The sequence below is a fragment of the Pelagimonas sp. genome (assembly GCF_058892305.1).
Window position 1 is genome coordinate 57,672 of the sequence record NZ_JBZXVN010000007.1, and the last position, 45,361, is coordinate 103,032.

Genomic DNA, 45,361 nt, shown 5'->3' on the forward strand with positions numbered 1-45,361 from the left:
AATCCCGAGCAGCAAAGCCATCAACATGGCGGGGGTGGCGTAATGTTCAGATAGGAATTTAGCCGCAACCGCGACGAGCAAAGACACCGCGACGCCCGGAAAAAGCTCCTGTGCCTTTTGGCTCAGGTTGGCAACGCTGTAGGCTGCAAAAGGAGATGTCCGCGTGTCCGCCATGTGGCCGGGCCTTTCAGGGTTGGATCGCAGCCGAGGCCGCCAATCCGAGAGTCGAGGTCTGGCGTTTTGCCAGTGTGGAATTTAGCGAAAAGCCCTCTGAGGCTAGGGCAAGGGGCGCAAAAACACACGATGGATCAATGTGCCTTATTGATGAGGCCGAAATCGTTTTGATCTGGGGCTTTGGTGCTGACAAAGGGGGGGGCAAGGTCATGCAATGCCCTTTGTTGTATTGGCCGCCCGAACCGGCGCCGTTTGCGCCCCAGTGATCGCAATCATTTGATAAACGTCATCAGCGCTACAGCCGCGGGATAGATCATTTGCCGGATGGGCCAAACCTTGGAGGATTGGACCAAGCGCAGTCGCCCCGCCAATCCGTTGCGCGATTTTATAGCCGATATTCCCGGCGCTCAGGCTAGGGAATACAAACACGTTGGCGCGCCCCGCCACTTCGGATTCAGGGGCCTTGGAGCTCGCCACCTCTGGGATCAGTGCGGCGTCGAACTGCATTTCGCCATCAATTTTCAAATCCGGGGCTTGAGCACGGATCATCGCCACGGCGCTTTCGATACGTTCGAGCGATTCATGCGCCGCTTTGGTGACGCTACCCATGGTCGAAAACGACAGCATCGCGACGCGTGGCTCTTCGCCGGTTAGCGCCACAAGCGATTTGGCCGAAGACATGGCGATATTGGCCAGCTCGGTGTCGCTAGGTTGGAGGATCAGACCACAATCGCCAAAGATCACCGCCCGTTCATGCGGCGCAGCAAGCAACATCAAGAAACAGCTGGAAACCGCATCGACACCGGGGGCTTTGCCAATGATTTGCAAGGCGGCGCGCACGGTGTCGGCGGTGGTGGCCACCGCGCCGCCAAGCGTGCCATCCGCATCCCCCAAGCGCACCATCATCGCCGCATAACCAAGCGAGCGTGACATATCTTGACGCGCCCGCTCTTTGGTCATGCCCTTGTGACGGCGCAGCTCAAGGTAGGCCGCGCTATAAGCGTCTAGCTTGTCCGACGTCGCCGGGTCGATGACCGTCAGGGTATCGTGGCCGTCAAACGCGGCGGCAGCAGTCGCAAAGGCGTCGGGGTTAGCCAATAGAATAACATCGGCAATACCATCTTGCTTGGCGCGAATGGCGGCCTCGATGATGCGCGGGTCATCACCTTCGGGCAAAACGATACGCGGGCATGCAGCACGCGAATTGTCGATGATCTGATCGAGAATCATGGCCGCTCCTCCCAAATTAGCCGTTTTGCCGAGACACGGCACAGTCATCACGATCACCCCAAAGGCAGCACCAAAGGGGTGATCGCAGTCAGTTTACTGAGGCACCATGTCGTCAGCAGAGATACCGGCAACTTCGACCGGCTTTTTCATCGCATCACGGCGGAAGGGTTCACCCAACTCTTGGTTGATCATGGCTTCGATCAGAGTGGTTTTGCCGTTCTTCTGATCTTCGATCGCTTTGTTGAGCGCGGCGGTCAACTCATCCATGGTGCGGGCAATGACACCCTGCAGGCCACAAGCCTTGGCGATGCCAGCGTAGGACACTTGTTCGTCCAGCTCGGTGCCAACAAAGTTGTCATCAAACCACAGGGTCGAGTTCCGCTTTTCGGCACCCCACTGGTAGTTGCGGAACACGATATGCGTGATCGGAGGCCATTCGCCACGACCAATCGCCGTCAATTCGTTCACCGCGATGCCAAAGGCACCGTCACCCGAAAACCCAACAACCGGCACGTCGGGTTGACCGATTTTCGCGCCAACAATGGCGGGCAGACCATAGCCACAAGGACCGAACAGACCCGGAGCCAAATATTTGCGCCCTTCTTCAAACGAAGGATAGGCGTTGCCGATGGCACAGTTGTTGCCGATATCAGACGAAATGATCGCCTCTTTGGGTAACGCCTGTTGGATCGCACGCCACGCCATCCGTGGCGACATCCACTCGGGCTTGTCTGCGCGGGCACGCTCGTTCCAGCTGGTACCGGGATCGTCGTCCTCGTGCGTCATCGAGGTCAGCTCTTGCGCCCAAGCCGATTTCTTTTGCGCGATGTTGTCACGGCGCGCCTGACGGCCTGCGTCACCAGCGGTGTCAGACAGTTGCCCGAGGATACCATCCGCCACTTTGGCAGCGTCACCAACGATTCCGACCGAAACCTTTTTGGTCAGGCCAATGCGGTCAGGGTTGATGTCGACCTGAATGATTTTCGCATCAGCGGGCCAGTATTCCATGCCATAACCCGGCAAGGTCGAGAACGGGTTCAAACGGGTGCCAAGGCACAAGACAACATCGGCGTCTTTGATCAACTGCATCCCGGCTTTGGAGCCGTTATAACCCAGCGGACCTGCGAAGAGTGGGTGGTTGCCGGGGAAGGCATCGTTGTGCTGGTAGCCAACGCAAACAGGGGCGTCGAGACGCTCGGCCAGTTTGATCGACGCATCAATCCCACCGTCAGACAGAACAACACCGGCACCGTTCAAGATAACTGGGTTCTTGGCTTCGGACAAAAGTGCGGCCGCAGCGGTTACAGAGGACGCACCACCCGATGAACGCTCGAACTCGATTGGCTCGGGAATTTCGATGTCGATGATCTGGGTCCACATGTCGCGCGGGATGTTAAGCTGCGCCGGGGCCGAGGCACGTTTGGCCTGGGCAATCACACGGGTCAGAACTTCGGCAACACGGGATGGGTCACGCACTTCTTCCTGATAGGCAACACAATCCGCAAACATGCGCATCTGTTCCATTTCCTGAAAGCCACCCTGACCGATGGTTTTGTTGGCGGCTTGAGGAGTCACGAGAAGCAGGGGCGTGTGGTTCCAATAAGCGGTTTTGACAGCGGTCACAAAGTTGGTGATGCCGGGGCCGTTTTGCGCAATCATCATCGACATCTTGCCGGTGACGCGCGTGTAGCCATCGGACATGAAACCACCGGATCCTTCGTGGGCGCAATCCCAGAAGTTAATGCCCGCTTTGGGGAAGATGTCCGAGATGGGCATCATTGCCGATCCGATAATACCAAAGGCGTGTTGGATGCCGTGGCGCTGCAGGACCTTCACAAAGGCTTCTTCGGTGGTCATTTTCATGTGTGCGTCTCCCAAGAAAGGACGCCGACCAATTGGGCCGGCGCGATTTGAAGCCATCGTAGTCTTGGTAGAGGTGGCTCAATAGGTCCAAAATCAAACTGGATATAATGCCAATTGCTTTTTTAAAATGAAACTATAAGTCTCATTTTTGAAGGTTATTAGGCAGATACGACGTTTTCGACAATCACTTTTGGCTTCTGAAATTCCACCAAAAACCGGCGTTTTCAGCCCCCAAAAACGTCAAATTCAGTGAAAAACGCCGGTAATTCGACAGAATTTCACTTGGCCTGACCCGCAATGCCGGGGCTCTGAACGTTTTTTGCCTCCTATGACATTCAAGGCAAACATTCCTTGCAGACATCCAGATAGTGCCAACAAGGGGCAACTTGCGCCGCCGAAGAATCAACCTCGGTTCGTCTCAAGCTCTGATTTTCGTTTGGTCTGCGGTCGCAAAAAACGGGTGTTCGCAAGCTCCTTGCAGCCATCAAAATGCCCCATTTCCATGTCCCTTTCCTGTCTGAGGCGCGCTTTTGGAGGGGCTTGGGCGCGTTTACCAAGTTTTTCAGGGGGGTGCGGACAAGCGAGAGTGATCCGGCAAACGGGTTTGGGTTTCACGATTTCGTACCATTGCTGTCGCGACTTGGCCTTGTGACACTGTTAGATTGACGCAAACGCGGGGCCCAATGGGGGTTCCCGACACGGGATGATTGGAAGAGATGCCCAACCCGATAGCCTTTCTGGCACTGGCCGTGTTTCCAGTGGTAGTGGTCGCCCTCTATGGGCGACTGCGGGCTGATCGCGCGCTCATTTGGGCCTTGATGCTTGGCTATCTGTTTTTACCAGAATACCCGGCGGTGTTTGACCTGCCGCTGATGCCGCCCCTCAACAAGCACAATATCCCGGCCTTGATGGCCTTTATGGTCGCCCTTTGGCGCTATGGCCATGATGGGCCGCTCCTTCCGCAAAGCATAGTTGGCAAGGTCCTTCTCCTGCTCTTTGTCTTGTCGCCAATACCGACCGTTCTCACCAACGAAGAACCGGTCTTTTTTGGTCAGGTCGGCGTCGAGGGTCACAACCTAAAACACGCCCTCGCCTTGCCCATCGAACAGTTTTTGCTAATTGTTCCGTTCCTGATGGCGCGGCAGCATTTGGCAAGCGGCGGGTCCCAAAAAGAAATCCTCTGGGCCACCATGGTTGGCGGGCTGGTCTATTCCATTTTGATGTTGATCGAAATTCGGCTGTCACCTCAGCTCAACCTGTGGATCTATGGCTACTACCAACACCTCTTTGGCCAATCCTTGCGCGCCGGTGGCTATCGCCCGGTTGTGTTTTTGTATCATGGGCTCTGGGTTGCCTTCTTTACCATGTCGGCGGTTGTCTCGGCCTATGCGCTTTGGCGCTACGAAAAGGGGCCGCGGTTTAAACTGCTTTTGGCTTCGCTTTACTTGACGGCCATCTTGGTGCTGGCCAAATCGCTTGGCTCGCTTTTGTTCATGCTTTTGCTTGTGCCGATGGTGGTTCTTCTTGGCACCAAGGCACAGTTGCGCATTGCGATTGTGATCGGCTCGATTGCACTGGCCTATCCGATCCTCAAAGGGGCCGATTTGATCCCGCAGGACAGATTATTGGCCCAAGCCGCCGCGATTGACCCGCAACGAGCCGGGAGTCTGGAGTTCCGCTTTGACAACGAAAACACGCTTTTGGAACGCGCTTACCAAAAACCGGTCTTTGGCTGGGGCAGTTTTGGCCGAAACCACATTTTGGACCCGGTAAACGGCAATATCCTAACGGTGACGGACGGGCGGTGGATCATCGTGATTGGCGTTTATGGGTGGGTCGGGTTTATCGCTGAATTCGGCCTGCTGCTGCTACCTTTGCTGCTTTTGGGTCGCGAGTTGGCCATGGCTGGCAATCGCGAGGTATCACCCTATGTCGGCCCACTTAGCCTTTTGCTGGCCATCAACGCGCTGGACATGATCCCAAACGCGACACTAACGCCGCTAACTTGGCTGCTTGTTGGGGCGTTGACCGGATACGCCGAAAAACTACGCGCCGAGAGGCTGAAACTCACCAAATATAACGCGACGCTAAAATGGCAGTCAGTGATGTGACGAGGACAATAATGACACGTAAACCCAAGGTTCTGCTGGTCGCGGATGAATGCAACCCGGAATGGCCCAGCCTTCCGATTGTCGGCTATAAATATGCGCTTGAGATTGCCAAACTGTGCGATGTCACCTTGGCCACCCATGTGCGCAACCGCGAAAACATCGAAAAAGCCGGACCGACAGGATTTGAGATCGCCTATATCGACAATGAATGGATCGCCTCGCCGATGTTCAAGGCCGCGCGGGTCATTCGTGGTGGCGAAGAGGTCGGTTGGTCGACTTCAATGATTTTCAACTACCTTCCGTATTTGGCGTTTGAACACGGAGTTTGGAAACGGTTCAAACCGCAACTCACATCTGGTGAGTTTGATATCGTTCACCGCATCACCCCTATGTCCCCCACGTTGCCAAGCTGGTTGGCCCACAAAGTCAAACAGCCCTTTGTAATCGGCCCCTTGAACGGCAATCTCGATTGGCCCGTCGCCTTTGCCGCCGAACAGGCGCGCGAAAAGGAAAAGCTGCGCAAGCTGCGCGACTTCTACAAATACCTACCTTATGCGCGCTCAACCTATGATGATGCGGCGGCGGTGCTAAGCGCCTTTTCCCATACGCGCACCGATCTGGCCCGCGTTGAAGACGCGCGGATCATCTCGTTTCCTGAAATCGGATTTGATCCGGAAATTTTCCATGCCAACGGCGCGAAACCCGCTGGTAGCCGCAGCACAGATGGGAAAATTCACTTTCTCTATGCCGGGCGACTGGTGCCGTACAAATTGCCGGAACTGCCGCTTCAAGCCTTTGCCAAATCCGAGATATTGCGTCAGCATCATCTTCACGTCGTGGGCGATGGCCCCGATCGTGAACGAATGCAGGCGGTGATTGACGAACATGGGCTAAGCGATTGCATCACCATGCATGGCCGCAAAACCCAAGGCGAAGTTGCCGATATGATGCGCGAGGTCGACGCCTTTGTCTTTCCGTCGATCCGCGAATTGGGGGCCGGTGTGGTGATCGAATCCATGGCCTGTGGCAACCACGTTCTGGTGTCCGACTACGGCGCCCCCGGCGATTTGGCCGGTCAAGGGCGCGGGGCCTGTGTTCCGATGGCCGATTTCGACGGGCTGGTCGACGGGTTCAAAGCCGAGATGGAGTATTGCGTGACGGACCCCGCAGCCATGGCAATCACCGCCGCGCGGGCGCAAGCCTATGCAGAAGAAGGGTATCCTTGGGCACAAAAGGGCCGCAAAACCAAAGAGGTATATGACGCGGTTCTGTCGGGCGCACCGCTTGCCGGTTTGGGCTATTGATCCGGTTTAAGGGCTATACACCTTGACGGTTCCATCCTGCATTTTGACAATGCACGACCCTTGGGTGAGCTGCGGATAGCGGCTTTGGGTGCTGGCGGCCACACGTTTCCGGGTTTCACCGGTACAAAGCGGAAGCTCGACCGATTGATAGCCGGTCGAGGACATGCAGGCCGAATAGACGCGGGCGCGGGAGGATTTGTTGACGTCAACGGAATAAACCTCGCCGCCCTCCCAATATCCGCCGGTCGAGTGGCACTTGCCATTGTGGCAATGACGAAAACCGGGGCGATAATAGCGTGGGGTACGCCGGGTGACGATGTTTACCGGATAGGCGGCTGTGGCGCTGCGATGACAGCTTGCGGAGTCTGCATTTCGTTCCGCAGGCGTTCCACCCGCTTTGTATTGAACCTGATCCGAACAACCTGCCAACAAGACAGCCAACAATGCCAATGCTACAGTTTTCACAACGCGCCCCTTTTCGGATACGTCCCAATGACTAGCAAACCTTCTCAAATTCCTCAAGAAAAGCAAGTGGATGACCCAACAGAAGCCGGTTTTGACCGCTTAAAACCCTTTCGAACGACACGGCTTTGGGTGTCGTCGTGGCGGGATACCTTGGAAGATCAATCCGCTCGTCGCGAACTTGAAGCTGATCTAGCCACCATGCTGAGCGCACCGGTCTTGCGCCACCTCCCTGAGCGGGTTCAGTTGGATGACGGACCCGATGCAATCAAGACTTGGATCGCCGATCGCGATACAAGCGCCGCCATTTTTATGATCCAAGACGCCGCCGGTCTGGTCGGATTAATGTTCCTGTTCCGCCCGCCGGATGCGCCGAAAACCGAACCACTTCACCTCGGCTATTTGTTCGGCGAAACCAGCTGGGGCAAGGGTTATGCCTCGGAAATGGTGGTCGGGCTTGTTGAGGCGTTGACCGACGGGCCAGTCATGACCTTGCAGGGCGGGGTTGATGTGAACAACCCGGCGTCTGCACGCGTTCTGGAAAAGGCGGGATTTGTGCGTGACGACGCGCTTTGCAGCGATGAGATTGACATCTTTTCACGGCAAGTGGGGTCGGCACAATGACACAAGCAAACCCCAGACCGCTCAAGATTGAAGTGCAAAAATCCGATGGTGAGGTCACAGCCCGCATCCCTCAACAGCATCCTGGCAAGGATTTGGAAGGGTGCGACTTGTCGGGACAGGATCTTTATCAAGCGCAACTGCAAGGCCGCAATCTAAAGGGGGCGGTTCTTTATTGGGGTAGCCTATGGAATGCTAATTTGGATGGGGCGTGCTTGGTTGACGCCAATATGCGCGGCGCAAATCTACGAGAGGCGTCGCTCGTTGGCGCGGATTTGAGAAACGCCGACTTAGGCCACGATGCGTTCGGAAAAGGCGCATGGTTGCAGGGGGCGACCTTGTCCAAGGCCAATTTGAACCGAGCCAATATGGTTGGCGCGTTCTATGATGATGAGACGGTCTTTCCGGCCGAGTTTCACCCAAGACGACGCGGGATGATTTATGCGCCCGATTGAGTGGTAGAAATCACCCGCGCCGGGATACCGGCAACCGTTGCCCCGGCGGGTACATCACCTGTCACAACAGCGTTTGCGCCAATCACCGCGTGATCGCCCACCGTCAGCGGCCCAATCAACTTAGCCCCTGCCCCGACATCAACATGACCCCCAAGGGTCACCGGCCCGGCCAATGTTACCTGATGAAAGATCATGCAATTGGGGCCGATTTTGCTTTCGGGATGGATGATGATTCCGGTTGGATGGGTCAGCCGCAAACCACCGTCGACCTCGGTGGTCAGATGCAGTTCCGATTGGCAGATCGTCGACCACCAGAGATGATTCAAAACCCAATATTTCGACGACAGTTTGGCTAGGGCACCCTCTTTTTGACGTGCGGCCTGATAGCGGCGCATGGCGCGGATCATCTTTTTGCCCGGCTCCCAAAACCGGTCAATCTTTTCGCGTGACCAATCGGGATCGGTTGCTGAAACCCCTATTTCCTGTACCATTTTGTCTCAGTTTCCCCTCGGCCCGCGAAAACGCCAAATTCCTGCCAAGATTTGAGCCATCCTTGAAGGTATGGCAACACTTAGCCGTCACCCTGCGCCACGAATCCCTTGTGGTGAGGCACTGACACCCGGAGAATCCGGAAGGACATTGGAATGATCGCGCGATTTGCCGCCTTGGGGAACGCCCTCACATGACGCAGCACATCTCACATAATCAACCTTATCGCAGTGATATTGATGGGCTGCGCGCCTTTGCCGTGCTGTCGGTTGTGCTCTACCATTTCGGGGTTCCGTTGCAGGGCGGGTTTGTTGGCGTTGATATCTTCTTTGTCATCTCCGGATTTCTGATCGGCGGGTTGTTGTGGCGTGAATATGATCACACCGGAACAATCTGGTTGTTGAACTTTTACGTGCGGCGGTTTCGCCGTTTGGCCCCGGCGTTTTTCGCCATGGTTTTGGTCACGGGCGCATTGGCGTGGGCCATCTTGTTGCCCTTTGAATATCGCGAATTTGGCAAGGCTGCGATTGCGGCGACCGTCTATTTGTCGAACGTGCTTTTTTACCGCCAAGCAGGGTATTTCGATGCTGCGTCCGAGGAAAAACCACTATTGCATACGTGGTCCTTGGCGGTCGAAGAGCAGTTTTACATCTTCTTGCCGCTGCTGATCCTACTTTTGGCCCGATCCCGCCGCGGGCTTTTGGCGGCGATGGTCGGATGTTGGGTGCTGTCATTCATCGCGTGCATAACAATGACGCCAACCCACCCGATGGCGGCGTTTTACCTTTTCCCGTTCCGCGCTTGGGAAATGCTAACCGGCGTGTTGTTGGCCATATGGGGCTATCAAACCGAACGCAAATGGCGCGGTTTTGCGATCCTCAGTTGGCTTGGTTTGGCCCTGCTCATCCTATCGGTTTTCCTGATCCCAGCCGGGCCGATGTTCCCAGGCCTTTTGGCCTTAGCCCCCGTCTTGGGCACCGTGCTCTTGCTTGCCAATGGCACCGGCAAGAACACGGTGAACCGGATGCTATGTCACCCGGTTGCGGTTTTCTTCGGGCTGATATCCTATTCTCTCTACCTGTGGCATTGGCCAATCTATACGCTCTCTACCTATTTGCGCGGTGGTCACGCCAATCTGTTTGAATCTCTTCTCTGGATGGGGCTGTCCGTCGCCATCGCTTGGCTATCGTGGAAGGTGGTCGAAACCCCCGTTCGCCGCGCCCGTCGGTTACCCGGTGGTGTGGTTTTGGGTGGCATGGCCGCGGCCTCAATCACAACGCTGGCACTGGGCGGTTGGATTTTCAAATCTGACGGCGCACCGAACCGGTTCTCTCCCGAGGCCCAACCGCACATCGCGGCGACCGGTGATTTCCTTCAGGATTGGAGCCGCTGTTATGTGGCCGACACGTTGCCACTCGATGGGTTAGAGGTCTGCCCCATCGGGCCAGAGGGCGCGCCCAAAGTTTTGGTGTGGGGTGACAGCCATGTGCGCGCCTTCAAAGAAGGGCTCGACCTTGCCGCGCATGAGGCCAGTGTTCCCGGCGTGATCATCTGGCGCGCCGGATGTGCCCCGCTCTTCGGGCTCCGCAAAACCGAAACCTCGGCCACGCCTGCACAAAACACCGAATGCACCCATGCCAATCTGCAAATCCAACAAAGCTTTGCCCGGTTGGAAAGCCTTGAAACCATCCTGCTTATTGGCCGTTGGGCCTATTATTTGTCGGGCACGGGTGTGGGGCTTGATGCTCACAACGCCATCTCAATTCACCCCACGGACGGCGCGCAAAAACTATCGCTAAGTCAGCCACAGTTGATCACCCATGCCGCCCGAGAAACCGTTGGGTTTTTGAGAGGTCGGTTTAATCAGGTCCATGTCCTGCGCCAGCCTCCGGAAATTCCCAATTACGACGCGCGTCTTGCGGCCCGTGAAACCGCACATGGCGGCCTGCCTTTGGCAGCCAAACCAGTGACCCAATCAACGGCGACGGTTGACGCGTTAGCAGTTCGGGCCGCAATGGCAGATGCACCTTGGCTTCCACTGGCCGAAAGTGGGGCCATCAGTTGGATCGACAGCTGGCCAGAGTTTTGCGACGAGGCCACCTGTCATGCGTTGCATGAAAATACCGGGCAATATTTCGACAACAACCACGTCACCAATTCCGCCGCATTGCGCGTGCGTGGCCTGTTTGCCCCGATTTTTGCATCGGTGACGCGGCAATCTGCCCTTGCCCAGGATGCCGGTCAATGACTCTGAGCGCGACGCATTGGGACGCCATCGTAATTGGGACAGGGATTGGCGGTGGTACAATCGGAAGAGCCTTGGCTGAGGCGGGTCAAAACGTCCTGTTTCTTGAGCAAGGAGCGGCGGGGTATCGCAGCGAAGAGAACGGATTGTCCGATATCTTTGTACCCGAGGCCCGGTTGGCACGCGGCATGTGGCCAACGCCCTTGCATGTGCGATTGAACGGTCAGGACCAGACGTTTTATGCGCCTCTTGGCGCCGGTGTTGGAGGCTCATCGGCGTTCTATGCCGCGACACTTGAACGCCCAGAGCGTCATGATCTTGAGGAAACACCAGACCAGCCACATCCAACCGATGGCTGGCCGGTCACATATGATGACATGACCCCGTGGTATGCCAAAGCGGCGGAAACATATCGGGTTTATGGGTCTCATGACCCTTTGTCGTCTGAGCCTCCCCTACCTTTGCGCACTCCGCCGGATTTGAATGACACCGAAGCCAGTTTGATGGGTAGTTTGCGTCAATCTGGGTTGACCCCCTACCATGCCCATACCGGGATCGAACGCATTGACGGATGCCGCAATTGCCTTGGGGTGAAATGCCCCAAGACGTGCAAAATGGATGGCCGCTCTGCTGGGGTTGAGCCAGCTTTGGCCACAGGCAATGCCACTTTGGCGACCAATGCCAAAGTGACCCGCCTTTTGGAAAACCAAGGGCAGATTTCCGGGGTTGAGGTATCCATCGACGAAACATCGCAAACCCTAAAAGCCAGTCGCTACATTCTTGCCGGCGGGGCTTTGGGGTCTGCGAAATTGCTTTTGGCATCGGCCAACTCCGATCACCCCTTGGGTTTGGCCAATAGTTCCGGGCTTGTCGGGCGCAACCTGATGTTTCATCTGAACGAAATGTTCGCGTTGTGGCCCAAGCGCGGCACCCGCGATAGCGGTGCCACCAAGGCGATTTCCTTGCGGGATTTGTATCATCAAAACGGCGCGCGTTTCGGCACGATCCAAGCCATGGGCATTCGCGCGTCCTATGGTGAGATTGTCCATTACCTGAACTTGATGCTGGCCCGATCCCCCTTGGCCAAGGTTCCGGGCCTCGCCCAATTGACCCGCATTCCCGCCGCTATTGCGCACAAACTTTTTGGCCACGCGCAAATCTTTGTCGGCCTTATGGAAGACCTTCCCTATCCTGAAAACCGAGTCATCTATGACCCGTATCACCCGGACAAGCTTGCGATCGAATATGAGTTTAAACCGGAGCTTTTGGAGCGGCGGCGGGCGTTTCGAAGGGCTATCCGCAAGGCGATGCGCGGTCACCGCCGCGCTTTTCTAGGGATGAGCCCTGAACTCAACTATGGGCACCCCTGCGGGACCGTTCGCTTTGGCCACGACCCCAAAACCTCTGTTCTGGATACCAATTGCCGGGCGCATGATATTGGCAATTTGTGGGTTGTGGACGCAAGCTTTATGCCGACATCCATGGGCGTGAACCCAAGTTTGACCATTGCCGCCAACGCCTTACGGGTTGCGGATGCTATCACAAGGGAAGCCGCATGACCGTCATCACACCCAATGATGGACTCGCCATTGTCACCGGGGCCGGATCCGGCCTTGGCCGCGCTTTGGCGACCGAGCTGGTTGAGAAAGGTTTTACCGTTGCAGGAACCGGCCGCCGCCAGAGCGCCCTAGATGAAACTCGCGACCGTCTTGGCCAAAACTTCTTGCCTATCCGGATGGATGTTGCGGACGGGGTTGCGGTTTCGGAGGGGTTTTCCAAGCTTGTTTCGGACCAGGGCGACATCGCGATTTTAATCAACAATGCCGCCGTCTATCCCCATCGTGATTTTTTGGCGGAATCCCCGGAAAGCTTTGCTCAAACCCTCCAAATCAACCTCGGCGGTGTCCTAAATTGCAGTCACGCCGTCTTGCAAAACATGGCCCTACGCGGCGAAGGTCGCATTCTCAATGTCGCAACATTTGCGGATTTGAACCCGCTTCCTGCAAGTTCAGCTTATTCTGTGTCCAAGGGCGCGGCCCGCATTTTAACCCGGGCTATGATCGCGGATTTGAGTGACCGTTTCCCCGGTATCGTCATAAGCGATTGGATGCCCGGCATGTTGCAAACCGAGATGGGAATTCCGGATGGCATTCCGCCAGAACAAGCCGCGAAGTGGGGTGCGAAGCTGGCCTTGTTACGCGATCCCTCTTTGACCGGATCGGTGTTCGAAATGGGGAGCGAGATCCTGCCGCCGCGCGGATTAAAGGGAAAGATCAAGGACGTGCTTTTGCTACGTCGTCAAAAACCGCGTCAGCTCTAATCTTTGCGCAAGCGCAACATGACGGCGCGCGTCATATGCCCCGGTAAAATAGCAGCGCATTTCAGGTAGCGCCCGGCAAGGCGTTTGGGATCGGACAGCATCCGCCACAACCATTCGACCTGAAACCGTTGCGCCCAATCCGGAGCGCGTTTCTGCGTCCCGGCAAAAAAATCCAGCCCGGCCCCAATGGACACGAACCCCACTTCGGGCGCTACTTTTCGGCCCAGCGCCGCAAACACCTCTTGGCGCGGTGCCCCCATGGCCACAAAACACAAACGCGCCCCGGAATCCGCCACGCGTTCCAAAATGGCCTTGGCCGCATCGCCCGAGGGATCAAACCCCATGGGTGGCGCGATACAACTCACCACTTCAAGGTCACGGACCTCGCGCTCCAAATAAGCTGCGGCGGCCTTTAACACCGGGTCGGTCGAGCCGATCAGAGCCACGCCAACCCCCTGTTTTGCCGCCATTTTTGCCAGCGGCAGGATGGCTTCGGATCCGGGGATAAGCGATACGGGACGCCCGGCGATATGGGACATCCAGACAATCGGATTGCCATCGGCGCAGACGAAATCCTGCGCCGCATAAGCGCTCCGAAACTCGGCCGAGGCCCCCAGCTTGACCAGGTGATCAAGGTTAATTGTTGCCAGGGCAAACCCTTTGCGTTGGGCCCAGCGTTCGGTAACACGCGCTTCAAGGACGGCCCAATTGGGCACGTTCACATCGATTTTTCGCGCGTCGAACTGAAATTCCATGGCAGCCTTTCCTTAATATGCCTGACATAATGCAATTTGCGCGCAACATAAGTGCCAAATAGGCAACAGCAAGGCGAATTCCCGCGATAGTGATGCCGCGCTGCCGCATTTTTGTGAATAACCCGTGTGGTTTGCCGAATTCTGGCCATGATTTTGAGGTTAATTCACCGAATAGAAATGGTGGGGCGGTAGACGTGTCAGAATGGACGTTCCGAGTAAGCACCCCAAAGGGGGCATGTGATGACCAATAAAGTGTGCCTTTTGGGCTGCGGGTTCGTGGCCGACCTGTACATGCGGTCGCTTGCTGCAATGCCCGAGGTTGAGGTTGTCGGGGTCTATGATCTGAACGCCGCGCGGCTTGCGCAATTTTGCCAGTTTTGGAGCGTTGCTGCAAAACCGTCTTTTGACGCCCTTCTGTCCGACGCTCCCGATGCAATCATTTTGAACCTGACCAACCCCTCGGCGCATTTCGAAACCACCAAAACCTGTCTTGAGGCCGGGCGGCATGTCTATTCGGAAAAGCCGCTGGCCATGACGGTTGAGGATGCCAAGGCCCTGCATGGTCTTGCCGCTGAAAAAGGGCTGATGTTGGCCTCTGCCCCCTGTTCGTCATTGGGTGAGGCGGCGCAGACCCTAGGACATGCGTTGCGCCATGACATCGCGGGAACACCACGGGCGATTTATGCGGAGCTGGATGACGGATTTATCCCTCAAGCAGCCTACAAAAAATGGCTATCGGAATCCGGAGCACCTTGGCCCTATGAAGATGAATTTCGCGTTGGTTGCACCTTGGAGCACGCAGGATATTACTTAGGCTGGTTGATTTCTTGGTTTGGCACGGTGCGCACGGTTGTCGCCGCCTCGGCTGAAACGATCCCAAACAAAGAGGGCACCGGCCCCTTTGCACCAGACCTCTCTGTTGCAACGCTGTTCTTTGAAAACGGCCCGGTAACGCGATTGACCTGTTCGATCACCGCACCGCATGACCATTCGATCCGTATCACCGGCGACAAGGGTGTCCTAAGCTGCAAGGCCGCCTGGGACAACGCCGCCAAGGTACGCTTTGCCAAGCGGATGACCTTGCGCCGCCGATTGATGGAAAACCCCTTTCCCAAACGGATCAAATTGGCCCAGCCGACCCATCCTAAGGTTAAACGTTGGGGCGCGGCAGCGATGAACTTTATGCTTGGCCCGGCTGAAATGTGCGAGGCCCTAAACCAAGGTCGCGCGTGTCGCCTTTCCAATGACTTTGCGCTTCATATGACCGAGGTCACTCTGGCCATCCAAAACGCCGGAGAACACAGCGGCGCGCAAAAAATGACCACCACCTGCAAGCCGATGGAGCCTATGCCATGGGCAATGTGACCCGCATTTTGATCACCGGTGCCAACGGCTTTGTTGGCCGTGCAGCAGTGGCCGAGGCCCGCCGTCAAGGTCTTGACGTTGTTGCGGTCTATCGCCGTGAGCCGCTTAAAAGCTGGGCCAATGATCCGGGCATCTTTGCCCAGCGCGCCGACCTCTCTGATCGCGAAAGCATTGGCTTGCTCAAAGAGGCTATGAGTGACGTCGGTGCCGTTATTCATGCCGCTGCCCATTTGGGGGGTGACGCCGACAAACATACCGATGATACTCTGCGCGGCACGGAAACGTTGCTGGACGCCATGCGGGGGAGTGAGGCACAGCTTGTCTTGGTCAGCTCAATCGCGGTGTATGACACAATGCAATTGGACCCCGGCGCGTCATTGACTGAAGGCAGCCCTCTGGAAAGCCCGGAAACGGCCCGCGACGCCTATACCTCCGCAAAACTTCGCCAAGAAGCCCAATGTTCCGAAGCCGGTCGCCCGGTTTGGCTCTTACGACCGGGCGCGGTCTATGGTCCAGGACGGACATGGCACGCGTTGTTGGGGTTTTGGGCGTCCAAGGCGCATGTTCAAATCAACTCGGGCGGGCAACTACCTTTGGTCCATGTGGATCATCTGGCAACGTCCTTGATAGCGGCAACCAAGACGCCACCAAACGACCTCCAAGCGGTAAACGTTATTGATGACGACCTTCCGACACGCGCTCGTTTTCTGGAAACGCATCGGAAACTCGCTGGCTGGCCACGTTTGGTGTTGCCTATACCTTACGCGCTTTGGTTAACCGGGGTACGGGCACTCAAACCATTTGCGCACAAGCTCCCCGGTTTGTTCCAAGAACCGATCTTGCGCGCCCGGATGATGCCCCTTCGCTACCCCAACACGGCGCTTCGGTCGTTTCTGGGCGGTGCAGATCGTGCGCCATTCGAAGACATGTTGAAACAAAGTTTGGAGGGCCAAGAATGACGGGAATGACCCTGCCGAAAATCGCCTATTTGACCGGGGAATACCCGCGGGCGTCGGACACCTTTATTCAACGTGAGGTCGCGGCGCTGCGCAAACATGGGCACGAGGTCGAAACCTGTTCGATCCGCACCACAGGGGCTGAACACCTTGTTGGACCGGAGCAACGGGACGAACACGCCCGCACCTTCAAGGTTTTGGATGCCGCGAAAAATCCTATGCGTTTGATCCGGTCACATCTGCGCTGGCTGCGGACGCCCGGACGTTATGCAAAGGCATTGGGATTGGCGTGGCGCACCGCCCCCAAGGGGATCAAGGGCCGTCTCTATAACCTGATCTATTTCCTTGAGGCCGGCGTTTTGGCGGCGCATTTACAGGATCAAGGGGTCACCCATCTACACAACCACATCGCCAAGGCATCTTGCACAGTTGCGATGTTGTCCGAGGCGCTGTCTGGTATTCCCTATAGCTTTACGATTCATGGGCCTGACATTTTCTTTGAGCCGCATCACTGGCGCATCGACGAAAAGACCAAGCGCGCCCGTTTTGTCGCCTGTATCAGCGATTATTGCCGTTCACAGCTTATGTGTTTTGCCGATCAATCAGATTGGGACAAGCTACATATCGTGCATTGTGGGATCGAACCCGACCGTTATGGAAAGACCTGGCATTCAGGGCAGAGGTTGCTGTTTGTCGGACGTTTGGCGGCGGTCAAAGGCGTCCCGATTCTTTTCCAAGCTATTGATAAGCTTAAGGGCGACATGCCCGAGCTTCAGCTTAAACTGATTGGGGACGGCCCCGAACGCACCACATTGGAAAGCATGTCGAAACGGCTTGGGCTTGATGATCAGGTGGAATTTTTGGGCTACAAAAACCAATCTGAGGTTGCTGAGGCCCTATTGCAAACAGACCTATTTGTCTTGCCCAGCTTTGCCGAAGGTGTGCCGGTTGTCTTGATGGAGGCGATGGCCTCGGGCGTGCCGGTCATCACCACGCAAATTGCGGGTATCCCAGAACTGGTGAGCCACGGCGAAAGCGGCTGGCTTGTCCCGCCCGGTGATGTTGACGCCCTCTGCGCCGCGCTAACCCGCGCCTTCATTGATCCGCCTGAACGCCAAGCCATGGGTGAAGAAGGCCGCGAAACCGTTGAGGCCCATTTCAACACCCACAAAGAAGCCGCTTGGCTATCGCAACTCATTTGTGGCTATGCCGATGATAACGCTCCTACAACCAAACGCCCGGAGCCAACGCAATGACCCCGGTAGATGTTGTTTTGATCGGCCGCAACGAAGGCGCGCGATTGGTCGCGGCGCTGGCATCCGTTCAAGGCCAAGCGCGGCAGGTTGTTTACGTCGATAGCGGGTCAAGCGACAATAGCATTGGCGAGGCCCGCAACCATGGGGCCACCGTGGTAGAATTGGATATGTCCACGCCGTTCACCGCCGCCCGTGCACGAAACGCGGGGTTTGACGCCTTGGATGACCCGCAACTGGTGATGTTTATCGACGGCGATTGCATGTTGGTTGATGGGTTCATCGACGCCGGCCGCGCCTATCTAGAGGCCAATCCAAAAACCGGGATGGTGACGGGATGGCGCTCTGAAATCCATCGTAACGCCAGCCTTTACAATCAGCTGTGCGATTGGGAATGGCGACGCCCCACCGGTGTGATTGAGGCCTGTGGCGGTGATATGTTGGTCCGGGCCGAGGCATGGCAAGGCATTGGCGGCATGGACCCAACGGTGATCGCCGCCGAAGACGATGAGTTTTGCACGCGATTGCGCAAAGCCGGATGGGTCTTGGAACGCATCCCCCATGAAATGACCCGCCATGACGCCAACATGATGACGTTCGGCCAATGGTGGAGCCGCGCCGTGCGCACCGGTCATGGTTTTGCTCAGGTTGGGCATCTGCACCCCGAATACTTTGCCAAAGAACGCAAACGCGTCTTGGTCTATGGGCTTGTTGTGCCGCTCCTCATTTTGCTGAGCTTCGCCTTTGCTTGGTGGCTCCCCCTGATCCTGATCGGGATTTATGAGCTGAACTATATCCGCACTGCCCAAGGGTTGATCCGCGATGGCTTGCCCAAGCGCGAGGCATGGCGGCATTCCTTGCTGCTCACCCTATCCAAATTTCCAAATCTTATCGGTATGGCCAAATTTCACCTGCGCAGGCTGCGTGGTGATGAAATGCGCCTGATTGAATACAAGTAGAGGTCTTGAATTATGTCTTCTGAAACCCGCGTGGGCCTGATCGGGGCCGGTTATATTGCGACATGGCATGCCGATGCGCTTAGGGCGACTTCGGGTGTTTCGCTATGCGCGATTTGTGACGTTAACGAAACGGCGGCCAAAGGGTTCGCAGAGGGCTACGGGCTTCGCGCGTTTTCGTCCGTCCAAGACCTTATTGATGCCAAATGCTGCGACGCGGTCCATATCCTAACCCCGCCGCATCTTCATGAGGCAATTGCCATTCAATGCCTTGAGGCCGGGTTACATGTTCTGGTCGAAAAGCCAGTGGCAGAAAGCGCCGATGCCACCCGCGCCATTCAGGCCGCCGCCGAGGCGTCAGGCAAGCATTTTCATGCCGGGCATAATTTCTTGGGGCTACCCTCCTATAACAAGATGAAAGCGGCGATGAACGCTGGCGACTATGGCGTCATCTCTGGTGCTGAAATCACATGGTCCTTGCCGCTGGCCCCTTTGCGCTCGGGGCCGTATAACCTGTGGCTTTTGCGCGAACCGCGTAACCTTCTACTCGAACTTGGGCCCCATCTTGTGGCCTTTGCCCATGATTTGTTTGGTGACATCGAGGTTGTGTTTTCCGATGCCGCCAAACCCGCCTATCTACCGGGCGATGACCCACGTCCGCAAAGCTTTCGCATTTTGGCGCGCGCGGGTGGTGTCGACATAACCTTTGCCATTTCCATGGTTGAAACGGTGGATGATCGTTCGGTCACATTGCGCGGATCGTCTGCGCGGGCACGGCTTGACTATGCGCAAGATGTATTGGTCGTCGAACGGGAAAACCCGTCTGATCTGGTGATCAACCCGCTGCGCAAGCAGTTGGATTTATCATGCCAACACCTGTGGCAAGGCACAAAAAACGCCGCGATTCAGTTTAAATCACTGAACACCAAAAACCCCTATGGTCAAAGCTTCCTTGGTATGGACGCTGCGATCTATTCGGCCTTGGCCAAGGACGAGGCAGAGCCACGTTGGGCCGGGCCGTCAGCCGTGTCAGTGATGCAAACACTAGATGATGCGATCAACCTTTTGCCATCCGACGTGTTGGCCGTCAAAGCCCCCGCTGTACAAACCCGAAACCCGAAACCAACGGCAATGGTGATTGGCGGCACTGGCTTTATCGGCCGCGAATTGACCCGCCGTTTGGTGGCAGATGGGCGCGACGTGCGCGTGTTGTCACGCGGCAAAACCGGCCCCTTCCCTGACCTTCCCGACACTGTTGAAACAGTCGGGGTATCCCTGCACGACTTGGACGGTTTGACCGAGGCGATGAAAGGAATCGACGTTGTTTTCAACCTTGCCAAGGCCATGGAAACTACATGGGCCGATTGCCTGATCAATGACGTTGGTGTTGCCACGCGCATTGGCATGGCCTGTGAAAAAGCCGGGGTCAAACGGCTGGTCTATACCGGCACCATCGCCAGCTATGACATGTCGAACCCCTATTCGGAAATCACCGAAGAGACCGGGTTCCCCGAGGATATGAGTGATCGCAACCTGTATGCGCGCTCCAAAGCCGAATGCGAACGTCAGCTTATGACCCTGCATCGTGAGCGAGGTTTGCCCGTGGTCATAGCCCGCCCCGGCATTGTGGTCGGCCCCGGTGGTCCCTTACAGCATTGGGGGATCGGGCGTTGGCACGGGGCCGGTGCCGTGCGTATTTGGGGTCATGGACGCAACATTCTGCCGTTTGTTTTGAACGAAGACATTGCCGATGGCTTGGTTCGGATGATCGACGCGCCGGTAGACGGGCAGAGTTTCAACCTAATTGGTGAACCGATGCTGACGGCGCGCGACTATTTTGACGCCATCCACGAGGCTTTGGGCGCGCGCATTCGGGTCAGCCCCGGCAATTTGACGGCGTTTTACGCCAGCGATGCGGTCAAATATACGCTCAAGAAATATGCGCTTCGCCGCAAGGGTGTGATCCGCCCGTCTTTGGCCGATTGGAAAAGTCGCGCGCACTTTACCCCCTTTGTGAACAGAAAACCCAAGGATGTTCTGGGCTGGCGTCCAGAGGGTGATAAGGCGACCTTTATTGAAAAGGCGATCACAAAGGCCAATCTTATTGGATGTTGATGTAACCCAGTGATCGGCACGGCGCGGAAACGTGAACAATCCTCGCAAATCTGACTTATTCTAGCCAGATTCACCTGCTTTAACCGGTTTCCAAGTGAAAGGCCTACGCCAGATTGGGCCGAGTGAGTCGGAGTTGAGCAGTCAAATGAGACAGGATGCGAGGATCGCAAATCGTTTTGCGCGTGGCCAGAAACGTGTCTTCATTGGACCGCCATTGGAGCGCGAGGCATGAATATGATGGATAAGCGCAAATTCCGCCGCAAGTACAAAGGTCTTGCCGACGCCGACGAGGTTTCGGAAGCAACGCGTATCGCCGAAGAGCAAGCCAAAAGGGATGCCGCCAAGCTGCAAGCACAGCAAGAAGCGGCGGCGCAGGAACGTTTGGCCGCCCAACAGCTTGCAGAAAAGAAACAGCGTGACGCAGAGCAAAAGGCCAAGGAGTTGGCCCGCCTTGAGGAAGAGAAACGAGCCAAGGAAAAAGCGCAGGCTGAACAAGAGGCCAAGCGCCGTGCCGAACAAGAGCGGTTAGCCCGTGAACAAGCGGAGGCTGAAAAGTTACGCTTGGCTCAAGAGGCGCGACTTGCCGAGGAGCAAGCCAAAGAGAAACACCGCCTTGAACGCGAAAAACGCGCTGCCGAGGAAAAGGCCGAACACGACCGGCGTGCGGCGGAGCGGAAAAAAGCAGAGCTAGAAGCCAAGCGGCTAGCCCAAATCGAAGAGCAACGTCAAGCGGACGAAGCCGCCGCCGCCCGTTTGGCCGAAGAAAAACGGCTGGCCGAAAAGCATGCTGCTGAGCGCGCTTTGAAAGAAGCCGAACGTCGTGCGGAGGCAAAGAAACGTGCTCAGGCACGCGAAGATGCACGCATTGCGGAACAAAAACGCTTGGAACAAGAGCGCCTTGAGGCCGAGCAGGAGGCGCAACGCCGGGCTGACGAGGAACGTCACAAAGCGGAACTGAAGGCTCAGAAGGACGCCGAGGAACGCGCGCAAGAGAAACGTTTGGCCGATGAAAAACGCCTTGCCAAGGCGCGGGCAGAGGACGCCTTGCGATTGGAGCAACAGAAAGCCGAGGCCGTGCGTCAAGCGGAACTTGCCGCGAATCCACCGACCCCATGGCAACGGCTTGGTGAGTTTTCGGTGAACGCGGCACATTTGGCGCGCCATCGTATCATCACCGCAGAACGCGAGGACCCGGCCTATACCGCGTTTGACGTGCTGCGGACCCGTTTGCTTCAGGCGTTGTCCGACAATGGGTGGAGCAGGGTTGCCATCACTTCGCCGACAAAGGACTGCGGAAAAACCTTTACCGCCGCCAACTTGGCCATCAGTCTGTCGCGGCAGGAAAATTGCCGCACCCTTTTGTTGGATTGCGACATGCGCCGTCCTAGCCTTCATCGCGCCATGGGCGTCACCGACCCCGGTGCAATGGGCGATATGTTGCGCGGAAAAATCGACCCTGCCCAGCATTTGGTCCGGCTTGGCGACAATGGCATCCACGCCGGTCGCAACATCGCCTTTGGTTTCAACGGTATCGTTGAGCCTTATGCATCGGAGCTTTTGCAAGATCCTCGGACCGGTCAAACACTTGATCTTATCGAAGAAGCGATGGAGCCGGATGTCATGCTTTTCGATTTGCCGCCCGCGCTTTACTACGACGACGTCATCGCCTTTCGGCCAATGTTTGATGGGGTTTTGCTTGTTGTTGGCGGGGGCACAACAACCGAAAAAGAGATCAAAGAAGTTGAACGCCGTCTGGGTGAATCGACGCCTTTGCTTGGCATGGTTTTGAACAAAGCCGAGCAGACCGAGATCAACCGCTACCAGTATTGATCAATCACAGCGTTTGCGCCGTGAGTTCAGCCCGCCGGTTTATTAGCCGCGGGCTGTTCGTTGTGTGAACCGTTCAAAGAGCGCACCTAAGGCCGGGATTTTATCGCCAAGCAGTTGAAACGCCCCCCACAGAGCGGCGACACCGGCCGCGATCCAGGCAAAGATTTTGAGCCCGCGCCCTGTGCGCGTTTGGCGCGCCGCCACATGCGGAATAGAGACCACTGGTTGAATACCCAACGCACGCTCCATTTGAGCGGCTGTGCGGATTGCCGGGTTCATCAACTCGATCACAAAGGCCGCCACGACCCCAAGAACAAAAGACGCAACGCCCCCCATAACAGCGGTTTTCTTGCGGGATCGCGACACTGGGAATTCGGGCTCCAAAGCCGTTTCGAGCACCTCAAAACGGTCGGTTTGCTGACGGTCTTCGAGCATTTGACCCAACTCCGCCTCGGCCTTGCGACGGGTGATAACAGTGTATTGTTCTTGTAGTTGGGTCAGCTGGCGCTCCAAATTGTTCAGCTCGCGCTCAACCTCAGGGGCCGCCGCGAGTTGACCCTGAATTTGCGCCACGCGTTCCGCAATCAGCAAACGGTTTTCTTGAAGCAACTGAATCTGACGATCCTTGACCTCTTCCCTTTGGCGCGCCGAACTTGTCTCAAGCGTCAAAATTTCACGGGCCAATTCCAAGTCCGCTTCTCGCAATGAAACCAGTTGGCCGCGTAAATCGACCACGCCCTCGGGCAAGGCTTCGGAGTTTTGGCCTTTGTATTCGGCAATCCGCTGTTCCAGCGCGTCGATGTCTGCTTTGACCCGCGCCTCTTCGGTCGCAAACAGGTCAAGCGTATCGCTGGCGCGCCCTACACTGCGATCCCGGGACTGATCAATGACGGAATACATAAGCTCATTGGCCAAATCCGCCGCTTTTTTGGGGTCGCTCAAACGCACTGTAATCAACAACCCTGATGGAACATTGGCACCGGGCGCATAGGGTTGTGCGTTATTGACGATTTGTTCAATCCGAACGGCCTGACGCATCATGGAAATGCGTTCGATGATCGTCACCATCGGGTCATCCGAAAACAATTGGTGCTTTTGCATAATCGGGAGCAAGTTATCGCGCGACATCAGGCGTTGCTCGATCAAACGAACCCGTCGACTAGCATCTTCCGCCTGGGCGGTCGCGCCGGCAAGTTGGTCAGGAACACGGGCATCTTCGATCTGAACCACGGCCGTGGCTTCGTATTCTTTGACCTGGCTCAGAGCAAAATACAAAGACAACATGCATCCGACAAAGGTGATTGCCAAAATGACAGAGGCACGACGGCGCAACGCCGAAAGAATTTCGCCGAACGATTGGAACTGGTTCATCTACAAACTCCCGCAAAGAGGCCCCCAATGCGTTCTGAATAAGCACGCTGCCAAAGGCCAAACGCACCCATCCATGACACATTGTAGCAAAACTGCCTCAATTTTGCCATGTCATTCCCGGTCGATCTTGGAAACAAACCGTATCGAAAAACGGGATCACAGACATATTTTCGCCACATTTGCAATTGGTTAGAATAGCCGGTCATCTTGGCACCGTACACAAAGACAGTATCATCCCATCACAAATCCATTGCCGAAAATTCAGATCCCCGCGATGGACCATCGGAATTGCCGTCGCTTCGACATCATCGGTAAAATGCGCACGCCCCGTTTTTAAATCCACGGTCATCGCTTGGTATCCATATACAAGCCCGGCAAGGGCGAAATGCGCTTTGTAAACCGCTTCTTTGGCGGAAAAAATGCGTTTGGGTAAAAGGAGTTGATCAGCCGGCGCAACGCCTTGCAAATCATCATCGGTACAGACTTCGGCCACCAAGTCCGGGTCCATGGGGACATCTGGTTCAAGGTCAATTCCGACGCCTGCAAATTGCGTCGTATTCGCCGCCACCGCCATACAGATTTCATCGGCGTGGGTGATGCTCCCGGTCAAACCATCGGGCCAAACCGGAGATCGATTCTCCGCCATCGGAATGGGGGCAGGATGAACGCCAAGTGACCACATGGCCTTGCGCGCCGCGGCGCGCCCTCCGGTGAATTCGGCACGGCGATTGGGAACCGCCTTGGCAATTGCTTTGGCTTCATCCGGGAAAAGCAAAGTCGGGTCATCGACAGGTTCGACCAACCCCCAAGCCAGTCCAAGCGGTAAGTCCGCTTGGGCCAACAGGGTCCGGATGCTTTCTGCCTCCGGGCTCATCACAATCAGGCCCTCCGACGCGAGCGCATTTCACGCCGCCGTGCCATGGCATCAGAACGCGATTGTGCGCGATCGTTGCTTTGCGGCTCTGGGGTAGATGGGCTTGGCGCGGTTGGACCGCTCTCCATTTTGGACGCAACACAGGCCGTGAGATCAGCCAAAATCGGGAAGCGGAAAATGTCGGTGATCGACAAGCCCTTGGCCCCAAATTCATCCCGGATCGCGCGGTGTGCTTGGACCGCCAACAACGAATGTCCGCCAAGGTCAAAGAAACTATCGCGACTGCTAAACCCTTCGACACCAAGGATATTTGTCCAGATAAGCGAGATGCCTTGTTCGACCGCCGCAAGATCGTTGGCTGTGGCGTTGGGAACGGAAACGGGTTGCGGCACAACCTCTTTCTGAACGATGGGCGCGGCTTTGGCCTGTGGTTTGGGCAACGCCTTGCGATCAACCTTTTTGTTTGGTGTCAAAGGAAAGGCGTCCAACTGAACGAACCGGCCCGGAACCATGAAGCTTGGCAAACTAGTGCCCATAGCCTCGCGCAATGTGGTCTCGTTCTGGCTGTCTCCGGTGTAATATCCAACAAGGCGAATATCGCCCGGCACATCTTCGCGTGCGGCAACAACCGCTTGGCGTACACCGGGTTGCGCCTCAAGCACGCTCTCAATTTCACCAAGTTCGATGCGGAAACCGCGCAGTTTGACCTGATGATCGACGCGGCCAACAAAGTCAATTTTACCATCGGCCCGCCGACGCACCAAATCGCCAGTGCTGTACATGCGGCCATCATGGAATGGATTGTCGACGAATTTCTCTGCGGTCAACTCGGGACGGTTCCAATAGCCGCGGGTCACCCCGTCGCCCCCAATCCAAAGCTCACCCTCTTGACCGACGCCAACGGGATTGCGTCCTTCGTCCAGCACATAAAGCTGCTGGTTCACCAGAGGCTTACCGATATTCACGACACTATCGCCAACCAGCGCGACCTCAACCGACGACCAAATGGTTGTTTCGGTTGGCCCATACATGTTGGTGATTTTAGCATCGGTGATGTCGCCAAATTCCGCAACCAATGCCCCCGGAAGCGGCTCGCCACCAAGGAACAAATGTTGCACACGACCAAGGGCAAAGCGCGCCTCGTCGTTCATGGCAAACATCCGCGCCATAGAAGGGGTACATTGCAGATGGGTCACATCATGACGCACGATTTGCGCCGCGATAGAATAGTCGTCTTGGGCCAATTCCGGGGCTTTTTGCGCGGCTTTCACAACTTGGGCCAAGGGGCGCAACCCGTCCAGAACAACGTCGCGATCAATGCCGTAATCAACCAAACAGGCGATTTCGGTCACACCAATTCGTTTAAGCTGTTCCGCGCGGGCAAGCGCATCTTCGACGGTGCCAAAGAGACCGCTATCGTTGAAGTAGCGTTCAAAAGCGAAGTCGAGGATCGCATCCAAGTCTTCGGGCTCCAGCACATCCAACTGCAAATCAAAGGCGTTGTTCACACCTTCGGGGCGTTTAAACGCAGGGAACGCCCAAGCGTATTGTTTGATCAACCCCGCCGCCGAGGTGAGATAATCGCGCATTGGTTGCCGGGCAGTTTCACGGGCCTCTTCACGCGTTTCGGCGATATAGGTGTGCAACATCAATGAGACGTTGAAATCCTTGGGGTCATGGCCGGCTTTGCGCAGCTCACCATGGTAAATCTTGATCTTATCGGCGACCTCGTCAATTGACTGCCCCAACAGGTGGGTCAACACATTGCAGCCCAGTCGCCCGGCCTCGCGCCAAGTATCGGGGTTTCCGGCAATGGTCACCCAAATCGGCAGCTCTTTGGAGACGGGTCGCGGCTGTGTCACCACCTCATGGAGCGATCCATCGGCACGGGGGAACGGCACCGGTTCACCGCGCCACAATTTGCGGATTTGATCAATGTTTTCGACCATCGCTTTCTTGTTGTTCGGCGGGGCGTTTTCCGGGCGTAGGACAAAATCATCTGGCTGCCAGCCGCTGGCAATTGCCAGCCCAGCGCGGCCATTGGTCAGGTTATCAATAACCGACCATTCCTCGGCTATGCGGGCCGGGTGATGAAGCGGAGCAACGACCGACCCGGAGCGCACGCCGATGTTATGGGTGACCGCGGCCACGGCGGCACCGGTCACCGACGGGTTCGGGTAAGGGCCACCAAAGGCGTGGAAATGCCGTTCCGGGGTCCAAACCGCGCTAAACCCGTTTTCATCGGCAAACTTCGCCCCTTCGAGGAGCATTTTGTACTTGTCGCGGCCTACGCCATCGTCGTTGCCCCAATAGTAGATCGAAAACTCCATCGCGGCATCGGACATGGGCATTGGCCCTTTTGAGATCAAACCGCGATCTTCATCGGATGTGAGAACAACCTTGAAACCCCGCGACGTTGTCCAGAACAACTCGAGCACCGAAATATCAAAACTTAGGCTGGTCACCGCAAGCCAAGTACCGCCAATCGGAACATGTTGATCCATCCCGGCGTAGAAATTGATCACATTGCGATGTTCGATCATCACGCCCTTGGGCTTGCCGGTCGAGCCGCTGGTGTAGATCAGATAGGCCAGATCAGCGGCAGCAGCCGTATCAGGTAAGTTTTCAGAACTGGCCGCAGCAAGGCGCGGTTCGGCATCCAAAACAAGGATTTGCGCGGAATGCTTGGGTAGGTTGGGTTCAACAACTGCCTGTGTCACAATCACTTGGGCGTTGCTATCTTGGACGAAATGCTCAAGCCGATCAGCGGGATAGCTCGGGTCCATGGGCAGGTATGCGCCCCCAGCCTTGAGGATCGCCAGTGCCCCAACCATCAGATCTACGGAACGTTGGCAGCAAAGACCAACCACCTGACCGGAGGTGACACCCATCTCGCAAAGCACGGTGGCGGCGCGGTTGGCGCGGGCGTTGAGGTCTTCATATGTCAGGCTTTGGCCTTCAAACACCAAGGCCGTGGCGTCAGGAGTTTTAGCAACCTGCGCCTCAAAGGCGCGGTGCATGGTTAAATCGTGATCATAATCGGCCTTGGCCGTGTTCCAATCGTTCAAAACCATCTCGCGTTCGGCATCCGGCAACGCGTGTTGAAGCTCCAATCGCGCAATCAGCAGTTCGACCATGGCCGCAGGAATCTTGCCGCTGTCAAAACTCAATTGACCGGTATCTGCGTTCACGGTGATTGCCGTACCATCAATATGACCGACCGACGACACCCCAATATGCGGCGTTTTCGGCCAATCAAGATCGGGCGAACGTGCAAACAAATCAGTCGCAAAACCGGCTTTGATTTGTAGTTTTGCATCAAGCGGATCTGCATCGGCGCGAACCGGCACCCAGCCTGACACCAAACCGGTTTTGGCTTGCGTTTGAATAGCCGCATTGGAAAAAGCAAGGTCAACGGCGGACAGCCCGGACAACATCTTGGCCCATTTGGCCACTTGTGCAAGACCATTCGAAAGTACGATGGAGCGAGTTTCGATTGGTCCGGTTTCGCCGCCAATGCCCCCCATTTCAAGCGGCGTGAAGTCGGCGAAAGCCTTGCGCCACGCGCCATCCCGGCCCGCGATTTGGGCCATTGTCGCGTCAATATCGCTGAAATCACCAGCGGACGGCAATACATCCCCTTCGAGCGCGACGACCACCGGGGCCACCGGTGTGCCGCAAATCCGTGTGATGTCTTCTAATTCAATCGCCCCATCGCCACAGGCAACGGTCAAATGGTCCGAGGTTTCTTTCAAAACGGTTCCCGGCGTTGCGAATCCTTCGACCACACGGGCGCTTTGGGCAAGCCAAACCTGATCCTTGGCGCGGAATTTCGGGGCGCAAAGCGGGTTGAGATAGGACCCATGATCCAAGGCACGAACAAGGCGCGCCAACTCTTTGGCCGGACGGGAAAAATCAATCAAACCATAACCAGAGGGCCGATCCGCAAGCGCATGGTAGCTACGCTGTGACAGGTCTTGTTTGACGCGTTTGAGGGTGCCGGATTCCAGTTGGTCCAGAACATCACCAAAGCTGGCAATCGCGGCCTCATAGGCTTTGGTATTCAAAGTCAGCGCCGTGTCGGTTGCGCCAATGTCAAATTGACGGGTGGCAAGGATGTCACCTTCGTCAACGCCGCCTTCGATCATATGCCATGAAATGCCATGTTGGGTTTCACCCGCAATCAACGCCCAAACGGGGGCATTTAGCCCTGCGTGGCGCGGCAAAGGGCCATCGTGGAAATTGATCGCCCCTTTGGACGGGATCGCCAAAACAGTGTCGGGAATAATATCGAGATTGGCGATAGAGAGCAGGTAATCGGCCTGAACCCCATTCAAACGATCGGCCAAATCCTTGCCCGGGGCTTCAACCCGAAGGCCAGCGCCGCGTGCCCACTCTGCGATACCCGCATTGCGGGTCACCACCGCTGCAACCGCGTTCCCCCGATCAAGCGCCGCCTGGGCGCATTGCACCAACAGAGATTCGTTGCCGATCACGATACAGGAGAACTGGGTCATATTATTTACTCCGTTAAACCCTCAACAGCGGCACGCCCCGGAATTGGGGTCGCCGCATCACGCTTTCCCGGCAAAGGCCGGACCATCGCTTGCAAGTCATGTAATATAAGATCGCGCAAAAATTGTGGCGGATCCGCCTGTGGTTTGCGCTGAATCACCCGACGCATGCGCCAAAACAGCCCACCAAGCGTATGCATGGACGTGGCCAGAACCGCATAGGCGCGGCCGTGATTCTTGGTGAAATAGTGCCAACGACTATCCAGCCAGAATTGTGGGATTCTGGTCCAGACTTTCATGCCGGTTGATACAGAGCCGATATGGGCGACGTGGCTGTCATGAACATAATGCGTTTCATGACCGGCGCGGGCGGCACGCAAGCACAGGTCGGTTTCCTCAAAGTAGAGAAAGAAGGTTTCGTCGAACAAGCCAATCTCATCAAGCACGCTTTGCCGCATCATCAGAGACGCGCCCGCCAACCAATCAACCTTTTGGGTGGATTCAGGAACACCAATCGGCACCGACTTGTTTTTCAAAAGTCGAGAGACCGGGCCAAACCGCATCGCCCCTTCGAGTTCGGACCAAACGCTTGGGAATCGGAAGGTTGTGATATGCGGCTCGCCATCTTCGCCGTGGATATAGCTCCCGGCGAAACCGGCTTTGGGATGTGTGTCCAGATAGGCTTGCATCAATTTGATTGCGTCCGGTGCCGGAAAGGCGTCGGAATTCAGCAAATAGACATAATCGGGCTTGGACCCGTCCGACCACCCGGCGCGGATGCCGACATTATTACCAGCTCCAAACCCGCCGTTGTGCCCGGATTGAACAAGGCGGATCGGCGCATCTTGCGCCCAATCGGCACTGGCCAACTCCGCCTGCATTTTCTCGAACGATCCGTCACCGCTGTCGTTGTCGACAAGCACCAATTCGGCGTTCAGCCCCTGGATGGCAACCAAGGCCGAGCGGACCGAGCGCAGCGTCATATCCGGCGTTTTGTAGTTCAGCGACACAACCAAAAGCTTGGGCATATCGTTACTCCGCCGCCTGGGTTGGAAAGGAAACAACTTCGCCATTTCCCGCCGCCTGCGCTTCTGCGGCCTCGATTGCAGCGCGCATTTGCGCCGCCAAGACGCGGACGTTTGGCTCAAGCACCATGCTGTCGTGGTCTCCGGGAACCTCAAAGACGTCTACATGCGGAGCGAACAACCCCCAGTCATTGTCATTCGTCAAATAGGTCCGTTCAGAGTTGACCATCACCCCGTTGGAGACCTGCCACTTGCCCTGCAAAGGCGGGCGGAACAGCACCAAACGACCGTCCCAAGGTTTGACGTTGTAAACGGCGATCGAGCGATAGAACGCGGCCTCAATCTCGGCATTGTGGAAAGCCGCAGAGGTATCGGTTTCATCCGCAACACGGCGCTTTTCGAACTCCCAAGCGATCCGGTTTTTCAACCAGATGAATGGGTACAACGGGCCTTTTTCACGCGCTTGGTGCCATTGAATGATCAATCGATCCTGACGCGACAAAGGCCGGCGTTGTGGCAACGGCGTGTCCAACATCACAACCAAAGACACCTCTTCGCCCATCGCCTCAAGCTGATGGGCGATTTCATAGGCGGTGATCCCACCGCCCGAGAAGCCGCCGATCATATAGGGGCCTTGCGGCTGCACTTGACGCATCTCTTCGATATAGTCACGCGCGGCATCTTCGATGATTTCATGTGGCGCTTCACCACCCATCAACCCTTTGGCTTGAATGCCATAAAACGGCCTGTCCGCACCAAGAAGGTGGGCCAGATGACGCAAATTCAGAACATTGCCAAACATCCCGGCGATCAAGAAGAACGGCTGACGCGCACCGCCATCGCCATCATGCATCGGCACGATGTGGCGGAACCGGCGTTCCGGAGCTTTGGGCGCATCCGAGGTTTCGTCGGCGTCCGGCATCCCGACTTGATCGGCGATCAGGGCGGCACATTTGCGGATCGTCGGGGCTTCAAAGAGCACCGAAATCGGGAAATCAACACGGAAGGCTTTCTTGACCTTTGCGAAGAGACGCACAGCAATCAGACTATGCCCCCCAAGGTCAAAGAAACTATCTTCGACGCCGACGTTTTGGACACCCAAAAGCTCTTCCCAGAATGTCGCCAATTGGCGTTCAATTTCATTCTCAGGGGCAACGAAATCCCCTTCGAGCTGAGGGCGTTCAAATTTCTGCCCCTCGGTCGCATCGGCGGTTGAGGCGGCGGTTTGCCGGGTCAGGGCATCGAGATCCATCGACGAGACGACCACCTGTGGGACGCCCAAAGCCAAGGCGCGATGGAAGGCATCCACCCCTTCGCTTGGCAAAATACCTTGCGACAAGTTGTGAGCGAGCCGTTCCTCAGCGGCAGAAAGCGGTTGCCCGGCCTCTGGGGCCTCATCAAATTCAACCTCGGCGGCCGTCAAACGCGGAGCGGCGCGCAGAATGTCCAAGTTTTCTAGCTTGCGAATGGTAAAGCCGGTGATTTCAACCACAACATTTCCGTCCACATCACACAGGGTGACATCGAAGCTCGCGGTTTCGGCATCGGCCCGGTTGTCGGCGGCATTGCGCACCCACGACACGATACGATCGGGCAGCGCGTCATGAACACGGACGCGGGAATAGCGCACCGGCACCCAAAGATGGGTTGGCTGATAGCCCTCGATCAACTCCATTGCCCACCCCGTGGCAATGTCCAAAAGGGCAGGATGCAACAGGCAATCATCGTTTTGGGCAAGCGTTGGAAGCGACAGTTCCGCGATGCCTTCGCCCTGCCCCAAGGCACGATTGTCGAGCACTTTCCAACGCGGGCCAAAGGCCAGGTGAACCTCTTGCGCCGCAGCAAGCTTTTGCCCCGACACCCCGGATGGCGCACCGCAACGAGCATGGATTGCGTTTAAATCAACCGGCGCAGGGCGCGCCATTGGAACCAAGGATAGTGACCCTTGAGCAGTCAGCGCAAATCCCTTGCGGCCGCTCAACGTGGCGTCGGCCAACACGTCAAACCCATACCCTTCGTCGGTGCGGTTCAACCGAACCCGAACATCCCGCGCTGCGCCATCGGCAACCCGCAACGGTCGCAGAAAGTCGAGATCGCGCAATTCGAACACACCACTTTGGTGATGGGCATCTAGCGCATGGGCCGCGAGGGTCAGATAGCCGGTCCCGGGCAAAAGGGCATCGCCCGCTTTGGTCCGGTGTTCGTCAATAAACCAATCGTCGGCGCTATAAGACGCGTGGAAGACCCGGTTGCCGTGGGCGTCAAACGTCATCTCATCCAAAAGCGGCAAAGCAACGGTTTCAACCGGGGCCTGTGGCAAATCACCAGCCCGAGCCGCGACGGCTTCGGCGGCCATGCCGACCTCATTCCAGATACCCCAATTGATCGCGACGATCTTGGTTTTGCCGCTATGCGCGCGGGCATAGGCATTTAGGAATTCGTTGGCTGCAACGTAGTCGATTTGACCCGCAGGGGCCGTAACGGTGGACGAAGAGCTAAACAAAACCATCCAGTCGACACTGCCATCTGGGAAAACCTGCCCCAGAACTTCGGTGCCGTGAATTTTCGGCGTAAAGACGTCTTCGACGGATGCCGGTGTTTTGGTAAGCAACGGCGCATCATCAATGACACCGGCCCCGTGAATAATGCCGGTGATCGGGCCCCATTCGGCTTCGACTGTGTCACGCACAGACTGCATTTGATCGCGGTTACACACATCGGCGGTTTGCACCATGACCGTTGCACCAGCGGCCTCGAGGTTTTGCACGGCTAGGATGCGACGGGTGATGGCATCATTCGGGGCGTGGCGCGCCACGTAGTCGTCCCATTGATCGCGGTCAGGCAAATCTTTGCGCGCCAAAAGAGCAATCTTGGCCCCTTTGGTCGCAAAATCATTCGCGAGGCTAAGGCCAATCCCGCCAAAACCACCGGTGATAAGATAGGTGCCGCCATCTTCAACCTTGGGCGTTTCACCCAGCTTTGCGGGTTTCATGGCCGCTTCAAACCGACGATCCGCGCGCAACGCAGACACGAGATCAGAGGGTTCGGCCAGCATTTCCTCAAGCACACGGTTGCTCAGCGCTTGCATCGCGTCCGCATGGGCCGACATCGCTTTGGCGCGGCCAAAGAACGACGCTTTGGGCGCAAGCGGCAATTCGATGTCACATGTGCCGACGGTCACACCGGGCAATTCACGCGGAATGACGCGCGCCGGTCCGGCAATTGTCGCCTTTGCTGGATAGGGCAAAGCTTCGTCACGCAATTTCGCCGCGCCATTGGTAAAGACGGAAATATGCGGCTTGGCTGTGCCTTCATCTGCCAGCGCTTGAGCAAGGAACATGAGCGAATAGAACCCCTGTTCCTGAACACGGTGGAAGAACGAGGAGCCGGGGCGGTGACTTTCGTCTTGAGTCACAAGCCAGAAATGCGCGATCCGCGTTGGGATCAACCCACGGGCGGACATGTCTTGGAGCAAAAGGTCATAGCCTTCGCGCCCTCGTTCGGGCGACAGCAAGTAACGGTCATCAGACAGCCGGGCAAAAGTGTCGCCAACCTGCACCTCAATAACGTCATGGCCAGCAGAACGCAGTTGCGCAGTCGCCCCTGACGCCACCCCAGCATCATCCGCAAAGATCAACCATGTCTGAGGATCGGCATCGCTAAGATCGGCAATGTCTAACTCAACCTGCGCCGAGCGCGGTCGCCAAATCGGCTTCCATCCCCAATCTGCAACATCATCGGTCCGCATGAGAAACTGCGGCGCGGTGTCAGATACCGCCTTGCCGGGTTCAATAAAGTAAGGGCTGCGCTGAAAGGCATAGGTCGGAAGCGGCACACGAACACGGCGTGCTTCGCCCCAAATTTGGTCCCAATCAACCGTTGCGCCCAAGGCCCAAAGACGGCCCATGACTTCGAACATGTGCTTGTCATCTGGGATGACATCGTCCGGGTGGCGCAAGGAAGAGACAACTTGGTTGGCGGTGACGTCACCATGCTGACGCGACAATGCGCTAAGCGCTTTGCCCGGACCAACCTCAAGGAAGATACGGTTGTCGGCGGCCAGCGCACCGATGCAATCGGCAAAATGCACCGTACCGCGCAGGTGTTCGACCCAGTATTCCGGGTTGGTCGCCTGTTCAGCCGTCATCAACGCCCCTGTCCGGTTCGAGGTCAGCGGAATCTGAGGCGCATTGAGTTGGATTGATTGCAAATAGGCGCGGAAATCCGACAGGATCGGATCAAGCATCCGACTATGGGCGGCGATATCAATCTGGATACGTTGCGCATCAATGTCGCGCGACTTTAACTCGGCTTCCAGCTTGTCCAATGCCGCTTGCGGGCCCGAAGCAACCGAAAGCTCAGGCGCGTTAACCGCCCCCAAATCGAGATCATCCCCCAATAAGGGGCGCAAATCATCAGCGGGCATCGCAACCGACAACATGCCCCCCGCCGGAACCGTATCGAACAGAGTTCCGCGCAGATGCACAAGGCCAATGCAGTCTTCAAACGACATCACGCCCGCCACACAAGCGGCGGTGTTTTCACCCATCGAATGCCCGGCAAGCGCGGTGGGTTGAATGCCCCAACTCATCCACAATTGCGCCAAAGCGTATTCAACGATCATGATGAGCGGCAATTGCAAGGACGGCTTGCGCAGCGCTTGATCGGCTTGGGCCAGATCGCCCTCAGAGGGCAACCATAGCGCGCGCATGTCGGCGTCGGTCAGCGTCGCGAGATGGTCGAGACCACGCTCCATCCATTCGGCAAATACAGGCTCTGTTTCGTACAAATCACGCCCCATGCCCGCATATTGCGCCCCACCACCGGGGAACATGAAGGCGATTTCAGGGGTATCCAAAGCCGTGTGTGAATGAACACGCCGTGTGTTGTCGCTCGCCAAAAGATCGGCGGCCTCGGCATGAGTTTCTGCAACAACAATCCGCCGCTTTTCAAAGGCGCGGCGCCCGTTTTGCAAAGTCCAAGCCACATCGGCGAGGTCTTGGTCAGGATTGGCACGCAGATGATCCGCCAAACGTTTGGCGTTGTCCTCAAGTGCCGGTTTGGACTTGCCCGAGACCGACAGAATGTGGAACGGAAAATCGCTTTCTTCTGAAGCAGGTCGCGCGGGGGCCTCTTCGAGAATGACATGCGCGTTGGTGCCACCAACCCCAAGCGAATTGACCCCGGCGCGGCGCGGATGCCCTTGAACCTGCCAATCGGTCAGACGGTCATTGACACGGAAGGGGGAGTTTTCGAAATCAATGGCGGGATTGGGGGCTTCGAATCCCAAAGAGGGCGGCATTTGTTTGTGATGCAAGGCCAAGGTCGCCTTGATCATGCTTGCCACACCCGCCGCTGTATCCAAGTGGCCGATATTGGTTTTCACCGAGCCAATCCGGCAATGCCCGATTTTGTCCGACGTCTCACCGAACGCTTGGGTCAAGGCGGCCACTTCGATCGGGTCGCCCAAATAGGTGCCCGTCCCGTGACATTCCACATAATCAACGGTGTCTGCGGTTACATCGGCAATGGCGTGCGCTTCGGCCACGGCTTTGGCTTGGCCATCCACAGACGGCGCAAGATACCCGGCCTTTTGCGCACCGTCATTGTTGACGGCAGTACCCTTGAGCACGCCCCAAATGTGATCGCCATCCGCGATGGCATCGGCCATGCGACGCAGAACAACCACCCCGGACCCAGAGCCAAACACCGTCCCCTTGGCACGATGATCAAAGGCATGACAGGCCCCGTCCGGGCTAAGAATTTCGTTTTCTTTGTAGAGATACCCACGGCCTTGCGGCAGCTCGATGGTCACGCCACCGGCAAGCGCCATATCGCATTCACCGTTCAGCAAGGCCTGCGCGGCGTAATGGGTAGCGACCAAGGACGTTGAACAGGCGGTTTGGAGGCCAATGGATGGCCCGTGGAGATCGAGAATATGGCTTAGGCGTGTGGTTAGGAAATCCTTGTCATTGCCTGTATGGCGCAACAAAAACATACCCGTGTTTTCAACGAGATCAGGGTTGGAACAGACGTTGAAATAGAAATAGCTCCCCATACCACAGCCAGCATAAACACCGACCTGACCGGGGAAATTTTCCGGGATGTGACCCGCGTTTTCCAACGCCTCCCACGAGGTTTCCAGAAACTGGCGGTGCTGGGGGTCCATGATGGCCGCCTCTTTTGGGGAAAACCCAAAAAACTCAGCGTCAAACATCTCAAACCCATCGAGTGGGGCAGCAAAGGGAACATAGTCGCGGTGGCGCGCAAGGCCGGGGTCTTCGCCCGCGGACTTGAGATCCTCTTCGCTGAGTCGACGGATTGAGGACACGCCATCACGCAAATTGCGCCAATAGCTGGCAATATCATCGGCCCCCGGAAGGTGCGCTGCCATTCCGACAATGGCGATGTCATTTTCACCAAAGTTTTCTGTATCACTCATCATGAATCCCATACCCCGCACGTGTGATCCCGCCAATGTAGGCACCCATTGCGTAGGAAATGGGGCGAATTTGAGGTAATCGAGCCGTGTGGTGCCGCAATTAAACGCGATTTGCCCGCACATCTTTTGCGCAGGACACTGTTAGCGAAACAGTCATAGCAATATTGTTTCCACTTTGGAAACGGGAGGGCTCAGATGCTTTTCCCCGCAAAGGACAGGATCGCCGCCCAGTTGACCCAGAGCGCCAGTGCTGCAAGAGCGAGCCCAAGCGCCGCGAATCCAAGGTCGTGTAAAGGGTCCCACGCGCCCATGCGACGGGCCAGCCAAACCACAACAGGATAGGCCAAAACAAAGGCCGCGCCGTAGCCAATCAACGCCCCCAAGAGACCAGCGCTTTCAAGCCCGATCAGCAAGCAAACAATCATCAAAACCGCACGCGCCGCCGCCAAAACAAAGAACCGTTTTGAATCCCCGGCCGCAAGGGCCGCTTGGTCATAGGTCATAACAATGAGCATCGGCATTTGCGCAATCGCCAAAATGACCGCCACAGCCCCCGCATCGAGGTAGCGATGGTCATACAAAATATCGACAATCCAAACGCCCAACAGAGCAAAAACCCCAACAAATCCCATAAGCAAAAACGACACCGCGACGCGCATCTTTCGCAATTTCAAGAAGTTGTCACGGCTTTCGGTTGGTGGAGTTTCCCGATAAATCGGGATGAGGATTTTTTGCGTGACCATTCCGCCAAGCATCATTGGGAACGACGCCCAAAAGAACCCAATATTGTAGACCCCGAACATGTCCAGAGGTACAAATTTCCCGATCAAAATCTTGTCCGCTTGACTAAAGAAAAAGCCGCAGACAGTGGCAAGGAAAACCCATTTTCCAAAACCAATCAATTCACGCGCCGCAGCCTTTTCCCAACGGAACCTGTTCCTCGGCCCCGGCAAATAACGCCAGTTTATGATAACCTCGACAACGGCGGCCAGGACCCCGGAAATCACCAGCGCCCAAACCGAATGTGTCCACCACGCCAAGGCGATGCCGACGCTTACCCCAACAATTTGCGTGATCATGTCAAGCAGGGTGACACGGCCAAGATTGAGATGCCGGTTGGCGGTCACCATTTTGGTGGGGCGAAAGCCGGTAATCAGGAGGGTCAGCGCCGAAACCGGCAACATTTGCAGCAAAAGGTCCTGACCATAGACCCACGCCATCGGCCAAGCACAGGCGCAGGCCACCAGCCACAGACCAATGCCGCGCACCACCTGAATGCTCCAAGCCGTGTCAAGGAAATCGCGGTCGTCGCCACGTTTGCTCTGCATGATGGAAGGCGTGACGCCGACGTCCGAGAACTGGCCGAGCCCCATAAGGAATACCATCACCAACGCCATCAATCCAAAAGCTTCTGGAAACAGAAGCCGGGTCAGAATGAGGTTCGATGCCAGACGAATCATCTGGCTCATACCGAAACCACCGATGGTCAACGCCGACGAGCGCAGGACGCGCGCACCCAAGGAAGACCCCTGAAATTTTGCGATCACGCTCATCTGCCACGGCTCCAACCGGTGGAGCGGTTCCGGGTCAACTTGCTGATCAACGCTACACCAGAATACACCGTAAACCCAATCGGATCGCGCAAGGCGATCCCGAGTTTGCGAGCACTTCCAAAGTCAGGCTTGTCGTCATTTGCAAGCAATTCCGGGAATTTATGGCCGATTTCATCGACACCCACATCTTGACGGCGACGCACTTTGACAAGATTTGACCAGCCTTCCGCGATTGGCCAGTCATATGACGCAGCAACGCCTATCCGTTCACCTGGTTTGAAACTTAGGCGGACAAACGTGTCGTCGGAAATGATGTCTGGGAAGGTATCCCAACGCGCACGCCCTGCCGCATTCACCGCAAAAACTCCGCATCCCGGGACACAATTGGCCATAAAGGGAACCTGACGCCAGATGCGGGCATAGGCGCGGCTAACCCATCCTTTGGCGGTTATCGTGACCGCCCCAGACGCATACCGAGGCGCGGTACTATCCAAAACATTGGCCAGCTGCCACAGCAATCCACGGCTAACTGTGACATCCGCATCCAAGTAAATTCGCATCGCCCCTGTGGCCGCCAAGTCTCCGGCATTTAGTGCGCCAAGCTTGCCCCCCGACGGCAAATCCAACACCTCCAAATGCCATCCCCGATCAGAAAACGGCTCAACCATGGCCTGCGCCCGCACGGCGGTGTCATCGGAACACCCGTTGGCGACAACGACCACTTGCAGGCCCGGCCCATCCCAATCCGAGTCCAGAATCGCCGAAAGGCAGCTGCCAATTAGCGCCGCCTCGTTATTTGCCGGAAGGATCACAGAAAGCCGCACGGCCCCCGTTGTGTTGTTCATCATCATAACCCGTACCCGAGGGGCCACACCTTGCGAAAATACCGCCCCCTATGCCTTACGTCATCGCAGTTAACTATGGCCAAAGAATGGAAACGCCTAGATTATTTCAGAAAGTCGCCTTTGGGAGGGCGGCGTGCTGCTCAACTTTTCAAGGCTAGATCACAGTGACGCAAAGTTTGCGGATCGGATATATTGTTCCCCAGTTTCCGGGACAAACGCACATTTTCTTTTGGCGCGAGATTCAAGCGCTCGAAGAGATGGGCCACGAAGTACATGTGTTTTCAACGCGTAAGCCACCTCTTGGGTTGATTGCCCATGACTGGTCTGATCAGGCTATGGAACGCACAACCTATTTGGGAAGCGTCAACCCAATTAGTGCTGCGATTGCCGCAACGGGCCTAGTGGGCAAGGGGCTTCCCGGTTGGATGCTGCGCGAAGGCGGCCGGTTTGCCAAGGACGCTGTCCTGACGCTTTCAGCGGCCCAGCAACTGGCGAAACACGCCAAGTCACTGAAACTAGATCATATTCATGCACATTCCTGTGCGCGCGCGTCTTTAATCGCCTGCTTTGCCCATCACTTGGGGGCCCCCAAATATTCCCACACCCTGCATGGCCCCCTGTCCGACTACGGCCCCGGACAGCGGTTGAAATGGGAACATGCCAGCTTTGCCACGGTGATCACTCAAAAGCTTCTGGATGAAATCGGCAAAGAGCTTGCCGGTCATCTACCCGACCGCATCGCGATTCGGCCAATGGGAGTTGATACCGAAGCCTTAAGCCGTTCCAAACCCTATGCCGTCCCTGAACATGGTCGCCCGATCAAGGTGTTCTCTTGCGGGCGTTTGAACATCGTTAAAGGCCATCAGGATTTGATGTCGGCCACACGCCAATTGATTGACCAAGGTGTCGACATTCGCGTCGAGATCGCTGGCGAAGATGATGACGGCGGACACGGGTACCGCACCGAGCTTGAGGCTCACCTGAAAAAATTGCACCTGCAAGATCACGTCAAACTGCTTGGTGCGATTGATGCGGATCAGGTCAAAGCAAAGTTGGAAGAATCGCATTTGTTTGTGTTGGCTTCGTGGCACGAACCCTTGGGGGTTGCCTATATGGAAGCGATGTCAATGGGCGTGCCGACGATTGGCACCGACGCGGGCGGTGTGCGTGAATTGATCGAAGATAGCGTCAACGGCTATTTGGTTGAACCCAAAGCTCCGAGCCAACTGGCGCGGGTGATCCGCACCTTGGCGGGCGATCCAGCGGCGTTGCAACGCCTATCGGAGGCCGGTCGCGCCCATGTCGTGGAAAATTTCCGCGCGTCGCTTGGGGCGGAAACATTGGTGTCTGAAATCACCTATCAGATGGGGCGCTAAAGCCCCGCCACCGTAAGGCTGCGCCCGGCAGCGTCTTCAAACAACAGCTCCTCGATCCCGGACATCCGGATCACAGCCGTTTCATTGCGGGCCACAAAAAGCGCTCCGTTTTGTTCAAAACGATAGTCTTCGGGGCGTCCCGGCAAGATCGCCTTGTCGGTCCCACTTCCACCATGCAAGATATCGTTTCCGCCACTACTGACCAAAGTATCGTTCCCCGATCCGGCAATAAGCACGTCTTCGTTGGTTGTCCCTTGCAAACGTTGATTACCAGTGCCCGCGATGCGGGTGATGCCGTTGTTAAACGCCGCAAGTTCACGCTTTTCCCATTCACCGGGACCGGAGGCATTAAAAGCCATCAACATGTCCCATCGCGGATTGCTGTCGTCTAAATGACGAAGCGCGCCCCAGCTTCCCCACTTTGTGGCCGGGGCAACATCGACAAAAGCGTTGAACATTGTACCGCCCGCCCGAACCCAACCGGCCAACAACAGCTCATATAATTTGGCCATTTCCGGGGTGTAGTTCAACTCTGTCATAAAGGCGGTCAGGCGATCATCGTTGACCTGTGCCCCATGTGCCGTGACATGTGTACCGCCCTCATACATGACCAAGCGCAACCCGGCCTTGCGGGCGACCGCGGCCTGATAGGGAAAGATTTCTTCGGTCAACTCGCGCAAAGACCCGTCTTGCAAGGCCAAGGTCACCGGGGCAATCGCGGCCTCGAAACGGGCTTTCTTAACAAACTCTCGCAAGGCAACACGGCGCAACCCTTGGGCTTCTCCGGCTTTGGTGGCGATGGCTTCGGATTGATCGAGCCAAGTGTTCATCACCTGGGCCATTTCGTCGGTACCCAACTCATATCCGAAATAGCCAGCCACCGCATAGGCATCAAAACTGTCTTGGGGAAAGGCACCCAACTGCAAAAACGCCAAGGGCGCGCGAAGAATATCCTCTTCTAACCCCGGCCATCCGGTATGGGTTCCGACAACGCGCACCAGTTGATCCTTGGCCGCATCACCGTAGACATTCGACCAGATGGTCATCACCTGTGCGGCGCGCAGCCCATAGAACTGCATCCAGCCTGTGTCACTCTCGCCCCACAGGTCCGTGGCTTGGTTCCGCGCCCAAACCGCCTGAGGGAAGATATGGTTCCAGACCTCATTGGAGTATTCGACATGCACCTTGAGGCGCGGATCTAGGCCAGCCTTCACCGTCTCTGCAAACTGGCGGACATAATCGTCATCGGCCATATGCGGCAGGGTAAACCAAGGATCGGCACCGACACGGTTGGCCAACCGCAACATCACCTCAAGCGGCACCCCCCATTGGGTCCAACTCGCATCCGACATTCGTGGACGATCCTCCCACCCCGTCACCGGCGAGCCATTGGTCATCATCCAGTCCATAAACCGAATTGATCGCATGTCTTGAATACGCTCAATCCACGCCGGGTTAAACAACGCGCCCGCCGCGTACATTTCAACATGCTCTTGCTTCAGAATGCGAATATTGCGGATGGGGTTTTGCGCGTCAATTTCGGTGAGTTTCAAGCCAACCAAGCCCTCGCCGGGACTATAGGAAAAGGTGACCTGACCATCGTCATATTTGGCCCGCTTGGCGCGCCCGGTGAGTTGCAATTTGCCCTGCCCTTCATAGGTCAGCACATATTTCCCCGAGAGCGATTTTGACCCTTCCGGTTGGCTGGTCAATAAAACGGCTTCGAGCGCAGTCACCCCCTCGGGCAACCCAATAGGCCAGCCGTTTTCATCCAAAAAACCACCGGCGCGAAGCTCTTCTGTGCTCACCGCCCCCCATTGGCTTCCTTTGTGGCCAACCCACCCGCGCGCGGATTTCATCAGGTCAAGAAACGGGTGCTGTGTAGACCAATCTGAAATGCCATTTAGCCCCATGCCCAACACCGGAATTCCATTTGGCCGCGCGCCGCTTGGCGGCAAGGCAACGGCCAATCGTTCCGGCATTGCTGCTTCCACTGCCTCTGCCTGCTCTGCAACGGCTTGCGGCGCTTGTTCTAACGCGCGCTCAAGCGCTTGGGTCTCCGGCATGGCCTGCCAAATCCGCTCAGAAACCTGCGCGAACTTGTCGACGATATCGGGATGCAGCGTGGTAGGGGGGCGGAAATCTACCGGCGGCTTTTCGTTATAGAGCGAAGAGTAGGTTACCATCGCCGCCAAAAGGTAAAGCGTCGGTGTGCCATGCGGCGCGTCGTCTGAATAAAGTGCCTCGGCTGGCAACCCTTCGAGAACACCGCCATCGGCGAGTAAATCCGACAGGACAGAGGCAACAGGGATCAGTTGGATTTGGTGATCAGGCCGGGTCAGGTCCAAAGTGTCAATCAGCCCCTCATACCACGCGTGGTAATCGCCCTGATTGAACTTGTGATAGCGGCGAAGCCCGCGCGCGCTTGGTGGAAAGCCACCGGTAATCCCACCCATTTCGGCCCAGCCTTCGTAGACAAACAAACGCGTCTCGGGGCTTTGCTGCGCAACCCAGTCAAATACCTTGATCATGGCCCCCAAAGGGCTTTCATCATTGGGGTTTTCGCCGTCATAGGGGGCGTCGGGCTTTTGATATTGAACAAAATTGGCCGGCGTTACGACAACCGCGTCAAATCCGGTATTGCCAAACCCATTGCGACCCGCGCCTTTGACACCCGGAAAGCTCCAATTTGGCACCGGAGGCAGACCCTCGGCGAAATTGCGCAAAAATCCCCATTGCCCCTCGACGGCAAAATCCTTGCCTGCAATCTTGGCCATTTCATTGAGCCAATGGGGCACGTTGGTGTGGTCGTCCTCTTCACTCAGGTGGTGCACCAAAGAGTTGCCGAAAAAGTAGACCGAGCTGGCATCCCGCGCCTGAGCAAAGGCCGCCCCGCCAGCCAAGATTGCAATGCTGACCCATGTCGCAAGTCGTTTTATCATCTGCCCACCCGTATCACACATTTTGCCATGGCTTTTATCCTATTATGCCGTAGGTCAGGGCAAGCTCAAACAATCCATTTGCCGTTATTTGCACAGGCGGTTGAACATTACCAAGGCACCTGTTCGCCCGCCCAATCATAGAATTGGCCGGTTTGGTTCGGTTGCAGATTGTCAATCACCCGCAAAAGGTTACCCGCTGCGGTTTCCGGTGCCACCGAAGGATGCCGACCAAGGTATTTTTGCGTGAAAGGCGTTGCCACGGTGCCGGGGTGCAAGGCGACACAGATGCTGTTTTTGTGACTGCGTAACAGTTCGATTGCTGCACAGCGGATGATCTGATTGAGCGCGGTCTTCGAGGCTCGATAGCTTGTCCAACCACCCAAACGATTGTCGTTAATCGAGCCAACCCGCGCAGATAGGGCCGCGATCACGCTGCGCCGGTCCTTTGGCAACAACCGAGCCGCATGGCGCAACACAAGGGCCGGACCAATGGCATTCAGGGCAAACTGATTGGCCATTGCCTGTGCGGTCAGGGTGCGGATTGATTTTTCGGGTGTGGCCCCGGCGATTTCCAACGCCCCTGTTGCAATCAAAACCAAATCGTAAGGTCCGCTCAGCGCAGTCAACTGCGCGTCAACGCAACTCTCATCGGTGATATCGAACCCGGTTTGGCTGCGTGACAGGGTATCAAGCGCACCCCCGCGCGCCGCAATCGCCTTGGATAGCGCACCGCCAATTCCACCGCTGGCCCCTATGATCAATGCCCGTTGCATGGTCTCTCCTTTGATCAAGGACATAGCGCACCAAAGCGTTTGGGCAAAAAACCTGCAAAATCCACTTTTCATTCACGCCGAGCGCGGTATAGTCCGGCCCATGTCAATGACCACACATATCGCCAAAATCGCGCGCCTTCCGGTGCCGTTTGCGCGTCGCCCGCTTTCCGGGCGCGATGGCTTGTGCATTGACCTACTCCTAGCTCGCCTCTGAGCGCGGCCATTGCGGCGCGCGTGCTCAGAGGAGATGCGATCGCGCCGATAATCCCGCATATCAGTTAGGAAAACTCCATGAACAAAGTGAATCTGGCAAACAAGCTAGCGATGTTCGATAGCCATTGGGACCCGCATGTGGTCGCCAGCTATAATGACAACGATGTGATGGTTGTGAAGTTTCAGGGTGAATACCCGTTTCACAAACATGACACGACCGATGATTTCTTTTTGATGCTCGAAGGCGAAGTCACCATGGATTATCAAGACCATGATCCGGTGACATTTGGTGCCGGTGAGTTGGTTGTCGTGCCCGCCGGGGTGATCCACCGCCCGCGCGCCGAAAAAGAAGTCAAAGTGCTTTTGATTGAACCCAAAGGCGAACCAAATTCCGGGGATAGCGACCGTGCGCCTGCCCCCAAACCGCATATCTGATCAGGACCAAAGACCATGACCAAAGACAGAGTCGTCATTTTTGACACAACCCTCCGCGACGGCGAACAGAGCCCCGGCGCAACCATGACCCATGACGAAAAGCTCGAAATTGCTGAGCTGTTGGATGACATGGGCGTCGACATTATCGAAGCGGGTTTTCCGATCGCCTCCGAAGGCGATTTCCGTGCTGTTTCCGAGATCGCCCAGCGCTCAAAAAACTCGGTGATCTGTGGGTTGGCGCGTGCGCAGCTGCCTGACATTGATCGCTGTTTTGAGGCGGTGAAGCTGGCCGCGAAACCGCGTATTCACACCTTTATCGGCACCTCGCCCTTGCACCGGGCCATTCCGAACCTGACCATGGATGAGATGGCGGATCGTATCCACGAAACCGTCAGCCATGCGCGCAACCTGACCGACAATGTGCAATGGTCGCCAATGGATGCGACACGCACCGAATGGGATTACCTGTGTCGTGTGGTTGAGATTGCGATCAA

Annotated in this window: 31 protein-coding genes (1 of these 31 running past the window's edge); 16 read left to right on the forward strand and 15 right to left on the reverse strand. The window is 56.5% G+C overall.

Annotated elements, in window-relative coordinates:
* The 3 genes from AC5EFR_RS03360 to xsc all read right to left on the reverse strand — a co-directional run.
* On the reverse strand, positions 1 to 174 hold the 5' portion of the coding sequence (locus tag AC5EFR_RS03360; protein WP_493574549.1) for a YeiH family protein. 864 nt of this gene lie to the left of the window's left edge; the window shows 174 of its 1,038 coding nt (coding positions 1-174); the start codon lies at positions 172 to 174; its stop codon lies off the left edge, out of view.
* A gap of 207 nt (positions 175 to 381) precedes the next feature.
* Positions 382 to 1,404: a phosphate acetyltransferase gene (gene pta, locus AC5EFR_RS03365; RefSeq protein ID WP_493574550.1), complete on the reverse strand. Its 1,023-nt coding sequence runs from the start codon at positions 1,402 to 1,404 to the stop codon at positions 382 to 384.
* 93 nt (positions 1,405 to 1,497) lie between these two features.
* Positions 1,498 to 3,267, reverse strand: a complete 1,770-nt coding sequence (gene xsc / locus AC5EFR_RS03370; RefSeq protein ID WP_493574551.1) for a sulfoacetaldehyde acetyltransferase — start codon at positions 3,265 to 3,267, stop codon at positions 1,498 to 1,500.
* Between the two features lie 716 nt (positions 3,268 to 3,983).
* Between xsc and AC5EFR_RS03375 the strand changes: the two genes are divergently transcribed.
* Positions 3,984 to 5,378, forward strand: coding sequence for a hypothetical protein (locus AC5EFR_RS03375; protein ID WP_493574552.1), 1,395 nt, complete (start codon positions 3,984 to 3,986; stop codon positions 5,376 to 5,378).
* 11 nt (positions 5,379 to 5,389) lie between these two features.
* Positions 5,390 to 6,682, forward strand: a complete 1,293-nt coding sequence (locus AC5EFR_RS03380; RefSeq protein ID WP_493574553.1) for a glycosyltransferase — start codon at positions 5,390 to 5,392, stop codon at positions 6,680 to 6,682.
* 6 nt (positions 6,683 to 6,688) lie between these two features.
* Here AC5EFR_RS03380 and AC5EFR_RS03385 read toward each other — a convergent pair whose 3' ends face one another.
* Complete coding sequence (locus AC5EFR_RS03385) at positions 6,689 to 7,147, reverse strand: hypothetical protein (protein ID WP_493574554.1); 459 nt, start codon at positions 7,145 to 7,147, stop codon at positions 6,689 to 6,691.
* Positions 7,148 to 7,174: 27 nt separating this feature from the next.
* On the opposite strand from AC5EFR_RS03385, the gene AC5EFR_RS03390 reads away from it, so the two are divergent.
* Both AC5EFR_RS03390 and AC5EFR_RS03395 read left to right on the forward strand, forming a co-directional pair.
* Positions 7,175 to 7,768 carry a GNAT family N-acetyltransferase gene (locus tag AC5EFR_RS03390; protein ID WP_493574555.1) on the forward strand — a complete coding sequence of 198 codons (594 nt, stop codon included), beginning with the start codon at positions 7,175 to 7,177 and terminating at the stop codon, positions 7,766 to 7,768.
* Positions 7,765 to 8,220, forward strand: coding sequence for a pentapeptide repeat-containing protein (locus AC5EFR_RS03395; protein WP_493574556.1), 456 nt, complete (start codon positions 7,765 to 7,767; stop codon positions 8,218 to 8,220). The genes AC5EFR_RS03390 and AC5EFR_RS03395 overlap by 4 nt, the downstream gene beginning before the upstream one ends.
* Here AC5EFR_RS03395 and AC5EFR_RS03400 read toward each other — a convergent pair.
* Entirely contained in the window at positions 8,205 to 8,711 is a 507-nt protein-coding gene (locus AC5EFR_RS03400) for a serine O-acetyltransferase (RefSeq protein ID WP_493574557.1), read from the reverse strand. The genes AC5EFR_RS03395 and AC5EFR_RS03400 overlap by 16 nt on opposite strands.
* Before the next feature lie 191 nt (positions 8,712 to 8,902).
* Between AC5EFR_RS03400 and AC5EFR_RS03405 the strand changes: the two genes are divergently transcribed.
* Genes AC5EFR_RS03405 through AC5EFR_RS03415 form a run of 3 tightly spaced genes read left to right on the forward strand, consistent with a single transcriptional unit; the run spans position 8,903 to position 13,274 of the window.
* Positions 8,903 to 10,957: an acyltransferase family protein gene (locus AC5EFR_RS03405; protein WP_493574558.1), complete on the forward strand. Its 2,055-nt coding sequence runs from the start codon at positions 8,903 to 8,905 to the stop codon at positions 10,955 to 10,957.
* On the forward strand, positions 10,954 to 12,513 hold the full coding sequence (locus AC5EFR_RS03410) for a GMC oxidoreductase (protein ID WP_493574559.1): 1,560 nt from the start codon (positions 10,954 to 10,956) through the stop codon (positions 12,511 to 12,513). Before AC5EFR_RS03405 ends, AC5EFR_RS03410 begins: the two co-directional genes overlap by 4 nt.
* Positions 12,510 to 13,274 (forward strand): SDR family oxidoreductase, encoded by a 765-nt coding sequence (locus AC5EFR_RS03415; RefSeq protein ID WP_493574560.1) that lies wholly within the window; start codon positions 12,510 to 12,512, stop codon positions 13,272 to 13,274. The genes AC5EFR_RS03410 and AC5EFR_RS03415 overlap by 4 nt, the downstream gene beginning before the upstream one ends.
* Here AC5EFR_RS03415 and AC5EFR_RS03420 read toward each other — a convergent pair.
* Entirely contained in the window at positions 13,271 to 14,029 is a 759-nt protein-coding gene (locus tag AC5EFR_RS03420; RefSeq protein WP_493574561.1) for a WecB/TagA/CpsF family glycosyltransferase, read from the reverse strand. The genes AC5EFR_RS03415 and AC5EFR_RS03420 overlap by 4 nt on opposite strands.
* 240 nt (positions 14,030 to 14,269) lie before the next feature.
* Between AC5EFR_RS03420 and AC5EFR_RS03425 the strand changes: the two genes are divergently transcribed.
* The 6 genes from AC5EFR_RS03425 (at position 14,270) to AC5EFR_RS03450 (ending at position 22,504) form a co-directional block, all read left to right on the forward strand.
* The gene (locus AC5EFR_RS03425; protein ID WP_493574562.1) at positions 14,270 to 15,394 is read left to right on the forward strand and encodes a Gfo/Idh/MocA family protein; all 1,125 of its coding nucleotides are present in this window, start codon (positions 14,270 to 14,272) and stop codon (positions 15,392 to 15,394) included.
* Positions 15,382 to 16,353 carry an NAD-dependent epimerase/dehydratase family protein gene (locus AC5EFR_RS03430; protein ID WP_493574563.1) on the forward strand — a complete coding sequence of 324 codons (972 nt, stop codon included), beginning with the start codon at positions 15,382 to 15,384 and terminating at the stop codon, positions 16,351 to 16,353. The genes AC5EFR_RS03425 and AC5EFR_RS03430 overlap by 13 nt, the downstream gene beginning before the upstream one ends.
* A 5-nt stretch (positions 16,354 to 16,358) precedes the next feature.
* On the forward strand, positions 16,359 to 17,606 hold the full coding sequence (locus AC5EFR_RS03435; RefSeq protein ID WP_493574564.1) for a glycosyltransferase: 1,248 nt from the start codon (positions 16,359 to 16,361) through the stop codon (positions 17,604 to 17,606).
* Complete coding sequence (locus AC5EFR_RS03440) at positions 17,603 to 18,562, forward strand: glycosyltransferase family 2 protein (protein WP_493574565.1); 960 nt, start codon at positions 17,603 to 17,605, stop codon at positions 18,560 to 18,562. The genes AC5EFR_RS03435 and AC5EFR_RS03440 overlap by 4 nt, the downstream gene beginning before the upstream one ends.
* 12 nt (positions 18,563 to 18,574) lie before the next feature.
* On the forward strand, positions 18,575 to 20,674 hold the full coding sequence (locus tag AC5EFR_RS03445) for an NAD-dependent epimerase/dehydratase family protein (RefSeq protein WP_493574566.1): 2,100 nt from the start codon (positions 18,575 to 18,577) through the stop codon (positions 20,672 to 20,674).
* Between the two features lie 228 nt (positions 20,675 to 20,902).
* Complete coding sequence (locus AC5EFR_RS03450; RefSeq protein WP_493574567.1) at positions 20,903 to 22,504, forward strand: CpsD/CapB family tyrosine-protein kinase; 1,602 nt, start codon at positions 20,903 to 20,905, stop codon at positions 22,502 to 22,504.
* A 42-nt stretch (positions 22,505 to 22,546) separates the two neighbouring features.
* On the opposite strand, the gene AC5EFR_RS03455 is transcribed toward AC5EFR_RS03450, so the two are convergent.
* The 7 genes from AC5EFR_RS03455 to AC5EFR_RS03485 all read right to left on the reverse strand — a co-directional run bounded on the left by AC5EFR_RS03455 (position 22,547) and on the right by AC5EFR_RS03485 (position 39,128).
* Positions 22,547 to 23,875, reverse strand: a complete 1,329-nt coding sequence (locus AC5EFR_RS03455) for a GumC family protein (RefSeq protein WP_493574568.1) — start codon at positions 23,873 to 23,875, stop codon at positions 22,547 to 22,549.
* A gap of 202 nt (positions 23,876 to 24,077) precedes the next feature.
* Positions 24,078 to 24,749 (reverse strand): 4'-phosphopantetheinyl transferase family protein, encoded by a 672-nt coding sequence (locus tag AC5EFR_RS03460; RefSeq protein WP_493574569.1) that lies wholly within the window; start codon positions 24,747 to 24,749, stop codon positions 24,078 to 24,080.
* 5 nt (positions 24,750 to 24,754) lie between these two features.
* Positions 24,755 to 29,266 carry a MupA/Atu3671 family FMN-dependent luciferase-like monooxygenase gene (locus AC5EFR_RS03465; protein ID WP_493574570.1) on the reverse strand — a complete coding sequence of 1,504 codons (4,512 nt, stop codon included), beginning with the start codon at positions 29,264 to 29,266 and terminating at the stop codon, positions 24,755 to 24,757.
* A gap of 5 nt (positions 29,267 to 29,271) precedes the next feature.
* Positions 29,272 to 30,291 carry a glycosyltransferase family 2 protein gene (locus AC5EFR_RS03470; RefSeq protein ID WP_493574571.1) on the reverse strand — a complete coding sequence of 340 codons (1,020 nt, stop codon included), beginning with the start codon at positions 30,289 to 30,291 and terminating at the stop codon, positions 29,272 to 29,274.
* Between the two features lie 4 nt (positions 30,292 to 30,295).
* On the reverse strand, positions 30,296 to 36,730 hold the full coding sequence (locus AC5EFR_RS03475) for a type I polyketide synthase (RefSeq protein ID WP_493574572.1): 6,435 nt from the start codon (positions 36,728 to 36,730) through the stop codon (positions 30,296 to 30,298).
* A gap of 191 nt (positions 36,731 to 36,921) precedes the next feature.
* Complete coding sequence (locus AC5EFR_RS03480) at positions 36,922 to 38,283, reverse strand: oligosaccharide flippase family protein (protein ID WP_493574573.1); 1,362 nt, start codon at positions 38,281 to 38,283, stop codon at positions 36,922 to 36,924.
* Positions 38,280 to 39,128 (reverse strand): glycosyltransferase family 2 protein, encoded by an 849-nt coding sequence (locus AC5EFR_RS03485; protein WP_493574605.1) that lies wholly within the window; start codon positions 39,126 to 39,128, stop codon positions 38,280 to 38,282. Before AC5EFR_RS03485 ends, AC5EFR_RS03480 begins: the two co-directional genes overlap by 4 nt.
* Before the next feature lie 164 nt (positions 39,129 to 39,292).
* Between AC5EFR_RS03485 and epsE the strand changes: the two genes are divergently transcribed.
* Positions 39,293 to 40,504 (forward strand): exopolysaccharide biosynthesis GT4 family glycosyltransferase EpsE, encoded by a 1,212-nt coding sequence (gene epsE, locus AC5EFR_RS03490; protein WP_493574574.1) that lies wholly within the window; start codon positions 39,293 to 39,295, stop codon positions 40,502 to 40,504.
* On the opposite strand, the gene AC5EFR_RS03495 is transcribed toward epsE, so the two are convergent.
* Together AC5EFR_RS03495 and AC5EFR_RS03500 are read right to left on the reverse strand one after the other, a co-directional pair.
* Positions 40,501 to 43,446 (reverse strand): calcium-binding protein, encoded by a 2,946-nt coding sequence (locus tag AC5EFR_RS03495; RefSeq protein WP_493574575.1) that lies wholly within the window; start codon positions 43,444 to 43,446, stop codon positions 40,501 to 40,503. The genes epsE and AC5EFR_RS03495 overlap by 4 nt on opposite strands.
* Before the next feature lie 107 nt (positions 43,447 to 43,553).
* The gene (locus AC5EFR_RS03500) at positions 43,554 to 44,219 is read right to left on the reverse strand and encodes an SDR family NAD(P)-dependent oxidoreductase (RefSeq protein ID WP_493574606.1); all 666 of its coding nucleotides are present in this window, start codon (positions 44,217 to 44,219) and stop codon (positions 43,554 to 43,556) included.
* A 291-nt stretch (positions 44,220 to 44,510) separates the two neighbouring features.
* Between AC5EFR_RS03500 and AC5EFR_RS03505 the strand changes: the two genes are divergently transcribed.
* Positions 44,511 to 44,867, forward strand: a complete 357-nt coding sequence (locus tag AC5EFR_RS03505; protein WP_493574576.1) for a cupin domain-containing protein — start codon at positions 44,511 to 44,513, stop codon at positions 44,865 to 44,867.
* A gap of 15 nt (positions 44,868 to 44,882) precedes the next feature.
* Positions 44,883 to 45,361: hydroxymethylglutaryl-CoA lyase-like TIM-barrel protein (locus AC5EFR_RS03510; protein ID WP_493574577.1), on the forward strand; the 479-nt coding region annotated here is incomplete at its 3' end.

What these genes read in the sequence shown, in the direction of transcription:
- AC5EFR_RS03455 (WP_493574568.1), bottom strand. Translation starts at nt 23,875, where the DNA reads ATGAACCAGTTCCAATCGTTCGGCGAAATTCTTTCGGCGTTGCGCCGT.
- AC5EFR_RS03380 (WP_493574553.1), top strand. Translation starts at nt 5,390, where the DNA reads ATGACACGTAAACCCAAGGTTCTGCTGGTCGCGGATGAATGCAACCCG.
- AC5EFR_RS03415 (WP_493574560.1), top strand. Translation starts at nt 12,510, where the DNA reads ATGACCGTCATCACACCCAATGATGGACTCGCCATTGTCACCGGGGCC.
- AC5EFR_RS03400 (WP_493574557.1), bottom strand. Translation starts at nt 8,711, where the DNA reads ATGGTACAGGAAATAGGGGTTTCAGCAACCGATCCCGATTGGTCACGC.
- AC5EFR_RS03475 (WP_493574572.1), bottom strand. Translation starts at nt 36,730, where the DNA reads ATGAGTGATACAGAAAACTTTGGTGAAAATGACATCGCCATTGTCGGA.
- AC5EFR_RS03470 (WP_493574571.1), bottom strand. Translation starts at nt 30,291, where the DNA reads ATGCCCAAGCTTTTGGTTGTGTCGCTGAACTACAAAACGCCGGATATG.
- AC5EFR_RS03410 (WP_493574559.1), top strand. Translation starts at nt 10,954, where the DNA reads ATGACTCTGAGCGCGACGCATTGGGACGCCATCGTAATTGGGACAGGG.
- AC5EFR_RS03390 (WP_493574555.1), top strand. Translation starts at nt 7,175, where the DNA reads ATGACTAGCAAACCTTCTCAAATTCCTCAAGAAAAGCAAGTGGATGAC.
- xsc (WP_493574551.1), bottom strand. Translation starts at nt 3,267, where the DNA reads ATGAAAATGACCACCGAAGAAGCCTTTGTGAAGGTCCTGCAGCGCCAC.
- AC5EFR_RS03450 (WP_493574567.1), top strand. Translation starts at nt 20,903, where the DNA reads ATGAATATGATGGATAAGCGCAAATTCCGCCGCAAGTACAAAGGTCTT.
- AC5EFR_RS03495 (WP_493574575.1), bottom strand. Translation starts at nt 43,446, where the DNA reads ATGATAAAACGACTTGCGACATGGGTCAGCATTGCAATCTTGGCTGGC.
- AC5EFR_RS03420 (WP_493574561.1), bottom strand. Translation starts at nt 14,029, where the DNA reads ATGGAATTTCAGTTCGACGCGCGAAAAATCGATGTGAACGTGCCCAAT.
- AC5EFR_RS03445 (WP_493574566.1), top strand. Translation starts at nt 18,575, where the DNA reads ATGTCTTCTGAAACCCGCGTGGGCCTGATCGGGGCCGGTTATATTGCG.
- AC5EFR_RS03440 (WP_493574565.1), top strand. Translation starts at nt 17,603, where the DNA reads ATGACCCCGGTAGATGTTGTTTTGATCGGCCGCAACGAAGGCGCGCGA.
- AC5EFR_RS03505 (WP_493574576.1), top strand. Translation starts at nt 44,511, where the DNA reads ATGAACAAAGTGAATCTGGCAAACAAGCTAGCGATGTTCGATAGCCAT.
- AC5EFR_RS03460 (WP_493574569.1), bottom strand. Translation starts at nt 24,749, where the DNA reads ATGAGCCCGGAGGCAGAAAGCATCCGGACCCTGTTGGCCCAAGCGGAC.
- AC5EFR_RS03375 (WP_493574552.1), top strand. Translation starts at nt 3,984, where the DNA reads ATGCCCAACCCGATAGCCTTTCTGGCACTGGCCGTGTTTCCAGTGGTA.
- AC5EFR_RS03435 (WP_493574564.1), top strand. Translation starts at nt 16,359, where the DNA reads ATGACCCTGCCGAAAATCGCCTATTTGACCGGGGAATACCCGCGGGCG.
- AC5EFR_RS03480 (WP_493574573.1), bottom strand. Translation starts at nt 38,283, where the DNA reads ATGAGCGTGATCGCAAAATTTCAGGGGTCTTCCTTGGGTGCGCGCGTC.
- AC5EFR_RS03500 (WP_493574606.1), bottom strand. Translation starts at nt 44,219, where the DNA reads ATGCAACGGGCATTGATCATAGGGGCCAGCGGTGGAATTGGCGGTGCG.
- AC5EFR_RS03405 (WP_493574558.1), top strand. Translation starts at nt 8,903, where the DNA reads ATGACGCAGCACATCTCACATAATCAACCTTATCGCAGTGATATTGAT.
- AC5EFR_RS03430 (WP_493574563.1), top strand. Translation starts at nt 15,382, where the DNA reads ATGGGCAATGTGACCCGCATTTTGATCACCGGTGCCAACGGCTTTGTT.
- AC5EFR_RS03465 (WP_493574570.1), bottom strand. Translation starts at nt 29,266, where the DNA reads ATGACCCAGTTCTCCTGTATCGTGATCGGCAACGAATCTCTGTTGGTG.
- AC5EFR_RS03395 (WP_493574556.1), top strand. Translation starts at nt 7,765, where the DNA reads ATGACACAAGCAAACCCCAGACCGCTCAAGATTGAAGTGCAAAAATCC.
- AC5EFR_RS03425 (WP_493574562.1), top strand. Translation starts at nt 14,270, where the DNA reads ATGACCAATAAAGTGTGCCTTTTGGGCTGCGGGTTCGTGGCCGACCTG.
- pta (WP_493574550.1), bottom strand. Translation starts at nt 1,404, where the DNA reads ATGATTCTCGATCAGATCATCGACAATTCGCGTGCTGCATGCCCGCGT.
- AC5EFR_RS03485 (WP_493574605.1), bottom strand. Translation starts at nt 39,128, where the DNA reads ATGAACAACACAACGGGGGCCGTGCGGCTTTCTGTGATCCTTCCGGCA.